This window comes from Streptosporangium sp. NPDC002721 (assembly GCF_042888905.1).
Lineage (GTDB): Bacteria > Actinomycetota > Actinomycetes > Streptosporangiales > Streptosporangiaceae > Streptosporangium.
In genome coordinates, this window is sequence record NZ_JBIAQI010000010.1 from 288,358 (window position 1) to 336,930 (window position 48,573).

The window sequence follows — 48,573 nt, forward strand, 5'->3', positions numbered from 1 at the left end:
CGTCGATGCCGAGCTTGCCGACGAGGTCGGTCACCTCCGCCTCCGCGGTGGTGACCAGGAACCGGTAGACGCGCTCCTCCACGGGATCGAGCCCGAGGGAATCCAACATGACGCACATGATGGCATCCAAAACGTCCACAAAAGTTACATTTACTGGCCAACCGGACTTATAACGCCATTGTGAATTAACCAGGCGCGGGTCATATCGGACGCGGAACACACCCGTCCACAACAGCGGAAATCCGGGCCCGTCGGGGTTGTGAAGGCGTTCTGTCAAGGCTAGTATCACGACAACTCTTAGGAAACTTTCTTAAGAGAAAGTTAAGGCGGGAGCCTTCGCGGCCCCCGGACAACCGTCCGATCCGACCAGGAGCTGCGCGAACCTCGACGACGCGGGTCGTCGTTTCCCGGAAGTCCGACCGTCCGGACGTTCCACACCGTCCCGCGTCCCCTGATGGCGCCGGTAAGGCGGAGCCGTCCTCCCTTACTCGCCCTGACTGGGTCTGCAAGCTTCTCGCGCGAGCCACTCGCGTCCCGGTCGCACGGAATCTCGAACCTCTGCGGCCCCCACCGCACGAAGGAGTGATCAAGTGTTGAGACAGCGCATCATGGCCGCCCTCGCCGCCCTGGCGGTCACGGGCGTGCTGGCGGTCGCCCTGCCGGCGGCCTCCGCGTCCTCCGCCGCCGTCGCGGCCGCCTGCGTGACCCCGTGGAACTCCTCGGCGGTCTACACCAGCGGCATGACCGCCTCCCACAACGGCCGTAACTGGTCGGCGAAGTGGTGGACCCAGAACGAGGTCCCCGGCACCGTCGACGTGTGGGCGGACCAGGGCTCCTGCGGCGGCGGCACGACGCCTCCCCCGAGCAACTGCAACCACCCGAACTGGGCTGCGGGCACCTGGTACCCGGCCGGGAGCATCGTCAAGTACACCAACGGCCAGTTCTACCGCGCCAAGAACGAGAACCCCGGCTACGACCCGGTGATCAGCACCTGGTACTGGGAGCCGTACACCTGCGGCGGCACGACGCCCACCGACCCCCCGCCCACCGGGGGTTTCGTCGTGAGCCAGGCCCAGTTCAACCAGATGTTCCCGAGCCGGAACTCGTTCTACACCTACAGCGGCCTGACCGCGGCGCTGAGCGCCTACCCGGGCTTCGCGAAGACCGGCAGTGACACCATCAGGAGGCAGGAGGCCGCCGCCTTCCTCGCCAACGTCAACCACGAGACCGGCGGCCTGGTCCACGTCGTGGAGCAGAACACCGCGAACTACCCGCACTACTGCGACACGAGCCAGCCGTACGGCTGCCCCGCGGGCCAGGCGGCCTACTACGGGCGCGGCCCGATCCAGCTGAGCTGGAACTTCAACTACAAGGCGGCGGGCGACGCGCTCGGCATCAACCTGCTCGGCAACCCGTACCTGGTCCAGAACGACGCGGCGGTGGCCTGGAAGACCGCCCTGTGGTACTGGAACACCCAGAACGGCCCCGGCACGATGACCCCGCACAACGCGATGGTCAACAGCCGTGGCTTCGGCGAGACGATCCGCAGCATCAACGGCAGCCTGGAGTGCAACGGCAGGAACCCCGCGCAGGTGCAGAGCCGGATCAACGCCTACCAGCGCTTCGTGCAGATCCTCGGCACCACCCCCGGCGGCAACCTGAGCTGCTGAGCCACCGCACCACCGAACACCGCACCACCGAGCAGCCGCCGAAAGACCGGACGGCGCCCGTCACCTGACGGCCGTCGCGTGCCCCGCCTCCACGCCGGGCACGCGGCGGCCGTCGGAACGTCTCGTCGAGCGCGAGGCCCCCGCTCACTCCGACGACAGGACCAGCCCGCTCGTCGGCACGCCCGTGCCCGCGGTGACCAGCACGTTCCGTACCCCGGCCACCTGGTTGGCCGAGGTGCCCCTGATCTGCCTGACGGCCTCGGCGATGCCGTTCATGCCGTGGATGTACGCCTCCCCCAGCTGGCCGCCGTGCGGGTTGACCGGGAGGCGGCCGTCGATCTCGATGCCGCCGTCGGCCACGTAGTCGCGGGCCTCGCCGCGCCCGCAGAAGCCCAGCTCCTCCAGCTGGGTGAGGACGAACGGGGTGAAGTGGTCGTACAGGATGGCCGTCTGCACGTCCGAGGGGCCGAGTCCCGACTGCTTCCAGAGCTGGCGGCCGACCACCCCCATCTCCGGCAGGCCGGTCATGTCGTCGCGGTAGTAGCTGGTCATCATCATCTGGTCGGCGCCCGACCCCTGGGCGGCGGCGGTGATCACGGCGGGTGACCTGCGCAGGTCCCTGGCCCGCTCGGCGGAGGTGACCACCAGCGCCACCGCGCCGTCGCTCTCCTGGCAGCAGTCGAGCAGGTGCAGCGGCTCCGCGATCCACTTGGACGCCTGGTGCTCCTCCAGCGTGATCGGGCGGCCGTGGAACCACGCGGCCGGGTTGGTGGAGGCGTGCCTGCGCATGGCGACCGCCACCCGGCCGAAGTCCTCGGAGGTGGCGCCGTACGTGTGCATGTAGCGCCGGGCGAACATGGCGACCCAGGCGGCGGGGGTCATCAGCCCGTACGGGACGTGCCAGCTCATCTCCAGGCCCTGGGACGAGGGCTCGCCGCCGATGCGGGCGTCGGGCTGGCCGAACCTGTTGCCCGAGCGCTCGTTGAACGCCCGGTAGCAGACCACGGTCTCGGCGACCCCGGTGGCGACGGCCATCGCCGCGTGCAGCACGGTCCCGCACGCCGCGCCGCCGCCGTAGTGGACACGGGAGAAGAACGACAGGTCGCCGATGCCCACCTCGCGGGCCACGGCGATCTCCTGGTTGGCGTCCTGGGTGTAGGTGACGAGACCGTCCACGTCGGAGGGCGCGAGACCCGCGTCGTCGAGCGCCGCGAACACCGCCTCGGCCGCGAGCTGGAGCTCGGACCTGCCCGACTGCTTGGAGAACTCGGTCGCGCCGATGCCGGCGACGACCGTACTCCCGGAGAAGGAGACCACGGTGGTGAGGGCCTTTCTGTGTTCCGGTGTTCCCGTCAGCGGGAGGGGAGGGCGAACCTGACGGTGCCCGAGACGTGGTCGCCGAGGCTGACCCCGCCCCGGACCTCGACGGTGAACTCGCCGTCCTCGCGGGCGACCACGCTGCCGGTGAAGGCCAGCCTGTCGCCCGCGTACGCGGGGACGCCGAGTTTGACGTTGATGCCACGGATGATCGCCTCGGGTCCGGCCCAGTCGGTGACGTAGCGCTCGACGAGACCCATGGTGGTCAGGATGTTGAGGAAGATGTCCTTCGACCCCTGCGCCCTCGCGCCCTCGACGTCGTGGTGGACGGAGGTGAAGTCCATGGTCGCGAGCGCGGTCGACACGACCACGGTGGGGCTCAGGTCGACCGCGAGCTCGGGAAGCGGAGCTCCGACCCGCACCTCGTCGTCGGTAAGTGTCCGCATCACGCCTCCCGGGGGACCCACATGGGCAGGATCAGCTCGTCGTCCATCTGGCGGTACGTCACGCGCACCGGCATACCGATACCCACCCGTGAAGCGTCGCAGTCCACCACGTTGCCCACGATCCGCGCGCCTTCCGGCAGTTCCACCACGGCGACCACGAAAGGTGTCCGATGTCCCGGAACCGGCGGGTTGTGGTGGACGACGTAGCTGTAGACCTCGCCCTCGCCGCTCACCGTCACGAACGTGCGGGCGGCCGAGCGGCACGAGGGGCAGACCGGCCCCGGCGGGTGGCGGAGCTCGCCGCAGTCGGCGCACTTCTGGATCCGCAGCTCGCCCGCCGCGACACCCTCCCAGAAGAAGGCGGTGTCGGCGTTGACGGCGGGTCTCAGCGGGAACGGCTCGCGCGGTGACGCGTCCTCACTCGCCGCGGGCGCGTCCTGAACGTTCTGAACGGTTACGTCCTGAGCGGGCGGGGGCCCGGAGGGGGCCTCGCGCGCGGGAGCGAGCCCGTTCCCGCGCGCCGCGATCCCGTTCCCGCCGGACGTGGCCGCGCCCGGCTCTTCCGCCCGGCCCGGCTCCGCCGCCCGCTCCCTGGGCCTGAACTTCAGCACCCGGAACAGCATCTCGGCCACGGCCTCGCCGTCGGCGTACCAGGTGATGTTCCAGGTGACGAAGTAGCCCTCGCCGAGCGCGGTCCGCTTCGGCCCGGTGACGCCGGTCAGCCGGGTGGCCGGGACCAGGGACTCGCCGAGCCTCACGTAGCGGTGGTAGGTCTGCTCGCAGTTGGTGGCGACCACGCCGGTGTAACCGTTGCCGTCCAGCATCGCGAGCACCGGGTCGATCGGCGTGCCCGGCCGTTTCCTCCTGGAGCCGTCCACGCCGGGCATCGTCCAGACCTGGATCATCGCCGGTGGTGCCACGATCCCCCCATGCACCCCGGCGGCGGCGGCCTCGGGGTCGGTGTAGAGCGGGTTCGTGTCGCCCATGGCGTCGGTCCAGTGCCGGATCATCGGGATGTTCACCGGGTCCGCCTCCGCGACACCGAGCACCTCGCCCACGGCGATCTGCCGCTCGGCGAGGGCGGTGAGCCGCTCGTGCAGGGAGCCGGGCTCGGACGCCGGAGTGGCCGGGGTCGCCGCGGGGGACGAGGTCGGCGCATCTGCCGAGGTCGTCGAGGGGGCCGGGGTCGCCGCGGGGGGCGAGGGCTTCTCGCTCATCGGGGCGGCCTCGGCAGGCTCAGGCCGAGCATCGCGATGAGCTCGCGCTGGACCTCGTTCACCCCGCCGCCGAAGGTGAGCACCAGTCCCCCCTTGGCGCCTCGGTCGACGCGTTCCATCAGGTCGGCGGTGTCCGGGTCCGACGGGTCGCCGAAGCGGGCCAGGACCTCGCCGACGATCCTGCCGACGTCCTGCAGCCGCTCGGAGCCGTACACCTTGGTGGCCGAGGCGTCGGGGGCGCCCAGCCAGCCGAGGTCCATGTTGGCCGCGACCTGCCAGTTCAGCAGCTCGTTGGTCCGGAAGTAGGCGTAGACCTGGCCGAGCGCCCTGCGTACCGCGGGCTCCTCGACCGTGCCGGTGCGGCGGGCCCAGGCGAGGAACCGGTCGTAGGTGTGGGCGAGGTTGCCCGCCGGGCCGAGCGTGACCCGCTCGTGGTTGAGCTGGTTGACGATGAGGTCCCAGCCCTTGTTCTCCTCGCCCACGACCATGTCCACCGGTACGCGTACGTCGGAGTAGTAGGTGGAGTTGGTGTGGTGGCGCCCGTCCATCGTCGTGATCGGGGTCCACGAGTAGCCGGGGTCGGCGCAGTCGACGATCATCATCGTGATCCCGCGGTGCTTCTTCGCGTCCGGGTCGGTGCGGGCGGCGAGCCAGATGTACTGGGAGTAGTGGCCGCCCGAGGTGAAGATCTTCTGCCCGTTGACGACGTAGTGGTCGCCGTCGCGGACCGCGGTGGTGCGCAGGGACGCCAGGTCGGTGCCCGCCCCCGGCTCGCTGTAGCCGATCGCGAAGTGGCACTCCCCGGCGAGGATGCGCGGCAGGAAGAACTCCTTCTGCGCCGCCGTCCCGTACTGCATGAGGGTCGGGCCGACGGTCTGCACGGTGATGATCGGGTACGGCACCTCGGCGCGGGCGATCTCGTTGGCGAAGATCTGCTGCTCCAGCGGACCGTACCCGCCGCCGCCGTACTCCTTGGGCCAGCCGAGCCCGAGCTTGCCGTCGCGGCCCAGGGTGCGGCAGTGCTCCATGTAGGCGTCGCCGAACGGGTCGGTGGAGATCCGCGCGCGGTCCTCGGCGGTGAGGCAGGACCGGAAGTACTCGCGCAGCTCGTCGCGGAGCCTCTTCTGGTCGGGAGTCAGGTCGATCAGCATCAGACGAGCGCTCCGATCGTGTCGAGCCGGGCTTCCACCCCGCCCAGCAGGTGGGCGTGGTGCTTGCCCCAGGCGAAGTAGCGGTGCAGCGGGTAGGTCACGTCCACGCCGATCCCGCCGTGCAGGTGCTGGCAGGTGTAGAGCGCCCGCAGCGCCTGGTCGGTCGCGGTCAGGGCGCCGACGGACAGGTCCGCCTCGGCCTCCTCGTCCGCCCCCTGGGCCAGCCGCCACGCCCCGGACCACACGGCCACGTCCAGGGACCGCCCGGCGATGTAGACGTCGGCGATCTGCACGGTGACCGCCTGGAACTCGGCCAGCGCCCGGCCGAACTGCTTGCGCGTCCTGATGTACTCGGTGGTGAGCGCCAGCGCCCCGGCCAGCACGCCGGAGGTGACGGCGATGTTCCCGGCCAGCGCCAGCCTGCGCAGGCCGTCGGCCGCCGCGCCGTCCTCGGCCCCGACGAGCTCGCCGGGGGTGCCCTCCAGGGTGAGCGCGGCGGCGGGTTCCCCGGTGGAGGTCGGCACCGGCCGCGTGCCCGCCTCGGCGGGGTCCACCAGGAACACGCCGACCCCGGCGCCGGTGGCGGCGGTGACCAGGACCTTCGCCGCCTGGGCGGCGTAGGGCGTGGTGCCCTTGGCCCCGTCCAGCACCCACCCGGCCCCCTCCCTGCGGGCGGTCGTGACCGGCGGGGCGGCGAAGTCGCGGCCCGGCTCGGAGGTGGCGACGGCGAGCGAGATCTCGCCGTCGGCCAGCGGGGCCAGCGCCTCGCGCTGCTCCCGGGAGCCGTACCTGGCGATCACCTGCGCCGCGACCAGGCTCTGCTCGGCGGGTACGGGGGCCACGTGGGCGCCGATCTCCCGCAGGACGACCGCCGTCTCCACCGGTCCGAGCCCCGCGCCCCCGGCCTCCTCGGGCAGGGTGGCGCCGAGCAGCCCGGCCCCGGCGAGGGAGCGCCACAGGGCTGCGTCGTAGGGCGCGCCGCTCTTCTCGTGGGCTTCGAGCCTGGCCGAGGTCACCTCCTTGCCGAGGAGGTCGACCGCGAGTTTGCGCAGGTCGGTCTGTGTCTCGTCGAGATTGAAGTCCACTGGCGCTCCAGGGTTTCTGTCGGCCGCTTCGCCCTTCCGGAAAGTAGAACAGATTCTATTCTGTGTCCAGAGGCAGCCGATCGCAATAAGTCCCCGTATAACCGCCGCACCGCATATGCCATGTAAGCGCGGGGCATCTTTGTGACTGGCGAGTAACCCATCGGAGTATCCGGAAATCAGATAACGTGTTCTCATGCGCACCTCGCATGTGACCACCGACACGCCGGTCACCCCAGCCCGGGCCGGCAGGCACGCCCCGAGCGACGCCGATCCGGCCACGACCGAGGGGGCACCCGGCATGCGGAGCGAACCGGCGTCCACGGGCGTCCGCACCAGGAGCCAGCACCAGCGGCGCAAGCGCATCGTCCAGGCCGCCGCGGCCCTCGCCTCGCGGGGCGGCGTCGAGGCGATGCAGATGCGGACCGTCGCCGAGCGCGCCGGGGTCGCGCTCGGGACGCTCTACCGATACTTCCCCTCCAAGATGGATCTCGTCGTCGCCGTCGTCGGCGAGGAGATCGATCTCCTGGAGACCAGCATCGAGCGCCGCCCGCCCAACGCCGCCACGGCCTCGGGCCGGGCCGTCGACGTCCTGATGCGCGCCACCCGGGGCCTGATGCGCGAACCCGAGCTCGCCGACGCGCTCATCCGCTCGTTGATCATGGCCGATGTCGACATACCGTTCGGCGACCGCATGGCGGGGCTGCTGCTCCGCGTCGCCGGCGACGACCTCACCGTCGAGACCGCCACCGAGGAGCAGTTCGCCCTCGCGGGCTCGCTGTCCAGCGTCTGGGTGCACGAGCTCATGGAGATGCTCAGGGGCCGCCGCACGTACGAGCAGATCCAGCGCCGCATCGAGATCGCCGCCGGGCGCCTGCTCGCCGACTTCCAGCCCTCCGCCACCGGCTGAGGCCACCCTTGCCGGATCCGCCCCCGCAGGACCCGCCTCGGTCGGGCCCCGCTCCCGCCGGAGACCCGTCCCGCGGGGGGCGGTGTTCCACCGGAAACCCCGCCGCTCCTTCCGCCTGAAACTAGAACCCGTTACAGTCTCTACGGAAGCGACTAGAGCGACGTTCTGGAGCGGCGCGCGACCGGGCGGATCGGCGGGAACGGTCGCCCGGTGGCCGCGGGCTCCGACCCGGATGGCGAGGAGATCGTTATGGGTGCGGTGATCGTCGAGGCCGTGCGGACCCCGATCGGCAGGCGCAACGGATGGCTCGCCGGGCTGAAGCCGCAGGCGGTCCTCGCCGCGGCGCTCAACGGCCTGATCGGCAGGTCGGGCATCGAACCCGGTGCCGTGGAACAGGTTTTCGCCGGATGCGTCACGCAGTCCGGAGAGCAGGGCGGCCACGTCGGGCGGCACGCCTGGCTCTACGCCGGGCTGCCGTACCAGACGGGCGTGACCACGATCGACGCGCAGTGCGGCTCCTCGCAGCAGGCGGTGCACCTGGTCGCGGCACTCATCCAGGCGGGGGTCATCGACGTCGGCGTGGCCTGCGGCGTCGAGGTGATGAGCCGGGCGCCGCTCGGTTCCAACGTGCTGCCCGCCAACCCCAGGCCCGACGACTGGGCCATCGACCTTCCCGACCAGTTCACCGCCGCCGAGCGGATCGCACGGCGGCGCGGGCTGACCCGCGAGCGGCTCGACCGGTTCGGCGCCAGGTCCCAGGGCCTCGCCGCGGAGGCGTGGGCTCAGGGCCGCTTCGACCGGGAGATCGTACCGGTGACCGCGCCGGTGCTCGGCCAGGACGGGGAGCCCACCGGCGAGACCCGCGTCGTCGACCGGGACCAGGGGCTGCGCGAGACCACCGTCGAGGGGCTGTCCGCGCTCAGGCCCGTCATGGGCGAGGACGGCCTGCACACCGCGGGCACCTCCTCCCAGATCTCCGACGGCGCGGCGGCGGTGCTCCTCATGAGCGAGGAGGCCGCCGCCCGGCACGGCCTGCGGCCCCGGGCCCGCGTCCTCGCCCAGGCGCTCGTCGGCTCCGAGCCGTACTACCACCTGGACGGGCCGGTGGACGCGACCGCCAGGGTTCTGTCCGTGACCGGGATGAGCGCGGCCGACATCGACAGGTTCGAGGTGAACGAGGCTTTCGCCTCGGTAGTCTTGTCCTGGGCGTCGGTGCACAAGCCGGACATGGAACGGGTCAACGTCAACGGCGGCGCCATAGCCCTCGGCCATCCGGTCGGAGCGACCGGTTCCCGGCTGATCACCACCGCCCTGCACGAGCTTGAGCGGTCCGACTCCTCGACCGCGCTGGTGGCGATGTGCGCGGGAGGGGCGCTCGCGACCGCGACCATCCTGGAGCGCCTCTGAGCGGCACCGCCGACACGGGACGCCCGACGGCGCCGGCCCCCGGAGCGTCTTGGGCGACACCGACACTCCGGACCGCTCCGGGCGGCACCGATGGACCGGGCGTCCCGAGCGCCGCCGCACGAGAGGCACCACCGTTGAGATCCCGCAGGCCGCACAAAAGGCACCACCGTTGAGAACCCACAGCCCGCGCAAAAGGCAACACCGTTGAGAACCCGCAGGCCGCACAAGGAGCACCACCGTTGAAAACCCGCCGCAGGCCGTACAGCGAGCAGCGCCCGTTCGACACCGGCGGCGGGGTGTGGAGCGTGCCCGTCCCGATCCCCGGCAACCCGCTCGGCTACACACTGGTCTACGCGATCGAGTCCCCCGCCGGTCCCGTGCTGGTCGACGCGGGCTGGAACGCCCCCGAGGCGTGGCTCGCGCTGCGCGACGGGCTGGGGGCGGTCGGCATGGACGTCCGGGACGTGCGCGGGGTGGTCGTGACCCACTTCCATCCCGACCACGCCGGGCTGGCGGGCCGGGTCAGGGAGGAGTCCGGCGCGTGGATCGCCATGCACGAGGCCGACGCCGCGCTGATCAGGCTCATGCGCGACTTCCAGGGTGACGCGCACCGCGACTTCCAGGCCGACATGCTGCGCCGGGCGGGAGCGGGAACCGTCGAGGTGGAGGAGGTGACGGGGAACCGGCCGCAGCCGCCCGCGGTGCCCGACCGCGTCCTCACCGACGGCGACCTGATCGACCTGCCGGGGCGCAGGCTCCGGACGATCTGGACGCCCGGCCACACCCCCGGCCACGTCTGCCTGCACCTGGAGGACGCCGACCGGATCTTCACCGGCGACCACGTGCTGCCGGCGATCACGCCGCACATCGGGATCTATCCGTACGACCGCGCGGACGTGGATCCGCTCAGCGACTTCCTGGAGTCGCTGGAGAAGGTGAAGGGCCTGGGACGGCTCGAAGCCCTTCCCGCCCATGAATGGATATTTCCTGACACGGGGGCTCGGGCGACGGAGATCGTCGTCCACCACGAGGAGAAGCTCCGACGGCTGGCCGCCCTGCTCGCCGAGGCGGAGGGGCCCCTCACCATCTGGGAGATAGCCGGACGTATGACCTGGAACCGTCCGTGGGAGGACTTCCCGCCCGTGCTGCGCGGGATGGCGGCGGGAGAGGCCGCGGCCCATCTGCGCACGCTGGAGGTCCGCGGAATCATCCGCCGCGTGACGGGAGTGGATCCGGTCCGGTTCGCCATACACTCATAGACATCGGATGTCTGGCGCGACCTGAGGACGGTGCAGAGTGGCGGTCACCGACGCCGCTATCGACAAGATCAAGCAGATGATCCTGTCTGGCGAGCTCGCCCCGGGCAGCAGGCTGCCCAAGGAGGCCGACCTGGCCGATCGGCTCGGCCTGTCGCGCAACTCGCTGCGCGAGGCCGTCAGGGCCCTGGCCCTGATCAACGTGCTGGACGTGCGCCAGGGCGACGGCACGTACGTGACCAGCCTGGAGCCGAGGCTGCTGCTGGACGCGATGTCGTTCGTGGTCGACTTCCACCAGGACGACACCGTGCTGCAGTTCTTCCAGGTCCGGCGGATCCTGGAGCCCGCGGCGACCGCGATGGCGGCGACGCACATGTCCGAGTCCGAGGTCACCGAGCTGCGCAAGATCCTCGACGAGCTGCCTCCCGACCCGAGCGTCGAGCAGCTGGTCGCCAACGACCTGGAGTTCCACCAGCGCATCGCGGCGGGCTCGGGCAACGCGGTGCTGTGCTCCCTCATCGAGAGCCTCTCGGGCCCTACGACCAGGGCCAGGATCTGGCGGGGCCTCACCCAGGAGAACGCCCTGGAGAAGACCCGCGAGCAGCACACCGCGATCTGCGACGCCATCGCCGCCCGCCAGCCGGAGGTGGCGCGGGCCTGGGCCACGGTCCACATCGCCGGTGTCGAGGAGTGGCTCCGCAACGCCCTCGCCTGACGGCCCGGCGGCCGTCGCGTAGGAGACGGCGTCCTCGCCGGGGTCCGGCCGTCGCGCACGAGACGGCGCCCTCTCGCCGGGGTCCGGTCGTCGCGCGGGCGCCGGGCCGGGACGGTCGCCCGGATCAGTCGAGCGCCTGGCGGGTGCGCCGCAGGAAGTCGCGCTCGGTCGCGTTGCGGGTGAGGGCGATCGCCTCCTCGTAGGCCCGCGCCGCCTCGGCGGTGCGGCCCAGGCACCGGAGCAGGTCCGCGCGGACGGCGTGGAACAGGTGATAGCCGCCGAGGTCGAGGCCGTCGACCAGGACGAGCGCAACCTCCGGCCCGTCGACCTCGGCCACCGCGACCGCGCGGTTGAGCGCTACCACCGGGTTGGGGGTCAGGGCCAGCAGCCGGTCGTACAGCGCCAGGATCTGCCACCAGTCGGTGAGGGCCGCGGTCGGCGCGTCGCTGTGGACGGCGTTGATCGCGGCTTGGATCTGGTACACACCCCGGCGGTCCTCATCTCCCGCTCCAGGGCCTCCAGGTTCCGTGCGATCGGCTCCAGCACCTCGGGGGCGGGGGAACCTCCGTCGGGCTGGTAGATGCTGAGCAAATACTGTTTCATCGCGCGTTCCTCCCGGACGACCGGTGCGGCTCCGTCGCCGCCTTCCTATCCCCTACACGAACGGCGTCCGGCGGGATCGACACCGGGTGCGCTCCTTCTTCGAAAAGGTTTCCGCCTCCGGCGCGGAACCGTCCCCGGACACCGAGGATGCCGGGCCAGGGTTTCCTCCTCCCGGAGGGCCGACTGGTCTGAACGCACGCCTCGGGAAGGCTCTCAGGCCGCCGGGTGGAGGACTTACGACCATGGGCTCGAAGGGAAATAGGGCCAAAATGCTTGCCTGAGGCAATATATTGACCGAGTAAAGACTTCTGGCCGGCCTCCCGGCCGAACGATTGGAGTACGCCATGCGCATCGGGGTCGCGCTGCCCACCGATCACACACGGCTGTCCGCCGAAGCCAATTCCGTCGAGACCCTGATCGGCGAGGTGAAGGAGCTCGCCGCCGCGGGGCTGACCTCGGCCTGGTTCACCCAGCGGTTCGACCACGACGCCATCACGGTGGCCGCGCTGGCCGCGCGCGAGGTGCCCGGCATCGACGTCGGCACCGCGATCGTGCCGATCTACCCGCGGCACCCGATCGCGATGTCGATGCAGGCCCAGACCGCGCAGGCGGCCGGCCACGGACGCTTCACGCTGGGCGTCGGGATGTCGATCGGGTCGTTCGTCGAGGAGGCCTACGGGATCGCGCCGCACCCCAGGATCCGGCACCTGCGGGAGTACCTGGAAGTGCTGCGCGACCTCTTCGAGAACGGCACCGCGAACCTGGACGGCGAGACGCTGGTCGCCAGAACCCCCCTGCCGGTGAGCGTGCCGGGCGCGCGGCCCCGGGTGCCGGTGCTGGTCGCGGCGGCGGGCGAGCTCACCCTGCGCGCCGCGGGCGAACTCGCCGACGGCGCGCTGCCGATCCTGTCCGGCCCGCGCACGCTGGCCGAATACACCGTGCCGACCGTCACCCGGTACGCGGAGGCGGCCGGGCGACCGGCCCCCCGGGTCGCCGCGATCGTCTCCGGCGTGGTGACCGCCGACGTGGCGGGCGCCCGCGCCCGCGCCGAGAAGAACATGGGGTACTACGGGACCATCCCGTCCTATCGCGCAGCGCTGGACCGCGAGGGCGTCGGCCACCCCGCCGACCTGGTCGCGATCGGGGACGAGGAACTGCTCGCGGACCAGGTGGCCGCGTACGTCGAAGCGGGCGTGACCGAGCTCGTCTACACCCAGACCTCGATCGGTTCGGCGGAGGACGAGCACCGCACCTGGAGACTGCTCGGCGAGCTGGCCGCGAGACACCGGCGCGAACCGGCAGGCACCGGGCCGACCGGTGCCGGGCCGACCGGTGCCGGGCCGGCTCCCGTTCCGGGGGCCGGCGCGCCGTAGAGGGTGTCCGTCAGCTCATATCGACCCGGCCGTAGAGGGCGTCCGCCAGTTCATCCCGGCCCGTGAGTCAGACCCGCATCCCTACCGGCCTTACCGGTCTTCCCCGCCTTTCCCGGGGAGAGCGAGTTCGGCGGCGCGGGCTCGGGCGGCCGCCGCGGCGGCGCGCTCGCCGAGCCCCTCGGAGACGGAGCCCTGCTTGAGCCAGTTGAAGGGGCTGCGCGGCCGCACGTTGATCCGCTCGCTGACCAGCACGCGGGCGAGGTCGAACCGCCCGGCCCTGATCGCCGCCTCCAGCAGCGTCTTCTGCACGGCGTCGCGCTGGGCGTGGCTCCCGCCGAAATCGTTCACCCGATGTCTGATCGGGTAGAGCAGGTCCACCACCCGGGCGTAGTCCCTCCGGCCGAAGGCGAGCAGCGCGCGGCACACGGGCAGGCCCACGCGGGTGGTCATCCGGTGGTTGGTGACCTCCGGGCGGGCCGGAGCCGCGTACTCCTCGCGGCTCGCGATCAGCCTCTCCGCCTCCGCGAACCGCCCGGAGCCGACGTAGGCCATCACCGCGTGCGTGTCGTTGAACGCGTAGAGCGGTTCGGCCATCTTGGGCGCCCACGCGTCGGCGAGCGAGGCCCACCGTTCCGTCTGGTCGGAGTCCTCCAGGAGGAGCCGCCAGAGCAGGGCGGAGGCGTCGAGCATCTCCATCACGGTGTCCGTGGCACCGGGGCCGCGAAGCGCCGCGTCGTAGATGGCGAGGGCCCTTGGGGTGTCTCCCGCCTCCAGCGCGTAGAGCGCGTAGTGCCACCAGGTGTGCACGTTGAGGAAGGTGCCGGACGACCAGTCGGCGAGCCTGTCGTCGAGATAGCGCACTCCCCGCTGGAAGCGGCCCTGCATCTCGTAGGTGTGGACGACGGCGTGGATGCCCCAGACGTCCTTGGCGTTGAGTTCCACCGCGCGCAGGCCCACGTCCTCGGCCCTGTCGTAGTGCCCGGCCTCCTCCAGGCCGAAGGCGTACATGCCGAGCAGGTGGCCGTGGTGCCGGTCGTCCTCGTGCCAGGCCGTCAGCGCGCCGCCGACGCGGTCGCGGAGCGAGCGGGCGTCGCCGGTGAAGAAGTCGATCTGATGCCCGACGATCAGGGCGAGGGCGTCCCGGGGGTGCTCCTCGGTGATCCGGGCGAGGACGGCCCCGCCGGTGAGAAGATCCCCGCGGAGCAGTGCCCCGACCGCCTCCACGTGCGCCCGCTCCCGCGGGAGCAGCCGCGAGATGTCGGTCCGGCGGAGGTAGGCCCGGAACCGCTCACCGGCGTTCCGCGTCTCGGCCGGCTCCGTGGTGAGCAGCCCCAGATAGGCCGACAGCGCGTTCGCCAGCGGGAGGTCCGGATCCTCGGCCAGCGCCGCCGCCGTCCTCTCGTCGACCGCGGCCCGGAAGTGCAGCAGCTCGTGGATGGCGTCGTCGTAGTGCCGTACGGCGGTGGCGCCGGCCGCGCTCACCGGCAGGCCGTGCTCGTCCGCGTGCATCAGGTCCTCCCGAGGGTCCCGTCACGACCTCATCTTGGCACACATCCCATTATTACCTATAAAATTGGTAGGGATTACATTGATTTTTTCCGGCGGTTGCCTCACAATCCATGGCATGAGCCTCCGCGCCACCCTCGCCCTCGCGCTCGCCGCGGCCCTGCTCGCGGCCGGCTGCTCGGCGGGCCCGTCCGGGTCCGGCGCCCCCGCGAACCCGACGAACGCGGCCGACCAGGCGGTCGCACGGGGGCCGAACCTGGACGCGAGCGTCACCGTCCGCCTGGTCCTCGAACCGACCAGCCTGGACATCACCAAGGTGGCCGGTGCCGCGCTGGAGCAGATCCTGCTCGGCAACATCTACGAGGGCCTGGTCAAGACGGGGGCCGACGGCACGATCGGGCCCTCGCTCGCCCGGCTGCCCGAGGTCTCCGGCGACGGCCTGACCTACACCTTCACGCTGAACGGGGCGACCTTCCACGACGGCTCGCCCGTCACGGCCGCCGACGTCAAGCACTCCTTCGACAACGTCGTCGCGAAGGACTCCGTCAACCCCGCGAAGGCGTCCTTCGCCTCCGTCGAGAAGGTGACCGCGCCCGACGACGGCACCGTCGTGGTGAAGCTCTCGCGGCGGGACACCACCTTCCTGTACGCCCTGACCGGCCGGGCCGGAGCCGTGCTGAAGAAGGGCGCCTCCAACGACCTCGCCTCGTCCGAGAACGGGTCGGGGCCGTACAGGCTCAAGGACTGGCAACGCGGCTCGTCGATCACCTTCGTCCGCGATGACTCCTACTGGGGAACCAGGAGCAGGGTCGCGCAGATCGTCTTCCGCTACATCCCCGACGAGAACGCCGCGCTCAACGCCCTGCGTACCGGAGAGATCGACGTCTTCACCGTCAACGGCGCCGACCAGCTGACCGCCGTCAAGGACGACCCCTCCTTCACGGTCACCAGCGGGCCCAGCAACACGATCTTCGTGCTCGGCTTCAACAACTCCAGGGGGCCGCTCAGGGACCCGCGGGTGCGGCACGCGCTGCGCGCGGCCGTCGACAAGGACGGGCTGATCACCATCCTCGGCGGGGACCAGCTGTACGCCAAGGTCGGCAGCCACGTCTCACCCACCGACCCGTGGTACGAGGACCTCACCTCCATCGACGCCCACGACAAGGAGAGTGCCAGGAAGCTTCTCGCCGACGCGGGGCACGGCTCGGGCCTGAACCTGGAGCTGACGGTGCCGAACATCTACCCGCCCACCATCGCCGACTATCTGACCGCCCAGTACAGGGACGTCGGGGTCACCCTCAAGGTCAACACCGTCGAGTTCGCCGTCTGGCTCGACAAGGTGTACTCCAAGGCCGACTACGACCTGTCGCTCGTGGCCCACGTCGAACCGCTCACCCTGCTCAAGTACGCCGACCCCGGCTACTACTGGCGCTACGACAGCGAGGACGTCCAGACCTGGACCGGGGAGGCGGTCGCCGCCAAGGACGACGCCGAACGCGACGGCCTGCTCAGGAAGGTGGCCAGGAAGGTCGCCGAGGACGCCCCGGCCGACTGGCTCCTGCTGGGCAGGAGCACGACGATCGCCAAGCCGGGCGTCACGGGCTTCCCGGACAACGACACCGCCTCCCGGTTCGACCTGTCCGGGCTCCAGGTGGCGCGGATCTAGTGGCGGCCCTGTTCGTGCTCCGGCGTCTCGCGTCGCTGGGGGCCTCGCTCCTCGGGGTGAGCGTCCTCGTCTTCGTGCTGCTCCGCCTGCTCCCCGGCGACCTCGCCTCGATCATCGGCGGGGTGCAGGCGACGCCGGGGCAACTCGCGCGGCTGCGCGTCCAGCTGGGCACCGACCGCCCGCTGGTCGCGCAGTACGTGGACTGGGTGGGCGGCGTGGTCACGGGCGATTTCGGCACCTCGATGCTGAACGGGGTGTCGGTCACCGACGAACTGCGCCGCAAGCTGGTCGTCACGCTGCCGCTCACGCTGGCCGGCAGCGTGCTCGCCGTCGCCGTCGCCGTCCCCCTCGGGACGTACGCCGCGCTGCGCCACCGTTCCCGGGACGGCGCCGTCGTGTCGGCGGTCGGCCAGCTCGGCATCGCGGTGCCCACCTTCTGGATGGGCATCATGCTCGCGGTCGTCTTCGCCGTACATCTGCGCCTGCTGCCCGCGCAGGGGTTCCCCGTCGCGGGCTGGGCGGAGCCGGTCGCCGCCGCGCGCGGCCTCGTCCTTCCCGTCGTGACCCTCGCCCTGGCCCAGGGCGCGGTGCTGCTGCGTTTCGTCAGGTCGGCGACGCTGGACGTGCTCCACGCCGACTACGTGCGCACGGCGCGGGCGAAGGGGCTCACCACGCCGGGGGCCGTGATCAGGCACGGCCTGCGCAACGCCGCGATGCCGGTGGTGTCCGTGCTCGGCATCCAGTTCGCCTCGCTCGTCGTGGGCGCCGTCGTGGTCGAGAACGCGTTCAACCTGCCGGGCGTCGGCCGCATGCTCCTCGCCGACGTCGGCAACCGGGACCTGGTGAAGGTCCAGGGCACGGTGCTGCTGCTGTCGGCGCTCGTCCTGGTGATCGGGACGGTGATCGACGTGGTCCACCGGCTGCTCGACCCCCGGTTGAGAGGTGCCACGTGAGGCCCCGGCCGAGGGGGCCGCGCGGGGCTCCCGTCGAGCGGTGCCGCGTGAGGTCCTGGTCGAGAGGTGCCGCGTGAGGCCCCGGTTGGGAGGTGCCAGGTGAGCCCCCGGCCGGAGGCCTCCTCGCGGAGCCTGCCCGCGCGCCTGTGGCGCGGCGGCAGCGGGCGGGCCGGCCTGCTGCTGTCCGGTGTCGTCGTCGCGGCGGCGCTGGTCTCACTCGTCTGGACCCCGTACGACCCGGGCCGGATCGACCCGGGCGCGAGCTGGGCGCCGCCGTCCTGGGAGCACCCGTTCGGAGCCGACCGGCTCGGACGCGACCTGCTCAGCCTGATCCTGGCCGGCGCGGGCACCACGCTCCGCGTCGGCGTGGCCGCCGCCCTCGTCGCCACGCTGGTGGGTACGGCCCTCGCCGCGGCGGCGACGTCACGGTGGCTCGGCGCGCTCGTCGCCCGCGCGATCGACGCCCTGATCGCCCTCCCCACGCTTCTGCTCGCCATGGTCCTGGTCGCGGTGTACGGCGCGGGCACGGTCGTGGCCGTCGTCGCGATCGGCCTCGGCGAGGGGTTCTTCGTGGCCCGCGTGCTGCGCGCCGAGATGGCGCGCGTGCTGGGCTCCGACTACGTGGTGGCCGCGCGGGCCGGCGGGGCGGGCCGGTGGCGCGTCATGCGCGAGCACGTGCTGCCCAACGTCCTGCCCACGCTCACGGTGCTGGTCTCGCTGGTCATGGCGATCGCCGTACTGGCCGAGGCGGCACTGTCCTACCTCGGGTACGGCGTGCCCTCCGACACTCCCACCTGGGGGAGGCTCCTCGAGGAACTGCAGGCGCAGATCACCATCCGGCCGCTGGTGCTGGTGTGGCCGGGGCTGGCCATCGTGGTCACGGTTCTCGGGCTCAACCTGCTCGGGGACGGGCTGCGCGAGGCGGGCGATCCCCGGATGAGGACGAGATGACGCTGCTGTCCGTCGAAAACCTGACCGTGGGCTTCGGGGCGGAGCGGGTCGTCGACGGCGTCGCGTTCTCCCTCGGAGCGGGGGAACGGCTCGGCCTGATCGGGGAGTCGGGCTCGGGGAAGACGCTGACCGCGCTCGCCCTGGCCGGGCTGCTGCCGCCGGAGGCGCGGGCGCGGGGCAGCGTCCGCCTCGACAGCCGGGAGCTGCTGGGGCTGCGGGAGCGGAGCCTCGCGCGCCTGCGCGGCGACCGCATCGGCTTCGTCTTCCAGGAGCCGCTCACCGCGCTCAACCCGTCGATGCGCGTCGGCGCCCAGATCGTCGAGCCGCTCCGGATCCACCGGGGCCTCGCCCGGCGCCCGGCGCGAGCGGCCGCCGTCGAGCTCGCGGCCAGGGTGGGCCTGCCCGACCCGGACAGGATCGTCCGGTCGTACCCGCACCAGCTGTCCGGCGGGCAGCGGCAGCGGGCCGGCATCGCGATCGCCCTGGCCTGCCGTCCGGCCCTGATCGTCGCCGACGAGCCCACCACCGCGCTCGACGTCACCGTGCAGGCCGAGATCCTGCGCCTGCTCACCGGCCTCGTACGGGAGGACGGCAGCGCGCTGCTGTTCATCAGCCACGACCTGGCCGTCGTCGCCCAGGTGGCGGAGCGGGTCGCGGTCATGCGCGACGGACGGATCATCGAGGAGGGACCCACCCTGGACGTCCTGCGCTCCCCGGGGGAGCCGTACACCAAGGAACTCGTCACCGCCGCCCGCGCCCTCACCTGGACCGGGCGGCCGCCGGGAACGGCACCGGAGACGGGCGGAGAGTCATGAGCGGGCCGCTGCCGAACGCCGACCGGCTGCCGGGGACGACTGCGGAGACGGGCGGCGGGTCATGAGCGAGCCGCTGCTGCGCGCCGACGGACTGAGCCGCTCCTACCGGTTGCCCCGCACCTCCCTCCTCGGCTCCCGGGCGGTCCGCCACGCCGTGCGGGAGGTCACGTTCGAGCTCGCCGAGGGGTCCTCGCTCGGGATCGTCGGCGAGTCGGGCGCGGGCAAGTCCACCCTGATCCGCCTCCTGCTGGCGCTGGACAGGGCGGACGCGGGCACGGTCCGCTACCGCGGCCGCGACGTCCGCCCCGGCCGGCCGGGCGCCCTGCGATGGTTCAGGCGCGAGGTGGCGGTCGTCCTGCAGGACCCGATGAGCTCGCTCGATCCCCGCATGACGATCGGCCGGACCGTCGCGCAGCCGCTCCGGGCCCTGGCCGTGCCGGGAGACCACGCCGCGCGGGTGGCGGAGGTGCTCACCGCCGTCGGGCTCGACCCCGAGGCCGGCGCGCGCTATCCCCACCAGTTCTCCGGGGGGCAGCGGCAGCGCGCCGCGATCGCCCGCGCCCTCGCCCCGCGACCGCGGGTCCTCGTCGGGGACGAGCCGGTCAGCGCGCTCGACGTGTCGACCCGCGCCCAGGTGCTCGACCTCCTCGCCGGGCTCGCCGCCGCCGAACGGCTCAGCGTGATCGTCGTCTCCCATGACCTGGGCGTCGTACGGCAGCTGTGCGACCAGGTCCTGATCCTGCACGACGGGGCGGTCGTCGAGCAGGGCCCGACCGCGCGCGTCTTCGAGCGGCCTGGTCACGCGTACACCCGGACACTGCTCGACGCCGTCCCCCGGCTACCGATCTGATTCGAGTTCGGCTTCCTCACCCACGTCCACGGCGAGTTCGCGGAGACCGTCACGGAGGAGGCGCTCCACACGCTCTATACGCTCCGCCGCGCGCCGGCGGGACACGAGCCGACCTCCTCGGGGGCGGTCCCGCGACCGCCTGCTTCCGGCATGACGGACCGGGTCCGGGACCCGGCGTCCCTCGCGTACGCCGCGTGGCGGATCGTCGTGGCGTGGTCGCCACCGTCCGCGCCGCCCGGTCGCACGCGCGTCCCGCCGGAACCGCCGGGCGGACGCTCCGAGCCACGTGCTCTCGCTCCGGCCCGTACGTGACCTTTCTCATACGATCGCGAACGTCATCACAGAAGACCACCTTGCCTCGTCTCCAATGAAGAACCGAGAGGAGACCGAGGGAGCGTGAGGAAGCGTGTCCGGCCGCCGGTGCCCGTTCCGGCGAGGCGGCCGTCGCTCCGTTCGCGTGGCCGCCCGGCCTTCGGCCGTTCCTCGCCGAGGGGGTCGGCGACACGATCCAGGGCGGTCGTCCGCGACCACCCGGGCCCCCGGTCGACGCCGATCACGGATTTCTTTACAAAACGGTCTTCGAGCTGTTCAACAGAATCACGACACAGAAGAAGGTGATGGCAATGCGAATCGGTCTGTCCCTGCCACAGATGGGGGCGATCGCCGAACCCGATCGCGTGGGGGAGTTCGCGGCCAGGGCGGAGGAGCTCGGGTACGACAGTCTGTGGGCGCAGGACCGGATTCTGACGCCCCTGCGGCCCTCTCCCGTCTATCCGGGTTTCACCCCGGAGCAGCCATGGCCGCCCGAGCAGGCCCGCGTCGCGGACCCGATCGTCGCTCTGACCCTCGCCGCGTCCGTCACCAGCCGCGTCCGGTTGTCCACCAGCACGTTCAACGCCACGTGGCACCACCCGCTGTTTCTCGCGCGTACGTTCACCTCACTGGACCTGCTCAGTCAGGGACGGCTCGACCTGGGGTTCGGCATCGGCTGGATGCGTACCGAGTACGAGGCCCTCGGCATCCCCTTCGCCGGGCGTGGGGCGCGGCTGGAGGAGATCATCGTCGCGATGCGGACGATCTGGGCCGACGACCCGTTCGAGCACGACGGGGAACTCTGGCAGATCCCGCCCTCTCGCCTTGAGCTGCGTCCCTTCCGGCCGGGCGGCCCCCCGCTCCTGCTGGGCGGCTACGGAGCGGAGGCGCTGAAGCGCGTCGGCCGCCTCGCGGACGGCTGGCTGCCCGCCGCCACGGCCGCCGACGGGCTGCAGGTCGAGGCGCTCGCCCAGATATGGGAACTGGTCAGGCACACCGCCGCGTCGGCGGGCCGCGACCCGGACACCCTGCGGCGTGAACTCCGTGTCAACACCTCGCCCGGCAGGCCGGTCGACGACGCCGTACGAGTGGCGCTCACCGCGCGGGACGCCGGTTACGAGGGCGCGTTCATCGATCTCCACTACATCGCCACGGGCACCGACCACGCGCTGGAACTCGCGGCCCGCGCCAAGGAACTGTACGAGAGGGGCTGAGAGACGGGGACGAGCCCCGGGCCCTTGTCGATCCGCCCCGCGGGCGAGCCCTGGAGTCGCGGCAGGACCCACCGGCCGTCTCCACCGACGACCGGCCTCACGGACTCGCCCCCGCTTCTCACCACCGGTCCCCCGGGTCCCGTGAAGGCGACCACCGGCCCCTCCGGGGCCTGTGAAGGGGACTCAGGGAATCAGACCCTCGTCCGCGAGGTCGGTCCACAAAGCCTCGGGGACGGGCCTGGCGGTCAGGTCCGCGTTGCGGGTGACCTCGGCCGCGGAGCGGGCGCCGATGACGACGGTGGTGACGGCCGGGTGGCGCAGGGGGAAGGCGAGGGCCGCCTGGGGGAGGGTGACGTCGTGGCGTTCGCAGACGGCGGCGATGCGGCGGGCGCGCTCCAGGAGCGGGCCGGGGGCGGGGACGTAGTCGTAGGTGCCCGACGGGTCGTGGGTGGCGAGCAGGCCGCTGTTGAACACCCCGGCGGCGAACACCGAGACGCCGCGCTCGGCGCACAGCGGCAGCAGCTCGTCCTCGCCCGACTGGTCGAGGAGGGTGTAGCGCCCGGCGAGCATGACCATGTCGACGCCGGTCTCGCGGACGAACCGGGTGAGCATCGCCGCCTGGTTCATGCCGGCCCCGACGGCCTTGACGACGCCCTGGTCGCGCAGTTCGGCGAGGGCCGGGTACGCCTCGGAGACGGCCTGCTCCCAGTGGTCGTCCGGGTCGTGGATGAGGACGATGTCGACCGCGTCGAGGCCGAGCCGCTCCAAGCTCTCCTCCAGCGACCGCAGCACCCCGTCGCGCGAGAAGTCCCACACCCGGCGCAGGTCGGCGGGGACGTCGAAGCCCTGGTCGTCCCGGCCGAAAGGGCCCTCGCCGGTGGCGGGCACGAGCAGGCGGCCGACCTTGGTGGACAGGGTGTAGGAGTCGCGGGGCCGCTCCGCGAGGGCGGCGCCGAGCCGCCGTTCCGACAGGCCGAGCCCGTAGTGGGGCGCGGTGTCGAACACCCGGACCCCCGCCTCGTAGGCCGCGTCCACCGCCGCGCGCGCGACGTCCTCGCCGACCTCCGAGAACAGGTTCCCGATCGGGGCCGTACCGAAGCCGTACCTGCTGACCTGCACCGCTCGCTCCGTCCGTTCCGTACAGCTTCATGTTGCTCGTACCGCTTGATCGATCAATGCCCTTTGTATCGCTTCAGCCTCGCGGGTGGCTTCACATTTCCTCACCGCTCATGGCTTCCCGCGGCTCCACGGCTCGGGCCCGTACGGCCTCCTCCCCCGTACGGGCCGCGCGGCCTGATGGCTCACGCCACCGTCAGAGCGTCAATCTTGGGCCTTGCCGCCCGCCAGGCGGCTGATCATCAGGGCGACCAGGATGATCGAGCCGTAGACGAGCTGCTTCCACTCGCCGGGGACGCCCTTGAGGGTGAGGATGTTCTCGACGAGGCCGATCACCAGGACGCCGGTGAGCGCGCCGAGGATCGTGCCCTTGCCGCCGTCCATGCTGACACCGCCGATGACGGCCGCGGCGAAGGCCATGAAGATCCAGCCGACGCCTTGGTTGGCGCTGATGCCGCCCAGGCGGCCGGTCTCCAGCACCCCGGCGAGCGCGGCGACGATCCCGCCGATGACGAAGACGACCCAGACGACCCGCTCGACCCTGATGCCGGCCGCGCGGGCGGCGTCGGCGTTGCCGCCGATGGCGTAGAGCGCGCGGCCGCCCCGGAAGTAGCCGAGGGCGACGATGGCCACCGCGAAGAGGACGCCGGTGATCCAGATGGCCGCCGGCAGGCCCAGCCAGTTGGCGCTGCCGAGATAGAGGAACGACTCGGGCAGCTCGAACAGGCTCTTGCCCTGGGTGAGGCCCAGCTGCAGGCCGTGCACGACGATCATCATGGCCAGCGTGACGATGAAGGCCGACAGCTGGAAGCGCAGGATCAGGAAGCCGTTGAAGGCGCCGACCAGGCCGCCGACCAGCAGGCACAGCGGGATGGCCAGGATGCCGGGCAGCTCCAGGCCGAACCCGCCGGCCGCCACCGGGATGACCAGCATCACGCCGACGGCGGGCGCCATGCCGACCGTGGACTCCAGCGACAGGTCGAACTTGCCCGCGATCAGGATCAGCGCCTCGGCGAGGACCACCAGTGCCAGCGCCGACTGCTGCTGCAGCACGTTGGTCAGGTTGCCCGTGGTGAGGAAGACCGGGTCCACGAAGGAACCGGCGATCAGCAGAACGACGATCACCGGGACCAGGGTGAGGTCGCGGAATCGCCCGAGCTGGATACGGCGGCCGGTCGGGGCCGCCAGCACGGGCGGGGGGGTCTTTGTCGTGGTCATGAGTGGTCGATACCTTCCATCGCCGCCACCAGCTCGTTGTCGGTCCAGCCGCGCGGCACGTCCTTGACGATCCTGCCGTGGAACATGACGAGTACGCGATCGCAGATGCGCAGGTCGTCGAGTTCGTCGGAGACCAGTACGGCCCCCGCCCCTCGCTCGGCCGCGTCCTCCACGGCGCCGAGCAGGGAGTGCTTGGCCTTGACGTCCACCCCGGCGGTCGGGTTGATGACCACGAGCGCGTTCGGGTCGTCGGCGAGCGCCCTGGCCAGCACCACCTTCTGGGCGTTGCCGCCGGACAGGTCGGCCACCGGCTGGTCGGGGCCCGTCGTCTTGATGTCCAGCAGGTCGATCATCGCGGCACCGCGCTCGCGGCGGCGGGCCGGGGAGACCGCGCCGTAGCGGCCGAGCTTGTGCGCGATCGGGATGGTCGCGTTCTCGGCGATCGACAGCAGCGGGACGAAGCCCTGGTGGTGCCTGTCCTGGGGGACGAACCCGAGCCCGGCGCGGAGCGCGGAGGGCACGTCGCCCTGCTTGACGTCGGTGCCGTTCACGGTCACCGTCCCGCTGTCGGCCCGGTGCAGGCCGACCAGGGTCTCGGCGAGGCCGACCTTGCCGCTGCTGCCCGAACCGGCGAGACCGACGATCTCCCCCGCCCGTACGGCCAGGTCCACGTCCTCGTAGCGCCCGGCGAGGCTGAGCGCCTTCGCGGCCAGCACCACGGGGGCCGCGGGGGCGACCGTCCGGGTGCGGTACTCGTAGGCGGCGGTGGCCTCGCCGGTCATCGCGTCCACGAGCTGGTCGTGGGGCAGGTCGCCCACCGGGGCGGTGACGATGTGCCGGGCGTCGCGGAAGACCGAGACGCTCTGGCAGATCTCGTACACCTCCTCCAGGTGGTGGGAGATGAACATCATCGTGACGCCCTGCTCGCGCAGGGAGCGCATCCGGTCGAAGAGCCGCTGGATGGCCGGGCCGTCGAGCTGCGCGGTGGGCTCGTCCAGGATGATGAACCGGGCGCCGAACGACAGCGCCCTGGCGATCTCCAGCAGCTGGCGCTGCTCGACCCCCAGGTCCCCTGCCATGGTCTCCGCGTCGACGTCCACGCCGTACTGCTCAAGGAGCTGGCGGGCCCGCGTGCGAAGGCTCCGCCAGCTGATCCTGCCCCGCTCTGTCTGGCGGTTCAGGAAGAGGTTCTCCGCGACGGACAGGCTGGGGATGATCGTCGACTTCTGGTAGACGCACGCGACCCTCTGCCGCCAGGCGTCCCGGTCGGCCGGCGACGGCGCGGGCTGCCCGGCGAAGCGGACCTCGCCCTCGTCGGGACGCTGGAGCCCGGTCAGGATCGACACCAGCGTGGACTTGCCCGCGCCGTTCCTGCCGACGAGCGCGTGCGTCTCCCCCTCGGTGATGGCGATCCCGGCACCGTTGAGCGCGGTGGTCGGGCCGAAGCGCTTGGTGATCCCAAGCGCCTCGACTGCCTTGACGGAAGATGTCATCACTTGACCTGGTTGCCCCAGAGAGCCTGGTCGTCCACGTTCTCCTTGGTGACCAGCGGGGCGGGGAGCTGGTCCTCAAGGCCGTTCGGCAGCTGGATGATCGTGCTGTCGTGGTCGGTCGGGCCGGGCTGGAAGGTCTTGCCCTCGGCGGCGGCCTTGGCGTAGAAGAGCGCGTACTTGGCGTAGAGGTCGGCCGGCTGGGAGACCGTGGCGTCGATCTCGCCCTTGCGGATCGCCTCGAACTCCTGCGGGATGCCGTCGTTGGAGACCACGAAGACGTGCTTGGGGTCCTCCGGCGGCGAGATCAGGCCCTTGGCCTTGAGCACCTGGAGGGTGGGGGCGAGGTGGACGCCTCCGGCGTGCATGTAGACGCCCTTGATGTCCGGGTGCTGCTCAAGACGGGTCTGGAGCATGGAGGCGGCCTTGGTGCCCTCCCACTCGGTCGGCTCCTCGAAGACCGTGATGCCGGGGAACTTGTCCTTCATGCAGCCGCGGAACGCCTCGGCCCGGTCACGGCCGTTGATCGACGACAGCGCGCCCATGAGCTGGACGACCTTGCCCTTGCCGCCGAGCTTCTCGCCGAGGAACTCGCACGCCTTCGTGCCGTACGCCTTGTTGTCGGCCCGCACGACCATGTAGACCTTGCCCTTGTCGGGGCGGGTGTCCACGGTGACGACCGGGATGTTCTTGCCCTCCAGCGTCTGCAGCGTGGAGGCGATGGCGCCGGTGTCCTGCGGGGCCATCACGATCACCTTGGCGCCCTGGCCGGTGAGGGCCTGGGTGTTGGCGACCAGCTTGGCCACGTCGTTCTGCGAGTTGGTCGGCGGCATCAGGTCGACACCCAGCTCGGTCGCCATCTGGGGGACGTACTTGTTGTACGAGTTCCAGAAGTCGGAGTCGGTGCGGGGGAAGTCGATGCCGACCTTGGCGCCCGCGGGGGCGGCGGCCGCGTCACCGGTGGGCTGGGCGCCGGTGGTGGCGGGCTCCGACGATCCGCAGGCCGAGAGGGTGAAGGAGATCGCGAGCAGTGCCGCACCTGTCGCCGCGGGTCCGATTTTCATACCGTTGCCTCGATTCAAAGCTATATGGGGGGTGAATTATTTTTCGACCGGCTTCTCGGCCGATTGCTTGATCGACTTCTCGTCCGGCTTCTCGACCGGCTTCTCGACCGGCTTCTCGATCAACACGGGAAGCTCGGTCATGACTTCGGCCGGAGCCTGAGCCCCTGCATCCCGCCGTCCACAGCCAGGGCCGTGCCCGTGGTGGCACCCGCGAGGGGGCTCGCGAGGTAGGCGATGGCCGCGGCGACCTCCGGGGCGCTCACCAGGCGGCCCGTCGGCTGGCGCCCCTCCAGGGCCGCCCGCTCGGCCGCCGGGTCCTCGGCCGCGTCGAGCAGGCGCTGCACCCAGGGGGTGTCGGCGGTGCCGGGGTTGACGCAGTTGACCCGGATGCCCTCGCGGACGTGGTCGGCCGCCATCGCCAGGGTCAGGGACAGGATGGCCCCCTTGGACGCGCTGTAGAGCGCCCGCTGGGGCAGTCCGGCCGTCGCCGCGATCGAGCAGGTGTTGACGATCGCGGCGTGCGCCGAGCGGCGCAGGTGCGGCAGGCTCGCCCGGGTGACCCGGACGATGCCCAGCACGTTGACGTCCAGGACCCTGGACCACTCCTCGTACGGGTTGTCCTCGATCGTCCCGGCGGCGCCGATCCCGGCGTTGTTGATCAGGATGTCCAGGCCGCCGAGCCGCTCGACGGCCAGGTTGACGGCCGCGTTGACCGCCTCCTCGTCGGTGACGTCCGCCTTGACCTCGACGAACGGCCCCTCGGAGGAGTTGACGTCGAGGGAGGCCACCCTCGCGCCCCGCTCGGCCAGCAGGGTGGCGGTGGCCAGGCCGATGCCTGAGCCGCCACCGGTGACCAGGGCGCGCAGGCCGTCGAACTCACCCATTGAGGGACCTCCATACCGGGCCGTCGGGGTACGTGTAGTCGATGATCGAGGCCGCGTGCATGGCCGCCCCGAAGCCGGGCCGGCTCGGCGCGGCGTAGGCGCCGTTCTCGATCACCACGGGATCGACGAAGTGCTCGTGGAGGTGGTCGACGTACTCGATCACCTTGCCCTCCATCGAGCCGCTCACCGCGACGTAGTCGAACATCGACAGGTGCTGGACCAGCTCGCACAGGCCGACCCCGCCCGCGTGCGGGCAGACCGGGACGCCGAACTTGGCGGCGAGCAGCAGGATCGCGACGTTCTCGTTCACGCCCGCGACGCGGGCCGCGTCGATCTGCAGGTAGGAGATCGCGCCGGCCTGCAGCAGCTGCTTGAAGACCATGCGGTTCTGCACGTGCTCGCCGGTGGCCACCGGGATGGGCGCGATGCCCCGGGCGATGGCGGCGTGGCCGAGCACGTCGTCGGGGCTGGTCGGCTCCTCCACCCAGTGCGGGCGGAACTCGGCGAGGGCGTTCACCCAGGCGATGGCGGAGTCGACGTCCCAGCGCTGGTTGGCGTCGATCGCGATGGGGAAGTCCTCGCCGCAGGTCTCGCGGGCGATGCGCATCCGCCGCCTGTCGTCCTCCAGATCGGCGCCGACCTTCAGCTTGATCTGGGTGAAGCCCTCGTCCATCGCCTCCTTGCACAGGCGGCGCAGCTTGTCGTCGCCGTAGCCGAGCCACCCCGGGGAGGTCGTGTAGGCCGGGTAGCCGTGCTCGCGCAGGTGGGCCACGCGCTCGCGCCTGCCGGGCTCGGCGGCGCGCAGGATGTCCAGCGCCTCCTGCGGGGTGAGCGCGTCGGTGAGGTAGCGGAAGTCGACCAGCTCGACGAGCTCCTCGGGGGACATCTCGGCGAGCAGCAGCCAGAGCGGCCTGCCCGCCCGCTTGGCCTTGAGGTCCCAGAGCGCGTTGACCACGGCGGAGATCGCCATGTGCATCACACCCTTCTCCGGGCCGAGCCAGCGCAGCTGGGAGTCGTGGACCATGTCCTTCCAGAGCGCGCCCATGTCCTCGACGTCCCTGCCGAGCACGTACGGCTCCAGCGCCCTGATCGCGGCGGTCTGCACCTCGTTGCCGCGCCCGATGGTGAAGGCGAACCCGTGGCCCTCGAAGCCGTCGTCGGTCCGCAGGATCAGGTAGGCGGCCGAGTAGTCGGGGTCGGGGTTCATCGCGTCGGAGCCGTCGAGCTCCAGCGAGGTGGGGAAGCGGATGTCGTGGGTCTCCATCGAGGTGATGCGGTACGAGCCGACCCCCGTCAGGACTCCCTCGGCCGTCTCCACGGCCGTCCCCTCGCGAGTACCGGTCCTGTCGCTCATGCCTGCCCCATGACCTGTCGCTGGCGCCCGAGGCCGTCGATCTCCAGCTCCACGACCTGACCGGCCCGCAGGTACGGCGTGCCGGGCAGGCCGAGCGCGACGCCCGCGGGGGTGCCGGTGTTGATGAGGTCACCGGGTTCGAGGACCATGAACCGGCTCAGGTAGCGGACGATCTCCGCCACCGTGAAGATCATGTTCTTGGTGTCGCCGTTCTGGAACGGCGTGCCGTCCACCCACAGGCGCAGGCCCAGGGACTGGGGGTCGGCGATCTCGTCGGGGGTGACCAGCCAGGGGCCGAGCGGGTTGAAGGTCTCGCAGGACTTGCCCTTGTCCCACTGGCCGCCGCGCTCCAGCTGGAACTCGCGCTCGGAGACGTCGTTGGAGATGGCGTAGCCCGCGATCTTGGACAGCGCCTCCTCGTGCGTCTCGACGTAGCGGGCCGTCTCGCCGATGACGACGGCGAGCTCGACCTCCCAGTCGGTCTTCACGCTCTCCCTGGGGATGAGCACCTCGTCGTCGGGACCGACGACCGTGTTGGGGGCCTTCATGAAGACGATCGGCTCGGCCGGGATCGCGGCGTTCGTCTCCTCCGCGTGGTCGCGGTAGTTGAGCCCGATGCACACGATCTTCCCCGGCCTCGCGATCGGGGCGCCGATCCGCAGCCCCTCGGCGTCCAGCACGGGAAGTTCGTCCCGCTCCAGGGCCTCTCGGACACGAGCCACTCCCCCGGAAGCGAAGAAAGCCCCGTCGATCTCGGCTTCCGAGATTTCGCGGAGGTTACCGGCCCCGTCCAGGACGGCCGGTCGCTCCTGGCCGACGGGTCCCACTCGCAGCAGCTTCACACCGCACCCTTCGTTGATACATCGGATGTCTTGTCTCGTGATGCTGAACGACGCCGAACCTCGGTGTCAACCCCTCCCGGCTCGATACGTCCGATCCGTTATCGAGGAGAAACCGCAGCTGGCAGGGGTAATACCGGATCGTGCCCTAACTTTGACCTCCAGTCATCGGATTTCCCCGCGCGGACGGAAACAGAGATCATCTAGGACGTTCGTGGTGGTGAGCGGCACAAAAGCGATCAACTGTCGATAAACATCGGAGGATGAGGCTTGTTACGGCGGAATTTCGGTGCTATCTCCTTGAAACAGTCCCGCCCTGTGATCGGAGGAATCCGTTGCACCGCCCCCCACGACGCCGTCTCGGCGTCGCACTCCTCGCCGCACTCACCCTCGCTACCGGGTTGTACGGCCAGAGCTCGGCCAACGCGGAGCTGTCAACAAACCTGACAAGCGCAGATACACCCGATGACTTGACGCTCTGGTACGACAAACCGGCCACAGACTGGGAGACCCAGGCGCTGCCCATCGGCAACGGCGCGCTGGGCGCCATGGTGTTCGGCGGTGTCAACAGCGAGCAGATCCAGTTCAACGAGAAGTCCCTGTGGACCGGCGGCCCCGGCGCGCACAACTACGACTTCGGCAACTGGACCTCCCCCAGGCCGAACGCGATCGCCGAGGTCAGGACGCAGATCGACCGCGACGGCAAGATCTCCCCCGAGGCGGTGGCGGCCAAGCTCGGACAGCCCAAGAGCGGCTTCGGCGCCTACCAGACCTTCGGTGACCTCTGGCTGGACATGCCCGAGATCCCGGCGGGCGCCGCCAGCGGCTACCGCCGGGAGCTGAACCTGCGCGACGCGGTCGCCAAGGTCGGCTACAGCGCGGACGGGGTCACCTACTCCCGCGAGTACTTCGCGAGCCACCCCAGCAACGTCGTCGTCGGCAAGGTCTCCGCCAGCGAGCGCGGCAAGGTCTCCTTCACGCTGCGCACCTCCTCGCCCCGCAACGACAAGCAGGTCTCGGTCTCCAAGGGCCGCCTCACCGTCAAGGGCGTGCTCGCCGACAACGGCATGAAGTTCGAGGCGCAGGTCCACGTGGTCACCCAGGGCGGCACCCGGACCGACGGCACCGACAGGATCACCGTCACCGGAGCCGACAGCGCGATGTTCGTGCTGTCGGCGGGCACCGACTACTCCGACGTCTACCCCACTTACCGGGCCGAGGACCCGCACGCCAAGGTGACCGCGGCGGTCGACGCGGCCGCCGGAAGGTCGTACGAGGGGCTCAAGGCCAAGCACCTGACCGACTACCGGAACCTGTTCGACCGGGTGAAGCTGGACCTCGGGCAGAAGGCTCCGGCCATCCCGACGGACAGGTTGCGCGCGGCGTACACCGGCGGGGCCTCGACCGACGACCGGGCGCTGGAGGCATTGTTCTTCGCCTACGGCCGCTACCTGCTGATCGCCTCCTCCAGGGAGGGCTCGCTCCCGGCCAACCTGCAGGGCGTGTGGAACAACTCCACCAACCCACCCTGGTCGGCCGACTACCACGTCAACATCAACCTGCAGATGAACTACTGGCTCGCCGAGCAGACCAACCTCGCCGAGACGACCGAGCCGTACGACAGGTACGTCCGGTCGATGGTCGCCCCCGGGCAGAAGACCGCGCAGGAGATGTTCGGGTCGCGCGGCTGGGTGGTGCACAACGAGACCAACCCGTTCGGCTTCACCGGCGTGCACAACTGGGCCACCTCGTTCTGGTTCCCCGACGCGGCGGCGTGGCTCACCCAGCAGATGTACGACCACTACCGCTTCAGCCGCAGCAACAAGTACCTGCGCACGACCGCGTACCCGGTGATGAAGGGCGCGGCCGAGTTCTGGCTGGACACCCTCTACACCGACCCGCGTGACGGCAAGCTCGTGGTCTCCCCCAGCTACTCCCCCGAGCAGGGCGACTTCACCGCGGGCGCCTCGATGTCCCAGCAGATCGTCTACGACCTGCTGACCAACACCCTGGAGGCGGCGAAGGAGCTGAAGAACGACAAGCCCTTCCAGGCCGAGCTGCGGGCCGCGCTGGACAAGCTCGACCCGGGCATCCGGATCGGTTCCTGGGGACAGCTCCAGGAGTGGAAGGCGGACCTGGACGACCCGCGCAACGACCACCGGCACGTCTCCCACCTGTTCGGCCTGCACCCCGGACGGCAGATCGTGGCCGGCACCCCGGAGGCCGAGGCGGCCAGGATCTCGCTCACCGCGCGAGGCGACGGCGGCACCGGCTGGAGCAAGGCGTGGAAGATCAACTTCTGGGCCCGCCTGCTGGACGGCGACCACTCGCACAAGATGCTCAGCGAGCAGCTCAAGAGCTCCACGCTGGACAACCTGTGGGACACCCACCCGCCGTTCCAGATCGACGGCAACTTCGGCGCCACCTCCGGCATCGCGGAGATGCTGCTGCAGAGCCAGCACGACACGGTCCACGTGCTGCCCGCGCTGCCGTCGGCCTGGTCCGACGGCTCGGTCACCGGCCTGCGCGCCCGGGGCGACGTGACCGTGGACGCCTCGTGGAAGGACGGCAACGCCGACAGGGTCACCGTGCACGCCGGGAGGTCCGGCCTCCTCAAGGTCCGCACCGCCATGGTCGACGGCCTCTACCACGTCGAGGACGAGAGCGGAAAGACGATCACCCCGCCCCGCGACGGTGACGTCATCACCATCGACGCCAAGGCCGGGGAGTCCTACACGATCGTCAACGGGGTGACCGTCAAGATCACCGCACCCGTGATCGCGGGCGCCGGCGAGTCGATCCCGGTCACCGTCACCGTCACCGCGCCCGGCACGAAGGACGTGCCCGCCGGCACGCTGACCCTCGCCCTGCCGCAGGGCTGGACCGCCACCCCCGCCTCGCCGGTCCAGGTGCCCGCCGTCTCGCCGGGCAGCCCGAAGACCTTCGCGTTCTCGGTGGCCGTCGGTCCCGCGAACGGGACCAGGTCCGCGCGGATCGCCGCGGAACTCTCGGGCGACGGCTGGAAGGCGGGCAGCTCGGCGGCCGTCGGCCTCAACCCGTGCGTCACCCCGCCGACGGACAGGGCCGTCGTCGCCTGGGACCCGACCTCGGGCACGACCGTCACCGACAGCTCCGGCAGCGGCAGGAACGCCACCGTCGTCGGCACGGCGACCTACGACGCCACGGCCCCGAGCGGCAGCGGGCTGGTCCTGAACGGCTCGACCTACCTCAACACGGCGAACACACTGATGGGTTACATGCCCGAGGCGACGTTCGCGGCCGAGGTCAAGATCGGGGGAACCGGCTACCGGAGGCTCTTCGACTCCCAGCCGGGCGGCAACCCCGGCACCGACGGGATCATCATCGACCTCACCCCCTCCAACACCCTGCGCTTCATCGGCGCCGGGCAGAACGTGGGGCTGAGCGGGACGATCCCGACCGGCCGCTACATCGACCTCGTCGTCACCATGAACCGCAACGGCGCGATCAACGCCTACGTCGACGGCACCCGGGTCGGCGGCGGCAACGCCACCACCGACGGCATCACCGGCTGCACCTCCCGGCCGCTGCGCTTCGCCGCCGACCAGGACGGCGGCCAGCGCCTGACCGGCGCGGTCGACCGGATGGCCATCCTGCCGAAGGCCCTCACCGCCGCGGAGGTGGGCACCTGGCGCGACATCGCGTTCTGATCCGTAGGTGCCCGGCTCCTCCTCCGGAGCCGCCACCGAGTTCCACCCGATGAGGCCCGGGACGCCCACGCGTCCCGGGCCTCACGGCCGTGCGCGGCACCGGGGGCCGCTGCGTAGAGTCCTAACTTGACGGGTCTTCCCCGCCGTAATAGAACACGTTTCAGAAAGAAGAATCGCCAAACGCCTGATCAAGCGCTTGGTGACTCGGCGCGCCCCGGACGGGAGGCGGGAACATCCGTACGGGGTTCTCGGCGAACGGGTAGGGCACGCCGCTGACCGCACCCCCAGGCCGCACCGACACTGAACCGCGTCGCCGCGTCACGAGAACGCCGACCCGGCTCGCAGGAGGACCGATGGACATCGATCTGGTCGACCAGGACTTCTACTGGCGGAACGGCGCGCCTCACGACCAGTTGGCCTGGCTACGGGCGAACGCGCCGGTCTACGCACACCCCGGCGACGCCGAGCGGGGCTGGCCGGGCTTCTGGGCGGTCACCAAACACGCCGACGTGGTGCAGGTCTCCCGCCGCTCCGACCTGTTCTCCTCCAGCAGGAAACTCGCGCTCTTCAACGAGATGCCCGAGGACCAGATGGCCCTGCAGCGGATGATGATGCTCAACCAGGACCCGCCGGACCACACCCGGCGGCGCTCCCTGGTCAACCGGGGCTTCACCCCGCGCATGATGGGCGCCCTGGAGGGGCACATCCGCGACATCTGCCACGAGCTGGTGGACGAGGCCAAGGGGCGCGGCTCGGTCGACTTCGTCAGGGACATCGCCGCGCCGCTGCCGCTGTACGTGATCTGCGAGCTGCTCGGCGCCCCCGTCGAGGACCGCGACAAGATCTTCAACTGGTCGAACCAGATGATCGGCGCCGAGGACCCCGACTACGCCGCCGACCCCGCGGAGGGCACGAACGCGGCCGCGGAGGTCTACGCCTACGCCAACACCCTGGCCGCCGAGCGGCGCGCGCAGCCCCGCGAGGACATCGTCACCAAGCTGATCATGCCCGACGCCGCCGGGGAGACCCTCACCGAGGAGGAGTTCGACCTGTTCGTGCTGCTGCTCGTGGTGGCGGGCAACGAGACCACCCGCAACGCGGCCTCGGGCGGCATGCTCGCCTTCTTCGAGCACCCCGAGCAGTGGCGGCGGCTGGTCGCCGACCGCACCCTCGCCCGCACCGCGTCCGACGAGATCGTCCGCTGGGTCGCCCCGGTGAACCTCTTCCGCCGTACGGCCACCACCGACACGACGATCGGCGGGCAGGAGGTCAAGGAGGACGACAAGATCGTCGTCTTCTACAGCTCCGCCAACCGCGACGAGGAGGTCTTCGCCGACCCCGGCGTCTTCGACATCGGCCGCGACCCCAACCCGCACATCGGCTTCGGCGGCGGCGGGGCCCACTTCTGCCTGGGCAACCACCTCGCCAAGCTGGAGCTTCGGGTCCTCTTCGAGGTGCTGGCCGAGCGCCTGCCCGGCCTGGAGCAGGCCGGCGAGGCCCGCCGCCTGCGCTCCAACTTCATCAACGGCATCAAGGACCTGCCGGTCTCGGTCGCCTGAGGCCCGGCGCCAGACGGTGCCGAGAAAGGCCACGTGGGGCCGGGCGGCCCCACGTGGCCTTTCTCATGTCGTCGGCGCGGCGATTGAACAGTTTGTTGAAAACGTCGTGTTGACAACGAGCCGTTCAATGGCCCATCCTGGCCGCATGCCCGCGAACCATGACGGATCAGCCGACTCATCCGACCCCTTCACGCCCCCCGACCCGGGCCTGACCCGGGCGCACCGGGAGTACGCCTCCCTTTCGCGCATCGCCGAGCGGCACGCGGCCGACGAGGGCCAGCGCCTCCGGCAGGTCCACCCCACGGTCCTCGGAGCCCACGAGGCCGTCAGGCTCGTGACGTTCCTCCTCAGCGGCAGCGCCCACCGCGAGGAGGACGAGCCGGAGGTGGACCACGCCGACATCACCGCCGCCCTCACCCTCCTCCCCAGGGCCAGGGCGGACATGGACGAGCTGGAGGCGGCGCTTCTCCTGGTGGCGCGAGGTCGTGGCCTCACCTGGCAGGAGATCGCGTTCGGCCTCGGCCTCGCCACCCCGCAGGCCGCCAAGCAGCGCCACGAACGCCTGGCGGGCCGCACCGCCGCCCACTGACCCCGGGCCGACCCCGATCTCGCGGGCCGGCCTCGGGTTCGGCCCGGGAGAGCACCGGTTCAGGAGACCGCGCGCGGTGCGAGCAGTTCCTCGATCAGGTCGGCCGCGCGTACGGTGCCGCCCTCGCCCCGGACCTCCTCCCGGAGCTTCGCCAGCCGCGCCGCCACCTCCGGGTCGGAGGTGAGGTCGAGCAGGGCGGCGCGCAGCGCCTCGGGGGTGGCCTCCTCGGTGTCGACCCGGCGGCCGACCCCGAGTTCCACGAGCCGGTCGGCGTTGCCGAACTGGTCGGCGGCCTGCGGGACGGCGATCATCGGGACGCCGCAGTACAGGCCCTCCTGGGTGCCGCCCATCCCCGCGTGGGTGACGAACGCGTCGGCCTGCCCCAGGATCGAGAGCTGCGACACCCAGGGGTGCACCTCGACGTTGGCGGGGATCTCGCCGAGTTCCGCCCGGTCCACGAACTTCCCGACCTGGAGGACGACATGCCAGCCGGGCAGGTCGCCGAAGGCGGCCAGGCAGGAGCGGTAGAAGTCCGGCAGGTTGGTGAAGGCCGACCCCAGCGAGACGAGCAGCACCTTCTCCGCACCCTCGGGACGGACCCAGGGCTCCTGGTGGGGCCGGGCGGCGAAGCAGGGCCCGACGAAGGTGATCCGGGCGGGGTCGACCCGGTCGGCGTTGGGCTGCATGGCCTTCGGGATGAGCGCCAGCGCCCGTGGCGGGCGGCCCCCGAAGTCGTGGGAGTCGGTGTCGTGGATGCCGCTGTCGCGCAGCCACTCCTCGAACCGCCGGTAGTGCTCGGCACCGCCCGGAGCCTTTTTCAGCTCCTCGATCATCGGCGCCATGTCCTCCCGGTAGCCCTCCCAGGCCACGTAGGTCGGCGAGAGCTGCATGAGCGGGATGTCCCAGTTCTCCGCGAGCACCCGGGCGGTGTAGCCGCCGATGTCGTAGAGGAACAGGTCGGGCCGGTCGTTCTCGTACGCGGCCCGCAGCTGGGGCAGCATCGAGATCGCGTCGTCGAGGAAGACGTCGAGCTGGGCGATCACGTCCTCCGGCCACTCGGCGGTGTCGCCCATGGGCAGGGTCGAGGCGTACGGGACGAGCTCGGCCCCGGCGCCGGTGACCACCTCGGCGAAGGAGGGGTCGTTGGCGTAGGTCACCCGGTGCCCGCGCGCCACCAGCTCCCTGATCACCTCGATGCTCGGGTTCACGTGGCCCGGTGCGGGGATGCTGACCATCGCGATGTGCGCACGTCGGGACATGCCTTCTCCTTTGTCGAACTCTGTCGAGCTCTGTCGAATCCTCCGGGCCCGTTGAGTTCTCGAAGCCCTCACGAGGAACGAGACGTTTCGTCTCGTGTTCAGACATGACCTTACCCCGCTCGCGCGCACTGTTCAAGACGAGACGATCCGACTCGCCTAGCGAGGGGTAAGGCTCAGGGCGGGAAGGCTCAGGGCCAGGAGGAGTCCTGGTCGGGGTCGCCGCCCTCGGAGAGCAGCTTCACGTCCGCCTCGACCATCATCGCCACCAGCTCCTCGAAGGTCACCGTGGGCTCCCAGCCGAGCTGGACGCGGGCCTTCTTCGGGTCGGCGCAGAGCAGGTCGACCTCCGCCGGGCGGTGCAGGTTCTGGTCGATGACCACGTACCGCTCCCAGTCGAGCCCGGCGGCGCTGAAGGCGGCCCGCACGAGGTCGCGGACGGTGTGGGTGCGGCCGGTGCCGATCACGTAGTCCTCCGGCGTCTCCGCCTGGAGCATCAGATGCATCGCGCGGACGTAGTCCCCGGCGAACCCCCAGTCGCGGCGCGCCTCCAGATTGCCCAGGCGCAGCTCGGAGGCGAGGCCGAGCTTGATCCTGGCCACCCCGAGCGTCACCTTCCTGGTGACGAACTCGGCCCCCCGGCGCGGGGACTCGTGGTTGAACAGGATCCCCGAGACCGCGTACATGCCGTACGACTCGCGGTAGTTCTGCGTCAGGAAGTGCCCGTAGGCCTTGGCCACCCCGTACGGCGAGCGGGGATGGAAGGGGGTGATCTCGGTCTGCGGGGTCTCGCGGACCTGGCCGAACATCTCCGAGGAGGAGGCCTGGTAGAACCGGATCTGGCCGGAGCCCGCCGCCGTGCGCGAGGAGGAGATGCCGGAGCAGACCCGGATGGCCTCCAGCATGCGCAGCACGCCCATGCCGGTCACCTCGGCGGTGAGCTCGGCCTGCTCCCACGACATGGGGACGAACGAGATGGCGCCCAGGTTGTAGACCTCGTCGGGCTGGACCTTCTCGACGGCGGAGATCAGCGAGCCCTGGTCGAGCAGGTCGCCCCGGACGAGCTGGACGTCCTGGAGGAGCTTGCGGAGCCGCGATACACGGGGGTTGGCCTGCCCTCTGGCCAGGCCGGAGACCTCGTAGCCCTGATTGAGCAGGCACTCGGCCAGATAGGAACCGTCCTGCCCGGTGATACCGGTGATCAGCGCGCGCCTGGCCAACGCGTCCTCCTCGCTTGCGGGGGTGGCGACCTATGCCTGGTCTTGTGCCGTTTGATGGCGAATGTACCCTCACACCCCCGAGCGGGCACCATCACCCCACGGCCCACCTAGAACGCGTTACACCGAATCACGCTCGGTAAGGCTAACTTCCCAGTTCGCGCCATGTGAAGCACGGTCTAGGAACAATTCCACATCAGGTGCAACAGAGCTCACGAATGGTAGGGTCCGAGGACTAAGGTCATCTTTCACGGTACCTGTCCCCTTTTCGGACAGGTTGAGAAGGGGGTTGCCGTGCCGGGTGCTGAATCACTGCGCGTCGCGCTGCTGTCGTACCGCAGCAAGCCGACCTGTGGTGGGCAGGGCGTCTACCTGCGTCATCTCAGTCGCGAGCTGGTCGCCCTCGGGCACAGCGTGGAGGTCTTCTCCGGCCAGCCCTACCCGGAGCTCGACGAGGGCGTCGTCCTCACCAAGATCCCCAGCCTGGATCTGTACCGCGACGAGGACCCCTTCCGCACGCCCAAACTGAGCGAGTACCGCGACTGGATCGACCTCCTGGAGGTCGGCACCATGTGGACCGCGGGGTTCCCCGAGCCGCTCACCTTCAGCCTGCGGGCGTACCGCGAGCTGAAGAAGCGCGTCGGCGACTTCGACGTCGTGCAGGACAACCAGACCCTCGGCTACGGCGTGCTCGGCATCCAGAAGCTGTTCCCGGTGGTCGGGACCATCCACCACCCGATCAGCGTGGACCGGCGCATCGAGCTGAAGGCCGCGACGCTGCGCAAGAAGATCCCGATGCGGCGCTGGTACGGCTTCGTGCGCATGCAGGCCAAGGTCGCGCCCCGGCTCAGCCCGATCCTGACCGTGAGCGAGTCGTCCCTCGCCGACATCCACCGCGACTTCAACGTGCCGCAGAAGAACATGCGGCTCATCCCGCTGGGCGTCGACACCCGCTACTTCCACCCGCGCCCGGAGATGCCCAAGCGGCCCGGTTCCATCGTCGCGGTGGCCAGCGCCGACTCCCCGATGAAGGGCGTCGCGACGCTGCTGCGGGCGGTGGCGAAGCTCGCCACCGAGCGCGACGTGAACCTCACCGTGGTCAGCAAGCCCACCCCCGGCGGCCCGACCGAGAAGCTCGTCACCGAGCTGGCGCTGCAGGACCGGGTCAAATTCGTCCACGGCATCTCCGACACCGAGCTGGGCGAGCTCATCGCCACCTCGGAGATCTCGGTCGTCCCCTCCCTGTACGAGGGCTTCTCACTCCCGGCCGTCGAGCACATGGCCTGCGGCACCCCGCTGGTCGCCAGCCGCACCGGCGCGCTGCCCGAGGTCGTCGGCGACGCCGCCGTGCAGGTCGCCCCGGGCGACCCCGAGGAGCTGGCCGCGGTACTGCGCCGCCTGCACGACTCCCCCGAGGAGCGCGCGGCGGTGGGCAAGAAGGGTTACGACCGGGTGATGGAGCGCTTCACCTGGAACGTCGTCGCCAAGCGGACCGTGGAGGCCTACCACGAGGCCATCCAGGCCCGCCGCGCGAAGTGAGCCACCCCCCGAACGACCATTTGTGAGAAGGAGCGGCGAGTGCTGACTGTCGACTTCGACCGGCTGCCCGTGGGACCGGGGACCCGAGTCCTGGACCTGGGCTGTGGCGGTGGACGGCATGCCTTCGAGGTGCTGCGGCGCGGCGCCGACGTGGTGGCCTTCGACATGGACGCCAGGGAGCTGGAGGGCGTGGCGAGCATGTTCGCCGCGATGGACAAGGCCGGGGAGGTGCCGCCCGAGGCGACGGGCGACACCGTGACGGGCGACGCGCTCGACATGCCGTTCGAGGACGGCAGCTTCGACCGGGTGATCGCGGCCGAGGTGCTGGAGCACATCCCCGACGACATGGCCGCGATGCGCGAGATCTTCCGGGTGCTCAAGCCGGGCGGCCAGGCCGCGATCACCGTGCCGAGCTTCCTGCCCGAACGGATCTGCTGGGCGCTCGACGAGGCGTACCACACCGCTCCCGGCGGGCACGTCCGCATCTACACGCTGGCCGAGCTGAGCGCGAAGCTCAAGTCCACGGGCTTCGTCATCGGCCCGCACCACCACGCCCACGGCCTGCACGCGCCGTACTGGTGGATCAAGTGCGCGGTCGGCGTCGGCAACGACGACCACCCGCTGGCCAAGGCGTACCACGAGCTGCTGGTCTGGGACATCATGAAGCGTCCCGCCGCCACCAGGATCGCCGAGGCGGTGCTCAACCCGCTCATCGGCAAGAGCGTGGTGCTCTACGTCCGGAAGCCCGCGTGAGCTCCCCCGGAGGGGGAACGGAGTGGGAGCGGGTCGTCCGGACCGCCCGGAGCATCGCGGCGGTGCAGGAGCCCGACGGCGGCGTCCCGTGGCCCGAGGGGCACGTGGACGCCTGGAACCACATCGAGTGCCTGATGGCGATGAGCGTGGCCGGGCTGACCGGCCCGGTCCGCCGGGGGTACGACTGGCTGGTCCGCACGCAGCGGGCCGACGGTTCCTGGCCGATGAAGCTGGTCGGCGGCGAGGCCGTCGAGCAGGGCGGGGAGTCCAACCACGCCGCGTACGTCGCGGTCGGCGTCTGGCACGAGCTGCTGGTGACCGGCGACGAGGACTTCGCCCGGCGGATGTGGCCGGTCGTCCGGGCGGCGCTGGACTTCGTGGTCGGCCTGCAGACCACCCGCGGTGAGATCGTCTGGGAGCGCGCGGCCGACGGCAGGCCCGCGGGGTACGCCCTGCTGACCGGCTGCGCCTCCGTCCACCAGGGGCTGCGCTGCGGCGTGCTGCTCGGCGAGCACCTGGGCGACCCGCAGCCCGACTGGGAACTCGCCGCCGACCAGCTCGGCCACGTGCTGGCCGCCCACCCCGAGGCGTTCGCCGACAAGAGCCGCTTCTCGATGGACTGGTACTACCCGATCCTGGGCGGCGCGGTGCGCGGCCCGGCCGCGGAGGCGCGGCTGGCCGAGGAGTGGGACACGTTCGTGGAGCCGGGCCTCGGCATCCGCTGCGTCTCCGACCAGCCGTGGGTGACCGGTGCCGAGACGTGCGAGCTGGTGCTCGCCCTCGACGCCCTGGGCGACCGGGAGCGGGCCTCGAAGCTCTTCGCGGACATGCAGCACCTGCGGCACGAGGACGGCTCGTACTGGACCGGCTGGCAGTTCGTGAACGAGAAGTACTTCCCGCACGAGCGCTCGGCCTACACCGCGGCCGCGGTCGTGCTCGCCGCCGACGCGCTGTCCGGGTACACCCCCGCCTCGGGCATCTTCCGCGACGCGGGCGCGTACGTGACCGACCGGCCCACCGCCGCCTGCGGCTGCAGCCACGCCCACTCCAGGGGCTGAGCCGCTCGCCCCTCCCGCTCCGGCGTTTTCTTTGCCCGGAATCGGAACGCGGTGCTTGAAGGGCCGGGGGCGGCTCACTACCTTCGGGTCCGTGAGTAACACGGAGGGCATTCGTGCGGTGGCTCAGAGCGATGGCGCCGAGGCGAACCCACCGGCCCCTCCCGATCCGCCGGGCGTCCCGTACGCCTCGTACATGCCGGACGGCCCGAACGCCCCGAACCTCCCGTATACGCCGGACGGCCCGAACGCCCTGAACGCTCCGAACCTCCCGTATACGCCGGACCTCCCGGACGCCCCGAACCTCCCGTATACGCCGGACATATCGGATCCCCCGGAAGACCTCTCACCCCCTTCCCCCCTCCCGGCCCCGCCGGAGGCGCCTGACTCCTCGCCCGCTGCTCCCCACCCCGACACCCCGAACCCCCGGACGTTCCGGCCGCCTTCCAGACCGCGGGGCGTGGCCCGGCTGCTGTGGCAGGACCCCGCCCGGACGGGGTTCGGGGTACGGCGGTTCCGGCTGGGACCGGCACGCGAGCCGCTGGAGGCCGCGGGGACGGCGTTCGTCTCCGGCTTCAACGCGGTGGTCGCCGGGGAGACCGGGCGGATCGACGACCTCCGCGAGGACCTGCGCGGTTTCGCGTACGAGGGCGCGGGCATGGCCTGCGCCACCCTCGACGTGCTCACCCTCACCGGCGGGCGCCGGCTGAGGGAGCTGCTGAGCGGGCAGGGCCTGCGCTACCCGCACCTCGTCCACATGGGCACCGGCCGGGCGTACGCCCGCATGCGGATGCGTCCGATGTGGGGCCTGCACTCGGTGCATCCGCTGCTGCGCTGGCTGGCCCACGACGGCTTCGGCTTCCACCAGGGCTTCTTCTCCTCCGACCGGACGGTGGGACGCCAGCGCACGGCCGGGCTGATGGACCGGACGCGACGGGCGATCTTCGACCAGGGGCTGGGGCGGCTGCTCTGGTTCCACGAGTGCGCCGGGGCGGGCGACGTCGTGCCGCGCGTCGCCGAGTTCCCCGTGGGACGCCGCGCCGACCTGTGGAGCGGGGTCGGCCTGGCCGCCACGTACGCCGGGGGCGCGAGCACCGCGGACCTGGGGCTGCTGGCCGCGGCCGCGGCCGAGGACGGCTTCCGCGCCCACCTCGCCCAGGGCTGCGCCTTCGCCTGCGCCGCCCGCCTGATCTCGGCCGTCGTCCCCGAACACACCGTCGCCGCCGCCCCCGTGCTGTGCGGGGCCGAGGTGGACGAGGCCGCGGGCTGGACCGACACCGCGCTCGTCGCGCTGGGCCACAACGCGCACAGCGACGACCACTACCAGGCCTGGCGGGCGGGCGTCCGGAAGGCCTGGGCGCGACGCGACCGCGATTCATGACCACTCACGACCGCTTGTGAACACGACTCGGAGGGGCGGTGGGAACGGTGCCGGGGGTTCGCAGGTACGCGGCGGGAGTCCTGGCCCTGGTGGCCGCCACCGCCGGGTGGAGGCTGACCGCCCTGCCGGACGACACCCCTGCCGTGGAGGCGTCCGCGGGCTTCTCCTTCCACGCGAGGCGGCTGGGCCCGCCCGCGGAACCCGGTGACCGCGTCCTGCGGCCGGTCGCGCCGGGGTACGAGAACCTCCGGAGTCTGGTGTCGTCCCTGGGCGCCGCGGTGGCCCTGTTCGACGTGGACGACGAGGACGTCGCCGACGACCTGTGCCTGGTCGACCCCCGCCGCGACACGGTGACCGTCGGTCCCGCGCCGGGGACCCCGCGCGGCTACCGGCCGTTCACGCTGGTCCCCCCGGAGCGCAGGCGGCACGAGGCGCCGACCGGGTGCCTGCCCGCCGATCTCGACCAGGACGGCTGGGAGGACCTGGTCGTCTACTACTGGGGCCGCTCCCCCTCCCTGTTCCTGCGCGTACCGGGGACGCCCCCGTCCGGCGCGGCCTTCCGCCACCGCGCGCTCACCGGCGAACCGGAGGTCTGGAACACCAGCGCCGCCACGGCCGGCGACTTCGACGGGGACGGCCGCCTCGACCTGGTCTTCGGCAACTACTTCCCCGACGGCGTCAGGGTGCTGGGCGGCGGCACCGACCGGGGCGACGCCGTGATGCCCGACTCGCTGTCGGCCGCCGGCAACGGGGGCGGCGACCGGCTCTACCGGGCGACGGGCCCCGCGCTGTTCACCGAGGCCGAGGGGGTGTTCGACGAGGTCGGAGGTGGGGGCTGGACCCTCGCGCTGGGCACCCAGGACCTGGACGGCGACGGGCGGCCCGAGCTGTACGTGGCCAACGACTTCGGCCCCGACCACCTGCTGGTCAACGAGTCGGTGCCCGGCAGGATCCGGTTCACCGAGGCGCGGGGCACCCGGCACCCGGCGACTCCCCGCTCCCGGGTCCTCGGCCGCGACTCGTTCAAGGGGATGGGGGTGGCCTTCACCGACCTCGACGACGACGGCAGGCCGGACATCCTGGTGAGCAACCTCACCGGGAACCAGGCGCTGCACGAGGGCGGCTTCGCCTTCGTCTCGCGCCCCGGCGGGCTCCACGGGGGTCACGCGCCGTACGACGACCTCGGCGAGGAGCTGGGGCTGAGCCGCAGCGGCTGGTCCTGGGACGTCAAGGCCGCCGACTTCGACAACGACGGCGTCGACGAGATCATGCACGCGACCGGGTTCGTCAGGGGTGAGGTCGACCGGTGGGCGCAGCTGGGGGAGGTGTCGTCGGCCAACGACCTGCTCCTCTCCCGCCCCTCGCTCTGGCCGGACCTGCGGGCCGGGGACGACCTGTCGGGCCGTGACGCCAACACCTTCTTCACCAGGGGCCCGGACGGCCGCTACGTGGACGTGGCGCGGCGGGCCGGGGTCGCCGGAGGCGGCGAAGACGAGAACGGGGGCACCGTCAGCCGGGCGTTCGCCGTGGGCGACGTCGACGACGACGGGCGGCTGGACTTCGCGGTCGCCAACCAGTGGTCCGCGTCGGTGCTCCACCTCAACCACGGCCCGACGGCCCCGTTCGTGGGCCTGCGGCTCCGCCTTCCGGCGGGCACCTGCGGCACGCCCGCCGCGTCCCCCTCCGCGCCGACGCGCACAAACGCCGAGCAGGCGCGTCCCGAACCGGCGCACCCTGGGCAGAAGCTTCCCGGACAGGCGTACCCCGAACAGACGCTTCCCGGGCAGGCGCGTACCGGGCCGACGCGGCCCGCCATCGGGGCCGTCGCCACGGTGCGCCTGCCCGGCGGGGTCACTCGCAGCAGGCAGCTCTACCCCGCCAACGGCCACAACGGCGTCTCGGCGCCCGAGCTGCTGTTCGGCCTGGGCGACGACCTGCCCGGCTCCACCGTCCCCGTCGAGATCTCCTGGAGGGACGCCTGCGGCGGCGCCCGTACCGCGTCGCTCTCCCTGGAGCCCGGCTGGCACCGGATCCTGCTGGCCGGCGGCCGCGCCTCGAAGATCCGGCGGCCATGAACGCCGACCGGAGGCGAGACGGCCGGAGGTGGCACGACCGGAGGTGGCACGACCGGAAGCGACGCGACCGGAAATCAGACAGCCGAGAACAGGACAGCCGGAAGCCGGAGGAGCGGGGGCGGGACGAGGCGTTCCGGCGGCTGGCGGAGTCCCTCACCCTGATCACCGTGCTCGGGCACACCGTGCTCGGGTTCGAGGAGTCCTTCCTGGCGCCGGTGGTCGGCGTGCTCACCGGCGTGACCGCCGAGTTCGCGCTGGAGACCGTGGAGGCGTGGTCGCGGCGGCGCCCGGCCCGCTACCTCGGGGTGCCCCGCGCCCGGGTCGTGGACTTCTTCCTGCCCTCCTACGTCTGCGGCCTGCTCTGCGCGATGCTGCTGTACGGCGACGGGCACCTGGCGCCGATCGCGCTCGCCGTCCTCATCGGCGTCGGCGGCACGTACGTCTTCCGCGTGGGGTCGCCTTCCGGAAGGGAGGCACCGCGGATCCCGAGGGCACGGGAGGCACCGGAAGGGGACGCGACAAAGGGAGGGGCCGCGTCGGCGGGACGGGCCGTCGAGGACGCGCCGGGCAGGCCGTTCATGAACCCGGCGGCCCTCGGGGTCGTCGCCGTGCTGCTGCTGTTCCCGTGGGTCGGCCTCGCCCCGGCGTACCAGTTCACCGCGTGGGTCTCGGGGCCGCTCGACCTGGTCGTGCCGCTGGCCGTGCTGGCCTGGGGAACGGCGATGAACGCCAGGCTCGCGGGGAGGCTGCCGCTGGTCCTCGGCTGGGTCGGCGGGTTCGCGCTGCAGGCGCTGGTCAGGGGAGGGCTGACCGACGTGTCGACGGTCGCCGCCCTGCTGCCGATGACCGGGACGGCCTTCGCCCTCCACACCGGATACGTGCTCGTCGACCCGGGCACCTCCCCGGCCCGGCCGCGTGACCAGGTCGTGTTCGGCCTGGCCACGGCGGCGGTCTACGGGCTGCTGGTCCAGTGCCATGTCGTCGCGGGGCTGTTCCTCGCCCCGGTGGTCGTCTGCGCGGGCCTGGGGCTCCGGCGGGCCCTTCCCGCCCGCCTCCGCCCGCCCGATGCCGGTCAGCCGGTGTCGTACGGGGAGGTCAGCCGATCCCGGGACCGACCCGTTCGAGCACCCGCAGCGAGCCCTCCTGCCGGACCTCCTTGAACGCGCCGGAGGCGAGGACCCTCTGGTAGACGCGGTAGGGGGCCTGACCGCCCTTGGACGGGTCGGGGTAGATGTCGTGGAAGACCAGGGCGCCGCCCTGCATGACGTGCGGGGCCCACCCCTCGTAGTCCTTGGTCACCGGGTCCTCGGAGTGGCCGCCGTCGATGAAGAGCATCGCGAGCGGGGTGTTCCACAGCGCCGCGACGCGCTCGGACCCGCCGACGATCGCGATGACCTCGTCCTCCAGACCGGCGGAGGCGATGGTGGCCCGGAACGTGGGCAGCGAGTCCATCTTGCCGAAGCGGAGGTCCATCAGCGTGGGGTCGTGGTGGGCCCAGCCCGGCTGGATCTCCTCGGAGCCCCGGTGGTGGTCCACGGTGAAGACGACGGACCCGGCCTGCCGGGCCCCCGCCCCGAGGTAGACGGCGGATTTCCCGCAGTAGCTGCCGATCTCGCAGATCGGGCCGCGCGGGCCGTACCCGGCGGCGGTCTCGAACAGCGCGATTCCCTCCTGATGTGGCATGAAACCCTTGGCGCGCTGGGCGACGTACAGCAGGTCGGCCGGCATGGTGGCGATGCTCATCGCAGCAGACTACCGAGACCGAACAACATTCCGAATGCCCTTGCCCGACCTTGTGGAACGTGTTCTACTTTGCACCGTGAACCAGCGCGCCCGCATCGTGATGTCCGACGACGAGGTGACGGCTTTCGTCGGAGAGTCACGGAAGCTGCAACTCGGCACGATCAACCCGGACGGGACACCGCACATGGTGACCATGTTCTACGGGCTGACGGAGGGCAAGATCTCGTTTTGGACCTACGGCAAGGCGCAGAAGACGCTCAACATCCAGCGCGACGCCCGGGTGAGCTGCCTGATCGAGGCCGGGGACGAGTACTCCGACCTGCGCGGCGTCCTGGTCTACGGGGTCGCGCGGAGGATCGACGACCCCGAGGGCATCCTCGGCGTCGGCATGAACGTGGCCAGACGGATGGCCGGGATGCCCGACGCGGAGGAGCTGCTCACGGAGTACGTGGCCTACACCGGCCGCAAAAGGGTCGCCTTCGTGGTCGAGCCGAGTCGAGTGATCTCATGGGATCACCGTAAGCTCGCCATTCCCGGATAGTCCGGTCAGGAGGCCCGTATGAAAATCAACGTCGACTATCTGGTCTGCGAGGCCAATGCGATCTGCATGGGACTCGCCCCGGAGGTCTTCGAGCTCGACGACGACGACCAGCTGCACCTGCTGCTGCCTGAGCCGCCGCCGGAGATGATGGACCGCGTCCGGCACGCGGTCCGGTCCTGTCCCAAAGCCGCCCTCTCCCTTGAGGAGAACTAGGAGGACCCCCCATGCGTGGTGCGCTTCTGCATGCTGTCGGCGACGACAAGCTGGACATCCGCGATGACTTCACCCTCGCGCCGGTAGGCCCGACGGATGTCCGCGTCAAGATCAGGGCCACCGGCGTCTGCCACTCGGACCTGTCGGTGATCAGCGGCGTGCTGCCCATGCCCCTGCCGGTCATCCCCGGCCACGAGGGCGCGGGAGTGGTCGTCGAGGTCGGCGACCACGTGACCTCGGTACAACCGGGCGACCACGTCATCATCAACTGGACCCCGGCCTGCGGCAGCTGCGCGAACTGCCTGGTGAACCAGCCGTTCCTGTGCATGACGTACGTGATGGACAGCTTCGTCAACGCCCGGTTCCGCTACGGCGGCGACACCCCGGCGTTCGGCATGGCCGGGTGCGGCACCTGGTCGGAGGAGATCGTCGTTCCCTGGCAGGGCGCGATCAAGGTCGACCCCGAGGTGCCGTTCGAGGCCGCGGCCCTGATCGGCTGCGGGATCACCACCGGCGTCGGCGCGGCGCTGAACACGGCCAAGGTGAAGGCCGGTTCGACCGTCGCCGTGGTCGGCGCGGGCGGCATCGGCCTGTCGGTGATCCAGGGGGCCCGCATCTCCGGCGCCACCACGATCCTGGCGATCGACCCCCTGGAGTCCAAGCACGCCCTCGCCAAGAAGGTCGGCGCGACCCACGCCATCACCCCGGACCAGCTCATGGACGCGGTCGGCACGCTCACCGGCGGCGCCGGGTTCGACTACGGCTTCGAGGCCGTCGGCAAGTCCGCCGCCATCATGACGGCCTGGCAGGCGACCCGCCGGGGTGGCGACACGATCGTGGTGGGCGCGGGCGCGGTGGACGACAACGTCCCGCTGAGCGCCTTCAGCCTGCTGTTCGAGGGCAAGAACATCCTCAGCTCGCTGTACGGCGGCTCGGACGTCCGCCGCGACTTCCCGTTCTTCGCGGGGCTCTACAAGGCGGGCAAGCTCGACCTGGAGAGCATGATCAGCTCTCGCATCAAGCTGGCCGACCTCAACGACGCCGTGGCGGCGCTCAGGGGCGGCGAGGTCCTGCGCCAGATCGTCGTCCTGGACTGAGTCGTCCCTGGTCGAGACGTCCCTGGTCGAGACGTCCCTGGTCGAGACGTCCCGCACCGAGTCGTCTCGACCTGGGTCGTCCCGGACGGAGCCGTCCTAAATCGGGACCGGCACAGCCGGGAAAAAGCCTCGGCCGGGTCACCGGTCCGCCCACCTGAGCGGGGCGGATCGGCGGCCCGGCCGTGTTCGCCGTGTTCGCCGTGCTCACCATGTCGGCCGGGTTCGCCGTGCGCGCCTCTACCTTCGGCCGTCGCGGTTCCCGGCCGGCTCCCAGCCGGTTCTCACTCCGAGGAGGTCCTCACTCCGAGGAGAAGGCGGCGTCGAAGGCGGCGGTGGGCGGGGTGATGGCGTTGAGCTTGCGGATGACGGCCAGCGCGTCGGGGGCGCCGTCCAGGCGGTCCATGCCGGCGTCCTCCCACTCGATGGAGATGGGGCCGTCGTAGCCGATGGCGTTCAGCGCGCGGAAGCAGTCCTCCCAGGGCACATC

General features: G+C 71.2%; 42 protein-coding genes and 1 pseudogene (1 of these 43 only partly in view). 24 read left to right on the top strand and 19 right to left on the bottom strand.

Annotated features, from left to right (window positions below; all coding sequences use genetic code 11):
* Window positions 1–109: the 5' end (the start) of a helix-turn-helix domain-containing protein gene (locus tag ACFYWM_RS16610; protein ID WP_389915085.1), read on the bottom strand. The gene continues 875 nt to the left of window position 1, outside the view; the window shows 109 of its 984 coding nt (coding positions 1–109); it begins with the start codon at window positions 107–109; its stop codon lies off the left edge, out of view.
* Window positions 110–590: 481 nt separating this feature from the next.
* Between ACFYWM_RS16610 and ACFYWM_RS16615 the strand changes: the two genes are divergently transcribed.
* The gene (locus tag ACFYWM_RS16615; protein ID WP_389915088.1) at window positions 591–1,670 is read left to right on the top strand and encodes a glycoside hydrolase family 19 protein; all 1,080 of its coding nucleotides are present in this window, start codon (window positions 591–593) and stop codon (window positions 1,668–1,670) included.
* A gap of 144 nt (window positions 1,671–1,814) precedes the next feature.
* Here the strand turns inward: ACFYWM_RS16615 and ACFYWM_RS16620 are convergent, their stop codons facing one another.
* From ACFYWM_RS16620 to ACFYWM_RS16640, 5 genes are read right to left on the bottom strand one after another with little or no spacing between them, the layout of a single operon-like run.
* Window positions 1,815–2,987, bottom strand: coding sequence for a lipid-transfer protein (locus tag ACFYWM_RS16620; protein ID WP_389915091.1), 1,173 nt, complete (start codon window positions 2,985–2,987; stop codon window positions 1,815–1,817).
* Between the two features lie 35 nt (window positions 2,988–3,022).
* Window positions 3,023–3,433, bottom strand: coding sequence for a MaoC/PaaZ C-terminal domain-containing protein (locus ACFYWM_RS16625; RefSeq protein ID WP_389915094.1), 411 nt, complete (start codon window positions 3,431–3,433; stop codon window positions 3,023–3,025).
* Entirely contained in the window at window positions 3,433–4,650 is a 1,218-nt protein-coding gene (locus tag ACFYWM_RS16630; protein ID WP_389915097.1) for an OB-fold domain-containing protein, read from the bottom strand. Before ACFYWM_RS16630 ends, ACFYWM_RS16625 begins: the two co-directional genes overlap by 1 nt.
* Window positions 4,647–5,801, bottom strand: a complete 1,155-nt coding sequence (locus tag ACFYWM_RS16635; RefSeq protein WP_389915100.1) for an acyl-CoA dehydrogenase family protein — start codon at window positions 5,799–5,801, stop codon at window positions 4,647–4,649. The genes ACFYWM_RS16630 and ACFYWM_RS16635 overlap by 4 nt, the downstream gene beginning before the upstream one ends.
* The gene (locus ACFYWM_RS16640; protein ID WP_389915102.1) at window positions 5,801–6,886 is read right to left on the bottom strand and encodes an acyl-CoA dehydrogenase family protein; all 1,086 of its coding nucleotides are present in this window, start codon (window positions 6,884–6,886) and stop codon (window positions 5,801–5,803) included. Before ACFYWM_RS16640 ends, ACFYWM_RS16635 begins: the two co-directional genes overlap by 1 nt.
* 298 nt (window positions 6,887–7,184) lie before the next feature.
* On the opposite strand from ACFYWM_RS16640, the gene ACFYWM_RS16645 reads away from it, so the two are divergent.
* From ACFYWM_RS16645 to ACFYWM_RS16660, 4 genes are all read left to right on the top strand, one after another.
* A complete protein-coding gene (locus tag ACFYWM_RS16645; protein ID WP_389915217.1) occupies window positions 7,185–7,793 on the top strand; it encodes a TetR family transcriptional regulator in 609 nt (202 codons plus the stop codon).
* 249 nt (window positions 7,794–8,042) lie between these two features.
* On the top strand, window positions 8,043–9,200 hold the full coding sequence (locus tag ACFYWM_RS16650) for a steroid 3-ketoacyl-CoA thiolase (protein ID WP_389915105.1): 1,158 nt from the start codon (window positions 8,043–8,045) through the stop codon (window positions 9,198–9,200).
* 239 nt (window positions 9,201–9,439) lie between these two features.
* The gene (locus ACFYWM_RS16655) at window positions 9,440–10,459 is read left to right on the top strand and encodes an MBL fold metallo-hydrolase (RefSeq protein WP_389915108.1); all 1,020 of its coding nucleotides are present in this window, start codon (window positions 9,440–9,442) and stop codon (window positions 10,457–10,459) included.
* Window positions 10,460–10,496: 37 nt separating this feature from the next.
* Complete coding sequence (locus ACFYWM_RS16660; protein ID WP_389915111.1) at window positions 10,497–11,171, top strand: FadR/GntR family transcriptional regulator; 675 nt, start codon at window positions 10,497–10,499, stop codon at window positions 11,169–11,171.
* A 124-nt stretch (window positions 11,172–11,295) separates the two neighbouring features.
* Here ACFYWM_RS16660 and ACFYWM_RS16665 read toward each other — a convergent pair whose 3' ends face one another.
* The gene (locus ACFYWM_RS16665) at window positions 11,296–11,655 is read right to left on the bottom strand and encodes a hypothetical protein (RefSeq protein ID WP_389915114.1); all 360 of its coding nucleotides are present in this window, start codon (window positions 11,653–11,655) and stop codon (window positions 11,296–11,298) included.
* Between the two features lie 463 nt (window positions 11,656–12,118).
* Between ACFYWM_RS16665 and ACFYWM_RS16670 the strand changes: the two genes are divergently transcribed.
* Window positions 12,119–13,147: a TIGR03564 family F420-dependent LLM class oxidoreductase gene (locus tag ACFYWM_RS16670; protein ID WP_389915116.1), complete on the top strand. Its 1,029-nt coding sequence runs from the start codon at window positions 12,119–12,121 to the stop codon at window positions 13,145–13,147.
* Window positions 13,148–13,237: 90 nt separating this feature from the next.
* Here ACFYWM_RS16670 and ACFYWM_RS16675 read toward each other — a convergent pair whose 3' ends face one another.
* Window positions 13,238–14,656: a tetratricopeptide repeat protein gene (locus ACFYWM_RS16675; RefSeq protein ID WP_389915120.1), complete on the bottom strand. Its 1,419-nt coding sequence runs from the start codon at window positions 14,654–14,656 to the stop codon at window positions 13,238–13,240.
* Between the two features lie 115 nt (window positions 14,657–14,771).
* Between ACFYWM_RS16675 and ACFYWM_RS16680 the strand changes: the two genes are divergently transcribed.
* From ACFYWM_RS16680 to ACFYWM_RS16705, 6 genes are all read left to right on the top strand, one after another.
* Window positions 14,772–16,319 carry an ABC transporter substrate-binding protein gene (locus tag ACFYWM_RS16680; RefSeq protein WP_389915123.1) on the top strand — a complete coding sequence of 516 codons (1,548 nt, stop codon included), beginning with the start codon at window positions 14,772–14,774 and terminating at the stop codon, window positions 16,317–16,319.
* The gene (locus tag ACFYWM_RS16685) at window positions 16,319–17,272 is read left to right on the top strand and encodes an ABC transporter permease (protein WP_389915126.1); all 954 of its coding nucleotides are present in this window, start codon (window positions 16,319–16,321) and stop codon (window positions 17,270–17,272) included. The genes ACFYWM_RS16680 and ACFYWM_RS16685 overlap by 1 nt, the downstream gene beginning before the upstream one ends.
* Window positions 17,273–17,371: 99 nt before the next feature.
* Entirely contained in the window at window positions 17,372–18,223 is an 852-nt protein-coding gene (locus tag ACFYWM_RS16690) for an ABC transporter permease (protein WP_389915129.1), read from the top strand.
* On the top strand, window positions 18,220–19,038 hold the full coding sequence (locus tag ACFYWM_RS16695) for an ATP-binding cassette domain-containing protein (RefSeq protein ID WP_389915132.1): 819 nt from the start codon (window positions 18,220–18,222) through the stop codon (window positions 19,036–19,038). The genes ACFYWM_RS16690 and ACFYWM_RS16695 overlap by 4 nt, the downstream gene beginning before the upstream one ends.
* Window positions 19,039–19,099: 61 nt before the next feature.
* Window positions 19,100–19,888, top strand: a complete 789-nt coding sequence (locus ACFYWM_RS16700) for an ABC transporter ATP-binding protein (protein WP_389915135.1) — start codon at window positions 19,100–19,102, stop codon at window positions 19,886–19,888.
* Between the two features lie 623 nt (window positions 19,889–20,511).
* On the top strand, window positions 20,512–21,414 hold the full coding sequence (locus tag ACFYWM_RS16705) for a TIGR03619 family F420-dependent LLM class oxidoreductase (protein ID WP_389915138.1): 903 nt from the start codon (window positions 20,512–20,514) through the stop codon (window positions 21,412–21,414).
* A gap of 183 nt (window positions 21,415–21,597) precedes the next feature.
* Here the strand turns inward: ACFYWM_RS16705 and ACFYWM_RS16710 are convergent, their stop codons facing one another.
* The 7 genes from ACFYWM_RS16710 to ACFYWM_RS16740 all read right to left on the bottom strand — a co-directional run bounded on the left by ACFYWM_RS16710 (window position 21,598) and on the right by ACFYWM_RS16740 (window position 29,382).
* On the bottom strand, window positions 21,598–22,533 hold the full coding sequence (locus ACFYWM_RS16710; protein WP_389915141.1) for an aldo/keto reductase: 936 nt from the start codon (window positions 22,531–22,533) through the stop codon (window positions 21,598–21,600).
* 201 nt (window positions 22,534–22,734) lie between these two features.
* On the bottom strand, window positions 22,735–23,748 hold the full coding sequence (locus ACFYWM_RS16715; protein WP_389915144.1) for an ABC transporter permease: 1,014 nt from the start codon (window positions 23,746–23,748) through the stop codon (window positions 22,735–22,737).
* The gene (locus ACFYWM_RS16720; protein ID WP_389915147.1) at window positions 23,745–25,241 is read right to left on the bottom strand and encodes a sugar ABC transporter ATP-binding protein; all 1,497 of its coding nucleotides are present in this window, start codon (window positions 25,239–25,241) and stop codon (window positions 23,745–23,747) included. The genes ACFYWM_RS16715 and ACFYWM_RS16720 overlap by 4 nt, the downstream gene beginning before the upstream one ends.
* Window positions 25,241–26,302, bottom strand: coding sequence for a sugar ABC transporter substrate-binding protein (locus ACFYWM_RS16725; RefSeq protein WP_389915150.1), 1,062 nt, complete (start codon window positions 26,300–26,302; stop codon window positions 25,241–25,243). Before ACFYWM_RS16725 ends, ACFYWM_RS16720 begins: the two co-directional genes overlap by 1 nt.
* Window positions 26,303–26,439: 137 nt before the next feature.
* Complete coding sequence (locus ACFYWM_RS16730) at window positions 26,440–27,186, bottom strand: SDR family NAD(P)-dependent oxidoreductase (RefSeq protein ID WP_389915153.1); 747 nt, start codon at window positions 27,184–27,186, stop codon at window positions 26,440–26,442.
* The gene (locus ACFYWM_RS16735; RefSeq protein WP_389915156.1) at window positions 27,179–28,540 is read right to left on the bottom strand and encodes an L-fuconate dehydratase; all 1,362 of its coding nucleotides are present in this window, start codon (window positions 28,538–28,540) and stop codon (window positions 27,179–27,181) included. The genes ACFYWM_RS16730 and ACFYWM_RS16735 overlap by 8 nt, the downstream gene beginning before the upstream one ends.
* Window positions 28,537–29,382, bottom strand: a complete 846-nt coding sequence (locus ACFYWM_RS16740; protein WP_389915159.1) for a fumarylacetoacetate hydrolase family protein — start codon at window positions 29,380–29,382, stop codon at window positions 28,537–28,539. Before ACFYWM_RS16740 ends, ACFYWM_RS16735 begins: the two co-directional genes overlap by 4 nt.
* 467 nt (window positions 29,383–29,849) lie before the next feature.
* Here ACFYWM_RS16740 and ACFYWM_RS16745 point away from each other — a divergent pair, with 467 nt between their 5' ends.
* From ACFYWM_RS16745 to ACFYWM_RS16755, 3 genes are all read left to right on the top strand, one after another.
* Window positions 29,850–33,068 carry a glycoside hydrolase N-terminal domain-containing protein gene (locus ACFYWM_RS16745; protein WP_389915161.1) on the top strand — a complete coding sequence of 1,073 codons (3,219 nt, stop codon included), beginning with the start codon at window positions 29,850–29,852 and terminating at the stop codon, window positions 33,066–33,068.
* Window positions 33,069–33,421: 353 nt separating this feature from the next.
* The gene (locus ACFYWM_RS16750; RefSeq protein WP_389915164.1) at window positions 33,422–34,627 is read left to right on the top strand and encodes a cytochrome P450; all 1,206 of its coding nucleotides are present in this window, start codon (window positions 33,422–33,424) and stop codon (window positions 34,625–34,627) included.
* A 145-nt stretch (window positions 34,628–34,772) separates the two neighbouring features.
* Entirely contained in the window at window positions 34,773–35,216 is a 444-nt protein-coding gene (locus tag ACFYWM_RS16755) for a DNA-binding protein (protein ID WP_389915167.1), read from the top strand.
* A 59-nt stretch (window positions 35,217–35,275) separates the two neighbouring features.
* Here the strand turns inward: ACFYWM_RS16755 and ACFYWM_RS16760 are convergent, their stop codons facing one another.
* Window positions 35,276–36,475 carry a macrolide family glycosyltransferase gene (locus tag ACFYWM_RS16760; protein WP_389915170.1) on the bottom strand — a complete coding sequence of 400 codons (1,200 nt, stop codon included), beginning with the start codon at window positions 36,473–36,475 and terminating at the stop codon, window positions 35,276–35,278.
* Window positions 36,476–36,663: 188 nt separating this feature from the next.
* Window positions 36,664–37,692, bottom strand: a complete 1,029-nt coding sequence (locus ACFYWM_RS16765; RefSeq protein WP_389915173.1) for a GDP-mannose 4,6-dehydratase — start codon at window positions 37,690–37,692, stop codon at window positions 36,664–36,666.
* Between the two features lie 291 nt (window positions 37,693–37,983).
* On the opposite strand from ACFYWM_RS16765, the gene ACFYWM_RS16770 reads away from it, so the two are divergent.
* The 6 genes from ACFYWM_RS16770 (at window position 37,984) to ACFYWM_RS16795 (ending at window position 45,652) form a co-directional block, all read left to right on the top strand.
* The gene (locus ACFYWM_RS16770; protein ID WP_389915175.1) at window positions 37,984–39,228 is read left to right on the top strand and encodes a glycosyltransferase family 4 protein; all 1,245 of its coding nucleotides are present in this window, start codon (window positions 37,984–37,986) and stop codon (window positions 39,226–39,228) included.
* A gap of 39 nt (window positions 39,229–39,267) precedes the next feature.
* Window positions 39,268–39,981: a class I SAM-dependent methyltransferase gene (locus ACFYWM_RS16775; protein WP_389915178.1), complete on the top strand. Its 714-nt coding sequence runs from the start codon at window positions 39,268–39,270 to the stop codon at window positions 39,979–39,981.
* The gene (locus tag ACFYWM_RS16780; RefSeq protein WP_389915180.1) at window positions 39,978–41,039 is read left to right on the top strand and encodes a prenyltransferase; all 1,062 of its coding nucleotides are present in this window, start codon (window positions 39,978–39,980) and stop codon (window positions 41,037–41,039) included. The genes ACFYWM_RS16775 and ACFYWM_RS16780 overlap by 4 nt, the downstream gene beginning before the upstream one ends.
* A 457-nt stretch (window positions 41,040–41,496) precedes the next feature.
* The gene (locus ACFYWM_RS16785; protein WP_389915184.1) at window positions 41,497–42,417 is read left to right on the top strand and encodes a DUF1702 family protein; all 921 of its coding nucleotides are present in this window, start codon (window positions 41,497–41,499) and stop codon (window positions 42,415–42,417) included.
* A gap of 38 nt (window positions 42,418–42,455) precedes the next feature.
* Window positions 42,456–44,492, top strand: coding sequence for an FG-GAP-like repeat-containing protein (locus ACFYWM_RS16790; RefSeq protein ID WP_389915187.1), 2,037 nt, complete (start codon window positions 42,456–42,458; stop codon window positions 44,490–44,492).
* Complete coding sequence (locus tag ACFYWM_RS16795; protein WP_389915190.1) at window positions 44,489–45,652, top strand: enediyne biosynthesis protein UnbU; 1,164 nt, start codon at window positions 44,489–44,491, stop codon at window positions 45,650–45,652. The genes ACFYWM_RS16790 and ACFYWM_RS16795 overlap by 4 nt, the downstream gene beginning before the upstream one ends.
* On the opposite strand, the gene ACFYWM_RS16800 is transcribed toward ACFYWM_RS16795, so the two are convergent.
* A complete protein-coding gene (locus ACFYWM_RS16800; protein WP_389915193.1) occupies window positions 45,588–46,235 on the bottom strand; it encodes a class I SAM-dependent methyltransferase in 648 nt (215 codons plus the stop codon). The two genes, ACFYWM_RS16795 and ACFYWM_RS16800, sit on opposite strands and share 65 nt — an antisense overlap.
* Window positions 46,236–46,311: 76 nt before the next feature.
* On the opposite strand from ACFYWM_RS16800, the gene ACFYWM_RS16805 reads away from it, so the two are divergent.
* From ACFYWM_RS16805 to ACFYWM_RS16815, 3 genes are read left to right on the top strand one after another with little or no spacing between them, the layout of a single operon-like run.
* Complete coding sequence (locus ACFYWM_RS16805) at window positions 46,312–46,776, top strand: pyridoxamine 5'-phosphate oxidase family protein (protein WP_389915196.1); 465 nt, start codon at window positions 46,312–46,314, stop codon at window positions 46,774–46,776.
* A gap of 18 nt (window positions 46,777–46,794) precedes the next feature.
* Window positions 46,795–46,989, top strand: a complete 195-nt coding sequence (locus ACFYWM_RS16810) for a ferredoxin (protein ID WP_362696938.1) — start codon at window positions 46,795–46,797, stop codon at window positions 46,987–46,989.
* An 11-nt stretch (window positions 46,990–47,000) separates the two neighbouring features.
* Entirely contained in the window at window positions 47,001–48,086 is a 1,086-nt protein-coding gene (locus ACFYWM_RS16815) for an alcohol dehydrogenase catalytic domain-containing protein (protein ID WP_389915200.1), read from the top strand.
* A 298-nt stretch (window positions 48,087–48,384) separates the two neighbouring features.
* Here ACFYWM_RS16815 and ACFYWM_RS16820 read toward each other — a convergent pair.
* Window positions 48,385–48,573 (bottom strand): annotated as a pseudogene (locus ACFYWM_RS16820) (sugar phosphate isomerase/epimerase); the annotation flags it as partial.

Bases quoted from the DNA above. Each gene is read 5' to 3' on its own strand.
- ACFYWM_RS16625 (WP_389915094.1), bottom strand. From the start codon at position 3,433: ATGCGGACACTTACCGACGACGAGGTGCGGGTCGGAGCTCCGCTTCCC.
- ACFYWM_RS16630 (WP_389915097.1), bottom strand. From the start codon at position 4,650: ATGAGCGAGAAGCCCTCGCCCCCCGCGGCGACCCCGGCCCCCTCGACG.
- ACFYWM_RS16635 (WP_389915100.1), bottom strand. From the start codon at position 5,801: ATGCTGATCGACCTGACTCCCGACCAGAAGAGGCTCCGCGACGAGCTG.
- ACFYWM_RS16645 (WP_389915217.1), top strand. From the start codon at position 7,185: ATGCGGAGCGAACCGGCGTCCACGGGCGTCCGCACCAGGAGCCAGCAC.
- ACFYWM_RS16650 (WP_389915105.1), top strand. From the start codon at position 8,043: ATGGGTGCGGTGATCGTCGAGGCCGTGCGGACCCCGATCGGCAGGCGC.
- ACFYWM_RS16670 (WP_389915116.1), top strand. From the start codon at position 12,119: ATGCGCATCGGGGTCGCGCTGCCCACCGATCACACACGGCTGTCCGCC.
- ACFYWM_RS16675 (WP_389915120.1), bottom strand. From the start codon at position 14,656: ATGCACGCGGACGAGCACGGCCTGCCGGTGAGCGCGGCCGGCGCCACC.
- ACFYWM_RS16680 (WP_389915123.1), top strand. From the start codon at position 14,772: ATGAGCCTCCGCGCCACCCTCGCCCTCGCGCTCGCCGCGGCCCTGCTC.
- ACFYWM_RS16695 (WP_389915132.1), top strand. From the start codon at position 18,220: ATGACGCTGCTGTCCGTCGAAAACCTGACCGTGGGCTTCGGGGCGGAG.
- ACFYWM_RS16700 (WP_389915135.1), top strand. From the start codon at position 19,100: ATGAGCGAGCCGCTGCTGCGCGCCGACGGACTGAGCCGCTCCTACCGG.
- ACFYWM_RS16705 (WP_389915138.1), top strand. From the start codon at position 20,512: ATGCGAATCGGTCTGTCCCTGCCACAGATGGGGGCGATCGCCGAACCC.
- ACFYWM_RS16715 (WP_389915144.1), bottom strand. From the start codon at position 23,748: ATGACCACGACAAAGACCCCCCCGCCCGTGCTGGCGGCCCCGACCGGC.
- ACFYWM_RS16720 (WP_389915147.1), bottom strand. From the start codon at position 25,241: ATGACATCTTCCGTCAAGGCAGTCGAGGCGCTTGGGATCACCAAGCGC.
- ACFYWM_RS16725 (WP_389915150.1), bottom strand. From the start codon at position 26,302: ATGAAAATCGGACCCGCGGCGACAGGTGCGGCACTGCTCGCGATCTCC.
- ACFYWM_RS16730 (WP_389915153.1), bottom strand. From the start codon at position 27,186: ATGGGTGAGTTCGACGGCCTGCGCGCCCTGGTCACCGGTGGCGGCTCA.
- ACFYWM_RS16735 (WP_389915156.1), bottom strand. From the start codon at position 28,540: ATGAGCGACAGGACCGGTACTCGCGAGGGGACGGCCGTGGAGACGGCC.
- ACFYWM_RS16750 (WP_389915164.1), top strand. From the start codon at position 33,422: ATGGACATCGATCTGGTCGACCAGGACTTCTACTGGCGGAACGGCGCG.
- ACFYWM_RS16755 (WP_389915167.1), top strand. From the start codon at position 34,773: ATGCCCGCGAACCATGACGGATCAGCCGACTCATCCGACCCCTTCACG.
- ACFYWM_RS16760 (WP_389915170.1), bottom strand. From the start codon at position 36,475: ATGTCCCGACGTGCGCACATCGCGATGGTCAGCATCCCCGCACCGGGC.
- ACFYWM_RS16795 (WP_389915190.1), top strand. From the start codon at position 44,489: ATGAACGCCGACCGGAGGCGAGACGGCCGGAGGTGGCACGACCGGAGG.
- ACFYWM_RS16800 (WP_389915193.1), bottom strand. From the start codon at position 46,235: ATGAGCATCGCCACCATGCCGGCCGACCTGCTGTACGTCGCCCAGCGC.
- ACFYWM_RS16810 (WP_362696938.1), top strand. From the start codon at position 46,795: ATGAAAATCAACGTCGACTATCTGGTCTGCGAGGCCAATGCGATCTGC.
- ACFYWM_RS16815 (WP_389915200.1), top strand. From the start codon at position 47,001: ATGCGTGGTGCGCTTCTGCATGCTGTCGGCGACGACAAGCTGGACATC.